General features: G+C 66.9%; 53 protein-coding genes, 2 tRNA genes, 1 pseudogene and 1 riboswitch (1 of these 57 cut by a window edge). Of the genes and pseudogenes, 28 read left to right on the top strand and 28 right to left on the bottom strand.

Features of this window, described 5'->3' with window-relative positions:
- Position 1 precedes the first annotated feature (1 nt).
- A tRNA-Glu gene (locus tag VF194_RS06800) sits at positions 2-77 on the bottom strand.
- 266 nt (positions 78-343) lie between these two features.
- On the opposite strand from VF194_RS06800, the gene VF194_RS06805 reads away from it, so the two are divergent.
- The 3 genes from VF194_RS06805 to VF194_RS06815 all read left to right on the top strand — a co-directional run bounded on the left by VF194_RS06805 (position 344) and on the right by VF194_RS06815 (position 1,749).
- Positions 344-418: transfer RNA gene (locus tag VF194_RS06805), tRNA-Gly, on the top strand.
- A gap of 98 nt (positions 419-516) precedes the next feature.
- Positions 517-1,209 (top strand): hypothetical protein, encoded by a 693-nt coding sequence (locus tag VF194_RS06810; protein ID WP_330889341.1) that lies wholly within the window; start codon positions 517-519, stop codon positions 1,207-1,209.
- 255 nt (positions 1,210-1,464) lie between these two features.
- A complete protein-coding gene (locus VF194_RS06815; protein ID WP_330889343.1) occupies positions 1,465-1,749 on the top strand; it encodes a hypothetical protein in 285 nt (94 codons plus the stop codon).
- 176 nt (positions 1,750-1,925) lie between these two features.
- Here VF194_RS06815 and VF194_RS06820 read toward each other — a convergent pair whose 3' ends face one another.
- The 4 genes from VF194_RS06820 to VF194_RS06835 form a co-directional block, all read right to left on the bottom strand.
- The gene (locus VF194_RS06820; protein ID WP_330889345.1) at positions 1,926-2,438 is read right to left on the bottom strand and encodes a hypothetical protein; all 513 of its coding nucleotides are present in this window, start codon (positions 2,436-2,438) and stop codon (positions 1,926-1,928) included.
- A 500-nt stretch (positions 2,439-2,938) separates the two neighbouring features.
- Positions 2,939-4,675, bottom strand: a complete 1,737-nt coding sequence (locus VF194_RS06825) for an IlvD/Edd family dehydratase (protein WP_330889347.1) — start codon at positions 4,673-4,675, stop codon at positions 2,939-2,941.
- A 130-nt stretch (positions 4,676-4,805) separates the two neighbouring features.
- Positions 4,806-5,951 (bottom strand): acetylornithine deacetylase, encoded by a 1,146-nt coding sequence (argE, locus tag VF194_RS06830; protein WP_330889349.1) that lies wholly within the window; start codon positions 5,949-5,951, stop codon positions 4,806-4,808.
- A complete protein-coding gene (locus VF194_RS06835; protein ID WP_330889351.1) occupies positions 5,951-7,003 on the bottom strand; it encodes a Leu/Phe/Val dehydrogenase in 1,053 nt (350 codons plus the stop codon). Before VF194_RS06835 ends, argE (VF194_RS06830) begins: the two co-directional genes overlap by 1 nt.
- Before the next feature lie 137 nt (positions 7,004-7,140).
- Between VF194_RS06835 and VF194_RS06840 the strand changes: the two genes are divergently transcribed.
- From VF194_RS06840 to VF194_RS06850, 3 genes are all read left to right on the top strand, one after another.
- The gene (locus VF194_RS06840) at positions 7,141-7,884 is read left to right on the top strand and encodes an SDR family oxidoreductase (RefSeq protein ID WP_330889353.1); all 744 of its coding nucleotides are present in this window, start codon (positions 7,141-7,143) and stop codon (positions 7,882-7,884) included.
- 51 nt (positions 7,885-7,935) lie between these two features.
- Positions 7,936-8,763 (top strand): AraC family transcriptional regulator, encoded by an 828-nt coding sequence (locus tag VF194_RS06845; protein ID WP_330889354.1) that lies wholly within the window; start codon positions 7,936-7,938, stop codon positions 8,761-8,763.
- A gap of 84 nt (positions 8,764-8,847) precedes the next feature.
- Positions 8,848-9,561, top strand: a complete 714-nt coding sequence (locus VF194_RS06850) for an alanyl-tRNA editing protein (protein WP_330889356.1) — start codon at positions 8,848-8,850, stop codon at positions 9,559-9,561.
- Between the two features lie 31 nt (positions 9,562-9,592).
- Here VF194_RS06850 and VF194_RS06855 read toward each other — a convergent pair whose 3' ends face one another.
- Entirely contained in the window at positions 9,593-9,940 is a 348-nt protein-coding gene (locus VF194_RS06855; RefSeq protein ID WP_330889358.1) for a YciI family protein, read from the bottom strand.
- 156 nt (positions 9,941-10,096) lie between these two features.
- Here VF194_RS06855 and VF194_RS06860 point away from each other — a divergent pair, with 156 nt between their 5' ends.
- Positions 10,097-10,450: an antibiotic biosynthesis monooxygenase family protein gene (locus VF194_RS06860; protein WP_330889360.1), complete on the top strand. Its 354-nt coding sequence runs from the start codon at positions 10,097-10,099 to the stop codon at positions 10,448-10,450.
- On the opposite strand, the gene VF194_RS06865 is transcribed toward VF194_RS06860, so the two are convergent.
- Together VF194_RS06865 and VF194_RS06870 are read right to left on the bottom strand one after the other, a co-directional pair.
- Positions 10,422-11,564, bottom strand: a complete 1,143-nt coding sequence (locus tag VF194_RS06865) for an acyl-CoA dehydrogenase family protein (RefSeq protein WP_330889362.1) — start codon at positions 11,562-11,564, stop codon at positions 10,422-10,424. The genes VF194_RS06860 and VF194_RS06865 overlap by 29 nt on opposite strands.
- Positions 11,565-11,632: 68 nt before the next feature.
- Complete coding sequence (locus tag VF194_RS06870) at positions 11,633-13,627, bottom strand: alpha-amylase family glycosyl hydrolase (protein ID WP_330889364.1); 1,995 nt, start codon at positions 13,625-13,627, stop codon at positions 11,633-11,635.
- A gap of 150 nt (positions 13,628-13,777) precedes the next feature.
- On the opposite strand from VF194_RS06870, the gene hrcA reads away from it, so the two are divergent.
- Together hrcA and grpE are read left to right on the top strand one after the other, a co-directional pair.
- On the top strand, positions 13,778-14,812 hold the full coding sequence (gene hrcA, locus VF194_RS06875) for a heat-inducible transcriptional repressor HrcA (RefSeq protein ID WP_330889366.1): 1,035 nt from the start codon (positions 13,778-13,780) through the stop codon (positions 14,810-14,812).
- A gap of 100 nt (positions 14,813-14,912) precedes the next feature.
- Positions 14,913-15,545 carry a nucleotide exchange factor GrpE gene (gene grpE / locus VF194_RS06880; protein WP_330889368.1) on the top strand — a complete coding sequence of 211 codons (633 nt, stop codon included), beginning with the start codon at positions 14,913-14,915 and terminating at the stop codon, positions 15,543-15,545.
- Between the two features lie 99 nt (positions 15,546-15,644).
- On the opposite strand, the gene VF194_RS06885 is transcribed toward grpE, so the two are convergent.
- The 3 genes from VF194_RS06885 to VF194_RS06895 all read right to left on the bottom strand — a co-directional run bounded on the left by VF194_RS06885 (position 15,645) and on the right by VF194_RS06895 (position 18,394).
- Entirely contained in the window at positions 15,645-17,309 is a 1,665-nt protein-coding gene (locus VF194_RS06885; protein ID WP_330889370.1) for an alkaline phosphatase family protein, read from the bottom strand.
- Positions 17,310-17,489: 180 nt separating this feature from the next.
- Entirely contained in the window at positions 17,490-18,113 is a 624-nt protein-coding gene (locus VF194_RS06890) for an alpha-ketoglutarate-dependent dioxygenase AlkB (RefSeq protein ID WP_330889372.1), read from the bottom strand.
- A 59-nt stretch (positions 18,114-18,172) separates the two neighbouring features.
- Positions 18,173-18,394: an isochorismatase family protein gene (locus tag VF194_RS06895; RefSeq protein WP_414656081.1), complete on the bottom strand. Its 222-nt coding sequence runs from the start codon at positions 18,392-18,394 to the stop codon at positions 18,173-18,175.
- A gap of 325 nt (positions 18,395-18,719) precedes the next feature.
- On the opposite strand from VF194_RS06895, the gene dnaK reads away from it, so the two are divergent.
- The 4 genes from dnaK to dapB all read left to right on the top strand — a co-directional run bounded on the left by dnaK (position 18,720) and on the right by dapB (position 23,765).
- Positions 18,720-20,642 (top strand): molecular chaperone DnaK, encoded by a 1,923-nt coding sequence (gene dnaK, locus VF194_RS06900; protein ID WP_330889374.1) that lies wholly within the window; start codon positions 18,720-18,722, stop codon positions 20,640-20,642.
- Between the two features lie 73 nt (positions 20,643-20,715).
- On the top strand, positions 20,716-21,864 hold the full coding sequence (gene dnaJ / locus VF194_RS06905) for a molecular chaperone DnaJ (RefSeq protein WP_330889376.1): 1,149 nt from the start codon (positions 20,716-20,718) through the stop codon (positions 21,862-21,864).
- 852 nt (positions 21,865-22,716) lie between these two features.
- A complete protein-coding gene (locus VF194_RS06910) occupies positions 22,717-22,860 on the top strand; it encodes a hypothetical protein (RefSeq protein ID WP_330889378.1) in 144 nt (47 codons plus the stop codon).
- 92 nt (positions 22,861-22,952) lie between these two features.
- On the top strand, positions 22,953-23,765 hold the full coding sequence (gene dapB / locus VF194_RS06915; protein ID WP_330889380.1) for a 4-hydroxy-tetrahydrodipicolinate reductase: 813 nt from the start codon (positions 22,953-22,955) through the stop codon (positions 23,763-23,765).
- 65 nt (positions 23,766-23,830) lie between these two features.
- Here the strand turns inward: dapB and VF194_RS06920 are convergent, their stop codons facing one another.
- Entirely contained in the window at positions 23,831-24,325 is a 495-nt protein-coding gene (locus tag VF194_RS06920) for a DUF2244 domain-containing protein (RefSeq protein WP_330889382.1), read from the bottom strand.
- A gap of 173 nt (positions 24,326-24,498) precedes the next feature.
- On the opposite strand from VF194_RS06920, the gene VF194_RS06925 reads away from it, so the two are divergent.
- The 3 genes from VF194_RS06925 to VF194_RS06935 all read left to right on the top strand — a co-directional run bounded on the left by VF194_RS06925 (position 24,499) and on the right by VF194_RS06935 (position 27,472).
- Entirely contained in the window at positions 24,499-25,725 is a 1,227-nt protein-coding gene (locus tag VF194_RS06925) for a threonine ammonia-lyase (protein ID WP_330889384.1), read from the top strand.
- A gap of 68 nt (positions 25,726-25,793) precedes the next feature.
- Positions 25,794-26,555, top strand: a complete 762-nt coding sequence (locus VF194_RS06930; RefSeq protein ID WP_330889386.1) for a glucose 1-dehydrogenase — start codon at positions 25,794-25,796, stop codon at positions 26,553-26,555.
- Positions 26,556-26,659: 104 nt separating this feature from the next.
- Positions 26,660-27,472, top strand: coding sequence for a glutamine amidotransferase-related protein (locus VF194_RS06935; protein ID WP_330889388.1), 813 nt, complete (start codon positions 26,660-26,662; stop codon positions 27,470-27,472).
- Here VF194_RS06935 and VF194_RS06940 read toward each other — a convergent pair.
- On the bottom strand, positions 27,410-28,864 hold the full coding sequence (locus VF194_RS06940) for an RsmB/NOP family class I SAM-dependent RNA methyltransferase (protein WP_330889390.1): 1,455 nt from the start codon (positions 28,862-28,864) through the stop codon (positions 27,410-27,412). The two genes, VF194_RS06935 and VF194_RS06940, sit on opposite strands and share 63 nt — an antisense overlap.
- A 301-nt stretch (positions 28,865-29,165) precedes the next feature.
- Here VF194_RS06940 and VF194_RS06945 point away from each other — a divergent pair, with 301 nt between their 5' ends.
- Positions 29,166-30,587, top strand: a complete 1,422-nt coding sequence (locus VF194_RS06945) for a hypothetical protein (RefSeq protein ID WP_330889392.1) — start codon at positions 29,166-29,168, stop codon at positions 30,585-30,587.
- On the opposite strand, the gene VF194_RS06950 is transcribed toward VF194_RS06945, so the two are convergent.
- The 3 genes from VF194_RS06950 to VF194_RS06960 form a co-directional block, all read right to left on the bottom strand.
- Positions 30,588-31,382: a DNA-binding domain-containing protein gene (locus VF194_RS06950; RefSeq protein WP_330889394.1), complete on the bottom strand. Its 795-nt coding sequence runs from the start codon at positions 31,380-31,382 to the stop codon at positions 30,588-30,590.
- On the bottom strand, positions 31,379-32,242 hold the full coding sequence (locus VF194_RS06955; protein ID WP_330889396.1) for a DUF692 domain-containing protein: 864 nt from the start codon (positions 32,240-32,242) through the stop codon (positions 31,379-31,381). Before VF194_RS06955 ends, VF194_RS06950 begins: the two co-directional genes overlap by 4 nt.
- Positions 32,243-32,318: 76 nt before the next feature.
- Positions 32,319-32,567 carry a hypothetical protein gene (locus VF194_RS06960; RefSeq protein ID WP_330889398.1) on the bottom strand — a complete coding sequence of 83 codons (249 nt, stop codon included), beginning with the start codon at positions 32,565-32,567 and terminating at the stop codon, positions 32,319-32,321.
- A 160-nt stretch (positions 32,568-32,727) separates the two neighbouring features.
- Here VF194_RS06960 and VF194_RS06965 point away from each other — a divergent pair, with 160 nt between their 5' ends.
- Positions 32,728-33,510 carry a creatininase family protein gene (locus VF194_RS06965; protein WP_330889400.1) on the top strand — a complete coding sequence of 261 codons (783 nt, stop codon included), beginning with the start codon at positions 32,728-32,730 and terminating at the stop codon, positions 33,508-33,510.
- A gap of 9 nt (positions 33,511-33,519) precedes the next feature.
- Here the strand turns inward: VF194_RS06965 and VF194_RS06970 are convergent, their stop codons facing one another.
- The 9 genes from VF194_RS06970 to epmA all read right to left on the bottom strand — a co-directional run bounded on the left by VF194_RS06970 (position 33,520) and on the right by epmA (position 42,590).
- Positions 33,520-33,864, bottom strand: coding sequence for a hypothetical protein (locus VF194_RS06970; RefSeq protein ID WP_330889402.1), 345 nt, complete (start codon positions 33,862-33,864; stop codon positions 33,520-33,522).
- Between the two features lie 104 nt (positions 33,865-33,968).
- On the bottom strand, positions 33,969-35,171 hold the full coding sequence (gene argE / locus VF194_RS06975) for an acetylornithine deacetylase (protein WP_330889404.1): 1,203 nt from the start codon (positions 35,169-35,171) through the stop codon (positions 33,969-33,971).
- Positions 35,172-35,202: 31 nt separating this feature from the next.
- The gene (gene folE / locus VF194_RS06980) at positions 35,203-35,829 is read right to left on the bottom strand and encodes a GTP cyclohydrolase I FolE (protein ID WP_330889486.1); all 627 of its coding nucleotides are present in this window, start codon (positions 35,827-35,829) and stop codon (positions 35,203-35,205) included.
- 143 nt (positions 35,830-35,972) lie between these two features.
- The gene (apaG, locus tag VF194_RS06985) at positions 35,973-36,365 is read right to left on the bottom strand and encodes a Co2+/Mg2+ efflux protein ApaG (protein WP_330889406.1); all 393 of its coding nucleotides are present in this window, start codon (positions 36,363-36,365) and stop codon (positions 35,973-35,975) included.
- Positions 36,366-36,543: 178 nt separating this feature from the next.
- Positions 36,544-37,599: an OmpA family protein gene (locus VF194_RS06990; RefSeq protein ID WP_330889408.1), complete on the bottom strand. Its 1,056-nt coding sequence runs from the start codon at positions 37,597-37,599 to the stop codon at positions 36,544-36,546.
- Between the two features lie 152 nt (positions 37,600-37,751).
- Positions 37,752-38,954, bottom strand: coding sequence for an O-succinylhomoserine sulfhydrylase (metZ, locus tag VF194_RS06995; protein WP_330889409.1), 1,203 nt, complete (start codon positions 38,952-38,954; stop codon positions 37,752-37,754).
- Positions 38,955-39,021: 67 nt separating this feature from the next.
- A riboswitch (SAM riboswitch) is annotated at positions 39,022-39,101 on the bottom strand.
- 236 nt (positions 39,102-39,337) lie between these two features.
- Positions 39,338-40,714, bottom strand: coding sequence for a hypothetical protein (locus tag VF194_RS07000; RefSeq protein WP_330889411.1), 1,377 nt, complete (start codon positions 40,712-40,714; stop codon positions 39,338-39,340).
- Positions 40,715-40,809: 95 nt separating this feature from the next.
- Complete coding sequence (locus VF194_RS07005; protein ID WP_330889413.1) at positions 40,810-41,511, bottom strand: extensin family protein; 702 nt, start codon at positions 41,509-41,511, stop codon at positions 40,810-40,812.
- A 26-nt stretch (positions 41,512-41,537) separates the two neighbouring features.
- Positions 41,538-42,590 carry an EF-P lysine aminoacylase EpmA gene (epmA, locus tag VF194_RS07010; protein WP_330889415.1) on the bottom strand — a complete coding sequence of 351 codons (1,053 nt, stop codon included), beginning with the start codon at positions 42,588-42,590 and terminating at the stop codon, positions 41,538-41,540.
- 124 nt (positions 42,591-42,714) lie between these two features.
- Here epmA and efp point away from each other — a divergent pair, with 124 nt between their 5' ends.
- Entirely contained in the window at positions 42,715-43,287 is a 573-nt protein-coding gene (gene efp / locus VF194_RS07015) for an elongation factor P (protein WP_330889417.1), read from the top strand.
- 70 nt (positions 43,288-43,357) lie between these two features.
- On the opposite strand, the gene VF194_RS07020 is transcribed toward efp, so the two are convergent.
- A complete protein-coding gene (locus VF194_RS07020; RefSeq protein ID WP_330889419.1) occupies positions 43,358-43,852 on the bottom strand; it encodes a helix-turn-helix domain-containing protein in 495 nt (164 codons plus the stop codon).
- A 284-nt stretch (positions 43,853-44,136) separates the two neighbouring features.
- Here VF194_RS07020 and VF194_RS07025 point away from each other — a divergent pair, with 284 nt between their 5' ends.
- Complete coding sequence (locus VF194_RS07025; protein ID WP_330889421.1) at positions 44,137-44,598, top strand: (2Fe-2S)-binding protein; 462 nt, start codon at positions 44,137-44,139, stop codon at positions 44,596-44,598.
- A gap of 27 nt (positions 44,599-44,625) precedes the next feature.
- Positions 44,626-46,839: a xanthine dehydrogenase family protein molybdopterin-binding subunit gene (locus tag VF194_RS07030; protein ID WP_330889423.1), complete on the top strand. Its 2,214-nt coding sequence runs from the start codon at positions 44,626-44,628 to the stop codon at positions 46,837-46,839.
- A gap of 48 nt (positions 46,840-46,887) precedes the next feature.
- On the opposite strand, the gene VF194_RS07035 is transcribed toward VF194_RS07030, so the two are convergent.
- Positions 46,888-48,051: an MFS transporter gene (locus VF194_RS07035; protein ID WP_330889425.1), complete on the bottom strand. Its 1,164-nt coding sequence runs from the start codon at positions 48,049-48,051 to the stop codon at positions 46,888-46,890.
- 230 nt (positions 48,052-48,281) lie between these two features.
- On the opposite strand from VF194_RS07035, the gene VF194_RS07040 reads away from it, so the two are divergent.
- Genes VF194_RS07040 through xdhC form a run of 5 tightly spaced genes read left to right on the top strand, consistent with a single transcriptional unit; the run spans position 48,282 to position 54,463 of the window.
- Positions 48,282-49,076 carry an ABC transporter ATP-binding protein gene (locus VF194_RS07040; RefSeq protein ID WP_330889427.1) on the top strand — a complete coding sequence of 265 codons (795 nt, stop codon included), beginning with the start codon at positions 48,282-48,284 and terminating at the stop codon, positions 49,074-49,076.
- The gene (locus VF194_RS07045; protein WP_330889429.1) at positions 49,073-49,846 is read left to right on the top strand and encodes an ABC transporter permease; all 774 of its coding nucleotides are present in this window, start codon (positions 49,073-49,075) and stop codon (positions 49,844-49,846) included. The genes VF194_RS07040 and VF194_RS07045 overlap by 4 nt, the downstream gene beginning before the upstream one ends.
- Before the next feature lie 41 nt (positions 49,847-49,887).
- Positions 49,888-51,345: a xanthine dehydrogenase small subunit gene (xdhA, locus tag VF194_RS07050; protein ID WP_330889431.1), complete on the top strand. Its 1,458-nt coding sequence runs from the start codon at positions 49,888-49,890 to the stop codon at positions 51,343-51,345.
- Complete coding sequence (gene xdhB / locus VF194_RS07055) at positions 51,342-53,663, top strand: xanthine dehydrogenase molybdopterin binding subunit (protein WP_330889433.1); 2,322 nt, start codon at positions 51,342-51,344, stop codon at positions 53,661-53,663. The genes xdhA and xdhB overlap by 4 nt, the downstream gene beginning before the upstream one ends.
- Complete coding sequence (xdhC, locus tag VF194_RS07060) at positions 53,660-54,463, top strand: xanthine dehydrogenase accessory protein XdhC (RefSeq protein WP_330889435.1); 804 nt, start codon at positions 53,660-53,662, stop codon at positions 54,461-54,463. The genes xdhB and xdhC overlap by 4 nt, the downstream gene beginning before the upstream one ends.
- Positions 54,464-54,466: 3 nt before the next feature.
- On the opposite strand, the gene VF194_RS07065 is transcribed toward xdhC, so the two are convergent.
- Positions 54,467-55,231 carry a haloacid dehalogenase type II gene (locus tag VF194_RS07065; RefSeq protein ID WP_330889438.1) on the bottom strand — a complete coding sequence of 255 codons (765 nt, stop codon included), beginning with the start codon at positions 55,229-55,231 and terminating at the stop codon, positions 54,467-54,469.
- Positions 55,232-55,361: 130 nt separating this feature from the next.
- Between VF194_RS07065 and VF194_RS19780 the strand changes: the two are divergent.
- Positions 55,362-55,472: pseudogene (locus VF194_RS19780) on the top strand (helix-turn-helix domain-containing protein); the annotation flags it as partial.
- Between the two features lie 169 nt (positions 55,473-55,641).
- On the top strand, positions 55,642-55,846 hold the 5' portion of the coding sequence (locus VF194_RS07075; protein WP_330889442.1) for a LysR substrate-binding domain-containing protein. 437 nt of this gene lie beyond the right edge of the window; the window shows 205 of its 642 coding nt (coding positions 1-205); its start codon is at positions 55,642-55,644; its stop codon lies off the right edge, out of view.

Here is a 55,846-nt window from a genome sequence, read left to right on the forward strand (position 1 = left end):
TTGGCGTCCCCACGGGGATTCGAACCCCGGTTTGCGCCGTGAGAGGGCGCCGTCCTGGGCCTCTAGACGATGGGGACCCATGTCGCAGCCCTTGGAACGGGCCATGCGAGGCGCACCTGATACAGGAGCGGCCCGTGCCGCGCAAGCCCTTTCCAGGCCGCGGCGAATTGCCATGCCGGTTCAGGGCGTTGCGGACCGGGGCGCGGCGGATTCCCCGGGGCGATCGTCTGATTCATTTTGTCGAACGAGATACTTGCATAAGGGGAACGGGCCGGTATATTGCGCGCCTGCGACCGGCACCCTCCGGTCGCCGGACGGCGCCGATGCCGCTCCGATCTGCCGAGCGGGCGTAGCTCAGGGGTAGAGCACAACCTTGCCAAGGTTGGGGTCGAGGGTTCGAATCCCTTCGCCCGCTCCAAATTCCTCCGAAATTTTCAAGCAAGCCAGGCGCGGATTTCCTGCTGCGCCGGCCTGGTCCGCGCCGCTATGGTATCTGGCGTTATGGTGTCTGCCGTTATGAGCACCCGGAAATCGAAGGCGCCCGAGACGGGCAAGGCCGCGCGCCGCGGCGCCAAAGGGCTGCGCCAGTTCCTCGATGCCGGGCAGCAGCGCCGGTGGCTGGACGGCCAGGCCGAACCGCGCGACGCCGATCAGCGCCCGGACTCCCCGGAATTGCGCTTCAAATACCTGCCGCGATACCAGAAGCTGATGCGCCAGCCACAGGCGCAGGATGTGCGCGGGATTCTGCGGCTATACGGCCGGACCTGCCTCCCCATCCCGCGCCGCACCGAGCGCTACTACTGGTCGGTATCCTGCCTGCCATCCACCTCGGACAAGCCCCTCACCCGCGTCAATGCGAGCTGGATGGAGCTTTTCTCCCTCTATGCCGACGGCGACGGCCTCCGGGCCAGATTCCTGGTGCATCTTTCCGATTTCACCGCCGAGCGTTCTTCCGCTCAGAACCTGGTGGATGAAGAGCTGCTCGAAGGCTGCGTCGCGGCGCCGGAAGACCTTGGCTATTTCTTTCCGCGCAGCGACGACCTGCTCGGCATCTATGTGCGGGGCGCCACCTCAATTTGCAAATTCCTCGCCTCCGGCCCCGTCCTGCGCGCCATCCGCGCGTTCAACCTGACCCATATGAACCGCGGCCGGAACGCCTATCAGGCAAGCCACTGCTACAGCCTGGCGGATCACATGCTGGACGATTGATCGGCGCGCGCCGCCTCCGCCCGCGCCTTCCTCAGGCGCGCGCGTCGGGCACCTTGTGGGATTCCGGTAGCGGCATTGTTTAACCGAGTCTTATCCGGACGGAGTTCGGGCTTATCGGGTGCATCCGATACCTTCACCCTCTCGCAAACGGGAGAGGGGTAGACTCGGTGCGTTAATCCCTCGCCCGCATCGCGGGAGAGGGAAGGACCCACCACGCAGCGATGGGAGGGTGAGGGTTTACGCCGGATATGGAGCATGGCCCGCCGCGACGCGTGCGAGGTCCATTGGATGCCGAATGAGGTCCATTCGGTGCTGAGTCAGATCCATTTGGGTCTGACCAAGGTCTATTTCGTGCTCATTCAGGTTCGTTTCAGCTTCGCGCGTGTTCGCGGACGCTCGCGCGTGTTCGCTGGTGTTCGTTCGGCTTCGTTTGTGTTCGCGCGCATTCGCAGCAGCGCATACATATGCAAACTGCCAAAGACTGGCAGTGGACAAAAAGATTCACGATGGGCAAGAGCGCGTCAGTGTAATTTAAAATGACATAGGAAACATATCGCATGGGCCCTAAAGTAACTCATGGCACCTTTTCCGTGATCTCCGGATCGCGGAATCGAAGTCGCAGCCTTTTTCCGCCTGTGTCACCGTATCGAAATAGAGCTTGTGCCACGCCGCCCCTTGCCTGACGGCAACAGCGGCAACAGCCGCCGCCCACCCGCTCACAGCAGGCTGGCCAGCCGCTCCTTCTGCGTCCTGAGATTCAGCTGCGCCGTCAGCCGGGAAATCTCCAGCAGATGGTCTTTCAGTTTCACCTTCGCATGAGTCTGCAGCCAGGTGCCGACCTCGCAAAGCCGGTAAAGGCTCGGCGAGCCCGTGACCACCGGCGGCGTAAACGGCACCGTCACGGTCCTGATCTTGCCGGTGGCATATTTCTGGATGTTCTGCCGCGTCATCTCTGCGGCCGCCGCGATCTCGGAGAGGTTGACCAGATCCGGCCCGGCCTCGATCAGCACGGCCTTCGGAATTGCCTTGCGGACATCCTTCATGGCCGACCGGATCGCCGCTCCGGCGCTCGCGGCCTGCCGCATGAAGGACAGCCCGATGCGGCCGGGCACCGCGACGCCCACCACGGCATCGTCGCAGCCGGCCTCGAAGAGCGCGTCGAGATACGACTCTGCCCTGGCATCGCTCCGGGGCAGCGCATAGACAAGACTGAATTCGTAGGTCTTCATCGCGCCCACCTCTCCTTCCGGCTCTGCTTCCGGCCCCCGTTTCCGGCCGCTACTTCTTCCTGCCATCGGCGAAAATGCAGCGATCGACGACGCGGCGGATGTGATTGGCATGGTTCCGGGGCACTCTGGGCGTGGACCAGATGCTGATCTGGCAGAACTCGCCGCATCTGCACTCGCTGCTGTTGTCAGGGCAGCGCAGAATGCCCAAGGCATGCCCCGTCGCCCGTGCAACGTCCACTTCCTGGCCAGCGCATGTTCGATCACGCGCTGGATGTCATCGTCGGGGTGATCGCCCTTGATCTTTCTGCCCAATCGACTGCTCTCAGATAGGCTGTGAGTTGTCATGTGTCAACCGGAACCGTCATCGGATGACGGCGGGTCGCTCAGACCGGTGCCGAGGCAATGGGAACATTTACAGTACAACCGGGCCGCAATTACAAGCCCGGCAGCGTCGCGCTTTACAAATTTGTCCGCAGAACCCGGCCGAAACCGGGCGCAGGTCACGGCACCTTCTTCGTGATCTCCGGGATCGCGAAATCGAAGTCGCAGCCGCGCTCCGCCTGCGTCACGGTGTCGAAATAAAGCCGCTCGTAGCCGCGCCGCCCTTCGCCTGACGGCAGCGGCGGCAGGGCCGCGCGGCGCTTCTCAAGCTCAGCCTCCTCCACCAGCAGGTCGATGCGGCGGCCTGCGGTGTCGAGCCGGATGCGGTCGCCGGTTTTCACCAGAGCCAACGGCCCGCCGGCGGCGGATTCCGGCGCGATATGCAGCACGATGGTGCCATAGGCCGTGCCGCTCATCCGCGCATCGGAAATGCGCACCATGTCTTTCACGCCCTGCTGCGCCAGTTTTTTCGGGATCGGGATATAGCCGGCTTCCGGCATGCCCGGCGCGCCCTTCGGCCCGGCATTGCGCAGCACCAGAATGTCGTCCGGTGTCACGTCGAGATCGGGCGCGTCCAGCCGCGCCGCCAGATCGGCAAGCCCGTCGAAGACCACGGCGCGGCCTTCATGCTGCAAGAGGCTCTGCGTCGCCGCGGCCTGCTTGATGATGGCGCCGTCGGGCGCGAGATTGCCGCGCAGCACCGCCATGGCGCCGTTTTTATAGACCGGCTGCTTCAGCGGCCGGATCACGGTCTGCGGCCAGGAGGGCGGCGCGGCGGCGATGATCTCGCCCAGCGTCCTGCCGGCGACGGTGAGGCAGTCCTGCTCCAGCATCGGCGCCAGTTCGCGCAGGATCGGCATCAGCCCGCCGGCCTTGTAAAGATCCTCCATGTAATGCTGGCCGGTGGGTTTGAGATCGACCAGCACCGGCGTCTCGCGGCCCATCGCGTCGAAGCCGTCCAGATCGACGCCGATGCCGCACCGGCCCGCCATCGCGGTCAGATGGACCAGCGCATTGGTCGAGCCGCCAATGGCAAGCAGCACGCGCAGCGCGTTGCGGAAGGCCGCCGGCGTCATGATCCTGTCCGGCGTCAGGCCTTCGGCCGCCATCGCCACGGCGCGCGCGCCGGTCTGTTCGGCGAGGCGGCGGCGTTCGGCATGCACCGCCGGCACCGCCGCGCCGCCCGGCAGCATCATGCCGAGCGCTTCCACGGCGAGCGCCATCGTGCTGGCCGTGCCCATCACGCCGCAGGTGCCGATGGTGGGCGCCAGTTCGGAATTGACCTCGTTGATTTCCTGCTCGCTCACCTCGCCGGCGCGGTAGCGCGCCCAGAAGCGGCGGCAATCCGTGCAGGCGCCGAGCTTCTCGCCGCGCCAGGACCCGGCCAGCATCGGCCCGGTGACGAGCATGATGGCCGGCACATTGGCGCTGGCCGCGCCCATCAGCAAGGCCGGCACGGTCTTGTCGCAGCCGCCGAGCAGGATCGCGGCGTCCATGGGCTGGGCGCGGATCATCTCTTCCGCATCCATCGCCATCAGGTTGCGCAGATACATGCTGGTGGGATTGGAAAAGCTTTCCTGGATCGAGATCACCGGAAAGGGCACCGGAATGCCGCCGGCCAGCATGACGCCGCGCGAGGCGGCCTCGATCAGGTCGGGCACGTTGCGGTGGCAGGCATTGTAGCCCGAGCCGGTATCGACGATGCCGACGATCACCCTGTCGAGCGCATCGTCGCTATAGCCCATCGCCTTGATGAAGGCCTTGCGCAGGAAAACCGAAAACTCGGCATCGCCGTAATTGGCGAGATTGCGGCGCATGCCCGAAGGCTTGGACGCTTTGGAACTGGTCTGGGGCATCGGGCCGGCTTCCTCCAAAGCCGGCAGGTTTGTTACTTGCGGCCGGATTGTCAACGGAAAGCCGCCGGCCGGCGCCCGCCGGGGCGAACGAAGGCCGACAGGATGCTCATGCCGCGGGCGAAGGATCGCATCAGCGCAGGCGGGCAGCGATTTCGGCGACGAAGCGGCAGCCGCGCTCGAACTGATCCCGGGTGATGAATTCGTCCGGCTGATGCGCCTGGGCGATCGCGCCCGGACCGCAGACCACCGTGGACATGCCGGCTTCCTGGAACAGGCCCGCTTCGGTGCCGAAAGCGACGACCTGCCGTTCGCTGCGGCCCAGTATGGCGGCGACCAGCCGCTCGGCTTCCGAAACCGGCTCCGGGCGCAGCGGCGCCACCGCGGCAAGCCGGCGATGCTCGACGCGATAGCGCCCGAGCCGGCCCGGCAACGGGCTGTTTGCGATCTCCTGCAAGCCCGCCTCGATCCGCTGCAGCAGGGCGGCGCTGTCGGCATCGGGGATCGGCCGGACCTCCCAGGTCAGCGCGCAGCAGGCCGGCACGATGTTGAGCGCGGTGCCGGATTCGAAAAGACCGATATTGAAGGTGGTATAGGGCGGCGACAGGCCGGCGATGCCGGTGCGATGCCGGCGCGCCGCCGCTTCCAGTTCGCCGATCAGATGCGCGAATTTCAGGCCCGGTTCGAGCGCGCTGAGACCGAGATGCGGCTGGCTGGAATGCGCCGCCGCGCCATGGAATTCGGTGCGAAACACGAACGCCCCCTTATGCGCGACGGTCAGGTTCAGTTCGGTCGGCTCGCCGATGATGGCGATCGCCGGCGCATGGCGCCTTGCCAGGGCCTGCACCAGCCGCGGCGCCCCGAGGCAGCCGAGTTCCTCGTCGTAGGAGAAGGCGAAATGCACCGGCCGGTCGAGGCCGGCCCCGGCCAGAGCGGGCGCCGCCGCCAGGCAGGCCGCGATGAAGCCCTTCATGTCGGCGGTGCCGCGGCCGAACAATTTGCCGTCGCGCTCGGTCAGGGCGAAGGGCGGGCTGCTCCAGGATTGGCCGACCGCCGGCACGACGTCGGTATGGCCGGACAGCACGATGCCGCCGGGAACGTCCGGCCCGATGCTGGCGATCAGGTTCGCCTTGCTGCCCTCGTCATTGCCGATCCGCTCCAGCCGGAAGCCGAACGGCCGCAGATAATCCTCGATCCAGGCGATCAGACGCAGATTGGACTGCGCGGATGTCGTATCGAAGCCGATCAGCCTGGCCAGGATGCCGAGCGCATCCGGCATCAGGCGGCCAGGGCTCCGGGCCGGAAGCGCTGCTCGGCCAGTTGATCGGCGACGATATGGGGCGGCTTGTCCTCGCGCTCGGATTGCAGGAACACCTCGCCCAGGCGCGCGGCGATGCCGCGCACGCGCGCTTCCACCACCGCCGGCGCCTCGCCCAGCCGTTCGGCGGCAAGCTGGATCATGCCGCCGGCATTCACGACATAATCGGGCGCATAGAGGATGCCGCGCTCGTGCAGGGCGCTGCCGTCCTCCGGCCGGGCCAGCTGGTTGTTGGCGCCGCCGGCGACGATGGCGACCTTCAGCCGCCCGACCGTGCGGGCGTTGATGACCGCCCCCAGAGCGCAGGGCGCGAAGAGATCGACCTCGGCATCGACGATCGCATCCGGCGCCAGCGCCTGCGCGCCGAAACGCTCCGAGGCCAGCCGGACATGATCGAAGATCACATCCGTCACCGTCAGCCTTGCGCCGGCTTCATGCAGCAGGCGGCAGAGATTCATGCCGACATTGCCCAGGCCCTGCACGGCGACGCGGACGCCGGACAGGCGGTCCGTCTTCAGCTTGTGCTTCACCGCCTGCTGGATGCTGACGAAGCAGCCCAGAGCGGTCATCGGCGAAGGATCGCCCGAGCCGCCCTGCTCGCGCGGCATGCCCATGACATGCCGGGTGCCGCGCCTGATCTGCGCCATGTCGGCCGCCGTGGTGCCGATATCCTCGCCGGCGACATAGCGGCCGCCGAGCCCTTCGATGGCGCGCGCCAGCGCATCGAGCAGGCCGGCTGTCTTCTTCTGGTCCCGGCCGAGCATCAGCACGGACTTGCCGCCGCCGAAAGGCACATCGGCCATCGCCGCCTTGTAGGTCATGCCGCGCGACAGGCGCAGCACATCGGCGAGCGCGCTGTCCTCGTCGGCATAATGCCAGGCGCGGCAACCGCCGATCGCCGGGCCGAGCGCCGTGCTATGGACGGCGACGATGGCTTTCAGGCCGCTCTCCGGATCGGCGGCGAAGACCACCTGTTCGTGATTGTCGAAATGCGGATTGGAAAAGACGGACATGGCGGCCTCCGGGAAGGATTTTCCCGAAGGCTAGCCGCCCGGTGCCGCGCGGTATTGGCGAAAAGGCGGCGCACGTTTTTCCAATACCGCCATGCCGGACGCCTCTAGGCTTGCGGCCACACGCCAGGGAGGACGTCATGGATCTGGAAATCGCCGGGCGCAAGGCGCTCGTCTGCGGTGCCTCGCAGGGTTTGGGCTTCGCCTGCGCCGCGGCGCTGGCGCAGGAAGGCGTGCTCGTCACCCTCGCGGCCAGGCGGGCCGAGGCTTTGGCAAAGGCCGCCGCGGCGATCGCCGAACGCTGCGGCCAGCGGCCGGCGACGGTGGCCGCCGATCTGAGCAGCCCGGAGGGACGGCAGGCCGTGCTGGCCGCCTGCCCGGAGCCGGACATTCTCGTCACCAATGCCGGCGGCCCGCCGAGCAAGGATTTCCGGACGATCTCCAGCGCCGACTGGTCCGCCGCCCTCGACGGCAATTTTCTCTCCGCCGTCGAGCTGATCCGCGGCAGCATCGACGGCATGATCGCGCGCCGGTTCGGCCGCATCGTCAACATCACCTCGATGACGGTGCGCATGCCGGTGCAGCAGCTCGACCTGTCCAATGCAACGCGGCTGGCGCTGACGGGCTACGTCGCCGGCGTCGCCCGGCAGGTCGCGGCGCATAACGTGTCGATCAACAACCTGCTGCCCGGAACGATCGCCACCGAACGCATCCTGCAGCTTGGCGACACCGCCCGGCGCCTGATCGAGAAGGTGCCGGCCGGCCGGGCCGGAAAACCGGAGGAATTCGCCGCCGCCTGCGCCTTCCTGTGCAGCGCCAAGGCCGGGTTCATCACCGGCCAGAATCTGCTGGTCGATGGCGGCCTGTGCCCGATCACGGTCTGACCTAGAGCGGTTTCATTTGACTTAGTCAAATAGTTTCATAGAGTCCGCCCCATGGCACGGCGCGATCTGAACAATCTGGCCCAGTATTGGCGGGACCGGCGGGTTCCCGGCCTGACCCTGCTCTGCGCCGATTTCACCACCCAGGAATTCGCGCTGCACAGCCACGATGCGCTCGTCATCGCCGTCACCGAGACGGGCGGCGCCGAGATCAAGAGCCGCGGCGAAATCCACCGCGCCGTCTCGGACAGCGTGTTCGCCTTCAATCCGGCCGAGCCGCATTGCGGCTGGATGGGCTGGAGCCGGCGCTGGTGCTACCGCTCGATGTATCTCACCCAGTCGGCGCTCGACATCGTCGCCGATGGCCTCGACCTGCAGCAGATTCCGTACTTCACCCACAACATGATCAGGGACCGCGCCCTGTGCGCCAGTTTCCTGGCGCTGCATCGCGCCCTGCAGGACAGCGTCGACGCCCTGCATGAAGAGGAATTGCTGCTCGCCTCCTTCGGCACGCTGTTCAGCCGCTACGGCAGCAGCGCAAGACGCCGGGCGGAGTTCGAGCGGCACGACAATACGCTGCTGGCGCGCGCCATCGACCTGATGAAGAGCCGCTACGACGAGCCGCTGACGCTCGATGACCTCGGCGCGGTGGTCGGCCTGCGCAAGGTGCAGCTCATCGCGCTGTTCAAGCGCCATGTCGGGATGGGCCCGCATGCCTATCTGACGCAGATCCGGCTCGGCGCCGCCTGCCGGCGGCTGAAAAGCGGCGAACCGCTGGCCGAGATCGCCGCCGCCACCGGATTTTACGATCAGAGCGCGATGAACCGCCATTTCAAGCGGGCCTATGGCATCACCCCGCGCCAATACGCCCAGGCCTGCTGAGCGGTGAAAATTTTATCCAATACCGGACCGTTCCGGCCGGATACCCATTGCCGCCGATTCTCCTAGTCCGACTGCGAGGCTATCGTGCATCTCTTCTGTCATGACCATCCCAGGACGCTCACCCTCGAAACCAGCGTTGTCGATGCCCGTCCCGGCCGCGTGCGGCTGCAGCAGACGCCGTTCTATCCCGGCGGCGGCGGCCAGTTGCCCGATCGCGGCGCCATCCGCTGGCAGGGCGGCGATATCGGCGTCGTCGGATTCGAGTATGCCGACGGTGCCCTGTGGCATCTGCTGGCCGAGCCGGTCGAGATGCAGGGCACGGTCGAAGCCGTGGTCAATCCGACGTTCCGCCAGATGATGCGCGAGCTGCATACCGGCACGCATATCCTGAATGCCTTCGTGTTCCAGGATTTCGACGGCGCGCTGGTCACCGGCGTGCAGATGAACGACGACGGCACGGCGCGGATGGATTTCGACGTCCCCGAGGCGGACAACGACCGCCTGCGCGCCCTGGAGGAGCCGATCAACGACATGATCCGCCAGAACCGGCCGGTGCGCTGCGCCTATGTCCCGTATGAGGAGGCCAAGCAGGTGCATGGCCTGATCCGCAGCCGTTCGGTGGCGCCGCCGCCGACCGAGGACGGCCGCATCCGCATCGTCGAGATCGACGGGCTCGACCGGCAGGCCTGCGGCGGCACCCATCTGGATGCCACCGGCGAGATGCGCGACGTGAAGATTCTCAAGATCGAGAACAAGGGGCGGCATAACCGCCGCATCCGCATCGGCCTGGTCGGCTGAGGTTCGGCAGCGGCGGAGGCGGCCGGAACGGCTATTGCCCGCCGCGCTGCCTGTCGGCGGCCTTCTGCCGTTCGATCTCCGCCTTCAGCGCGCCGGGGTTTTCCTCGGGCACGATCCAGCGCGTCTGGTAGACCTCCACGGAGTCGAAGATTCCACCATCCTTGAAATAAGGATCCTGCGCCATGTAGCGGTCCAGGGCGGCGCGGTCCTCCATTTCGAGGATCATCAGGCTGCCGGCAACCTTGCCGGCCTCGTCCAGCAAAGGCCCGCCGAACTTGAACGCGGACTGCTTGTCCGCGATGAACTCGAGATGCGCCAGGCGCCGCTTCGCGCGCAGATCACCCGTGGGTTTGTCCTTGGCCACCAGAACGAAATACATCGCAACCTCCCAAGCCTGAAACCAGCATTTGGATAACAAGACACTGCCCAGGCGTATTGGCGATTCGTCGCCGCCCCGGCAAGGCGCCACTTTTTGCCAATACAAAAACGCGGCGATCGGCAGGACTATATATCATCCGCTTCCGAAGGAGACACCATGATCGCCCGCATCTGGCAAGGCTGGACGACACCCGACAAGGTCGCCGCCTATCGCCGCCATTTCACCACATCGGTTCAACCGCACCTGCAAACCCTGGATGGCTTTCGCGGCTGCTATCTGCTGGAAAGCATCGGACAGCGCGAGACGGCGATCACGGCCGTCACCTTCTGGGAGTCGCTGGATGCCATCAAGGCCTTCGCCGGCGAGGATATCTGCCGCGCCAACGTGGAGGATGCCGCGGCGGCGGTGCTGGTGCGCTACAACACGACGGTCGAGCATCACGAAGTCGCGGTACAGGCAATGCCGGTGCAGGCAGCGCCGGTCATTCCGCCGCCATCAACTGCCGGCTGATCACCAGGCGCTGGATATCCGACGTGCCTTCATAGATCTCGCAGACCCGCACATCCCGGTAGATGCGCTCGACCTCATACTCGCGCAGATACCCATAGCCGCCGAGCGTCTGGATCGCATCATGCGCGACGCGCTCGGCCACCTCGGTGGCGAACAGCTTCGCCATCGACGCCTCCTTGAGGCATGGCACGCCGGCATCGCGCAGGCTTGCGGCATGCCAGACCATCAGTTCCGCCGCCTGCAGCCGGGTCGCCATATCGGCCAGCCGGAAGCCCACCGCCTGATGCTCGATGATCGGCTTGCCGAAACTCCTGCGCTCCTTCGCATAGCGCAGCGCGATCTCGTAGGCGGCGCGCGCCATGCCGATCGCCTGGGCGCCGACGCCGATGCGGCCGCCTTCCAGATTCGACAGGGCGATGTTGAGGCCCGCGCCCTCCTCGCCCAGCATCTGGCCGGGTTCCACCGCGCAGTCGTCCAGAACGACATGGCAATGATCGAAGGCCTGCTGCCCCATCGTCTCCTCAATGCGCGCCGCCCGATAGCCCGGCGCGTTCGTCGGCACCAGAAAAGCGGACAGGCCCTTCTTGCCGGCCTTGGGGTCGGTGACGGCAAAGATCAGCGCAACATCGGCGCTTTTGCCGGACGTGATGAACTGCTTCGAGCCGTTCAGGACGAAACGGTTGCCCTTGCGCCGCGCCGACGTGCGGATCGCCGCGGCATCGGAGCCGGCATCGGGCTCGGTCAGGCAGAAGGCGCCGAGCATCTCGCCGCGCGCCATGGCCGGCAGATGGGCCCGCTTCTGCTCTTCCGAGCCAAATTTCTGGATACCCATGGTGACCAGGCTGTTATGCACGCTGAGCATGGTCGAACAGCCGCCATCGCCGGCGCCGATCTCCATCAGCACCTGCGACAGCGCGACATAGCCGGCACCGGCGCCGCCATATTCGGGATCGATCAGCACGCCCATCAGGCCGATCCGGCCCAGCTCGGCCAGCAATTCCCTCGCCGCACCGCCATGCTGCTGTTCGCGCCGCCTGGCGAAAGGCGCCAGACGCTCGCGCGCGAACCGCCGCGCGACATCGCGGATCTGCTTCTGCTCTTCGGTCAACTGCATAGCCATCCTCCCGTTCGCGGCGAGGATGGGGAAAAGCTGCGGAGCCGTATTGGGAAAAATTCGCAATCCTACGGGACCGAGAGAAACCGCACGCCATGGGCCGGCAGCGAAACCGGCAGCGTTTCATGCACGGCATCGGCCCGGACATGCTGTCCGCCGATCAGATCCACCATTCCGCCGCGGACTTCCATATCCCCGAGCACCGCAAGCGGCAGGTCCAGCTTCAGCGGCCTGGCGCTCCAATTGAGCAGGACGAGCACGCCGTCTTTCGCGGCACGGCCCGGCCTGACATAGGCGAGGAGTTGATCGAATGGCTCCAGAGCCAGAAAACGGACACCGTTCGAGCGCAACGCCGCATGGCCGGCGCGCAGCGCGATCAGCCGGGTGTACCAGGGCCGCAGATCGTAGGGATCGCCCCAGGTGAGCGGCGGGCCTTCCTCATAGGGGCGGAAAGCGGCGCCGATCTCCTCGCCCGTATGGATCTGTGGCAGGCCGGGCAGGGTCAGCAACATGGCCGAAGCCAGGCGGGTACGCGGCAAGCCGTAGCGGGTGATGAAGCGCTGGCCCGTGTCATTGTTGTTGAGAAAGCGGAAGACCAGCGCATCCGGCGCTTCCTGCGAGGCGGCAATAGCCGCGCGCAGCAGCCGCGCCGTATGCGCCTCGTCGTCGAAGGCCGGGCGCCAGGCCCAATGCCCCAGCTCCCCGGTCCAGTCATAGGCGGCATCGAAGCCGTTCCTGAAATAATACGGATCGCGCGCCGAGGCCTCGGCCAGCAGCAGCAGATCCGGCTTGATGCGCTTCAATTCCCTGCGCCAGCGCGACCAGAATTCCGGCGCCCGCTGGCGCGGCCCCCAAGCCGCATCGACACGGAAGCCGTCGACATCGAATGCGCGCAACCAGTGCGCGAAGGCGGCGATGACCCATTGCTGCACTTCCGGATTGTCGTAGTTCAGGTTGATCAGGTTGGTCCAGGTGAAATAGTGGCTGGCCCGGCCCGAGGCGTCGCGATCGAAGAAGGCGTAATAGGGCGACGCCGTCCCGCCGGCTTCCGCATCCTTGAAATAGGGATGCTCCGAGGAAACGTGGTTGGGCGGAACATCCATGATCACCCGCATCTTGCGCGCATGCGCGGCACCGATCAGATCGCGCAGCTCGGCGGCGCTGCCGAAATCCGCGCGCAGCCGGAAGTAATCGGTCGAGCCATAGCCGAAATCGTCCTCCGTCGTCGCCGTGATCGGAGAGAGCCACAAGGCGGTGACGCCAAGCGCGGCCAGCTCGTCGAGCCGCGCCGTGACATCGGGGAACCGCCCCGCGCCGAACAGGAATGGCAGCACGCCATAGACGACGGCCCGATCCACCCAGGCGGGATGGCCGCGGGCGAGATCGACCGGCTCGATCCTGCCGTTGGCGGCGCAGAACATCGCCGTGCTCTCGTCGCTGCGCCCGGCGGCGTCGGTGACGCGCAGCAGCACGCGATATTCGCCGTCGACGTCTTTGCCGGCAGCGGCCGGCAAAGACAGCATGATCCGCTTGCCGTTCGCCGGCAGGCCGGCAAGCGGCGCGGGATTGCCGGGCCGCGCGCTCCATTCATACCGGATGAAAGGTGCCGGATGCCGCGGCGCCGGTTCGCTGGCGCCGGCATCGAGGGCCACGCCGTCCTTCTCGGGTACGACGCGGATCCAGGCCTTGGGCAGATTGGCGATGCGAGCGAACCAATGCTGTTGCGCCACAGCGCCCCGGCGCGCGCCGTCCTTGCGGCATTCGGCCTCGACCAGGTTCTCGCCGGGAACCAGCGGCAGGCGCGCCGAAGCCTGCCCATGGGCAGGCCGCGCGATCACGGCCGCGACCGGCGAGGTGAACAGGACGCTGTCGCAGGCATCGCCGGAGACCTGCGCGGTGACCGGCTTGTCCAAAGTCCAGGCATCGCCGCCGGCGGTATTCAGCGCCACCGGCGTTTCGTTGCTGGCGCAGCCGGCAAGATACAGAGCCAGCCCGATCAGCCCGGCTGTCAGATATCGCCGCCGGATTCGGCGCTGGTGGCGGCGTTGCAATGTCGGCGGCACCTTAGGATTCCTCTTGCTGGCGCGTCCCCGGCCAAGCAGATAATCCGCTCAAGGCGCGAACAAAGCTGATACGATATTCTAGTAGTCAAGGCCGCGCCCGTTTTTGGGACCGATATTGACGTGCGCTCGGACGCATCCTTAATTTCTCATATGATTCAGGAAATGAGCCAGCGCAGCCGCGAGATTCTGCGGCTGGTCGTCGAGACGTATATGGCCACCGGCGAACCGGTGGGCTCGCGCTTTTTGTCCAAAAAGCTGGAGCACAAGCTGTCGCCCGCCAGCATCCGCAACACCATGGCCGATCTGGAGGAAGCCGGCCTGCTGTTCGCCCCCCATACTTCGGCCGGCCGGTTGCCGACCGAAAGCGGCCTGCGGCTGTTCGTCGACGGGCTCCTGCAGGTGGGCGATCTGACCCAGGACGAGCGCAGCTCGATCGAAAGCCGCTGCGCCGCTTCCGGCCGGGGTTTCCAGGAGGTGCTGACCGAGGCCACCACCGCGCTTTCCGGCCTTTCCGGCCATGCCGGGCTGGTGGTGGCGCCGAAGATCGACGCGCCGCTGCGCCATGTCGAATTCGTCCCGCTCAGCCCCGGCAAGGCGCTGGTGGTCATGGTCACCGAGTCCGGCCAGGTGGAAAACCGCATGGTCGAACTGCCCATGGAAATGACGCCCTCGGCCCTGGCCGAGGCCGGCCAGTTTCTGTCGCAGCGGCTGAAAGGCCGCACCATGCATGATGCGCGCAACGAAATCCTGCAGGAACTGGAAGCGCGCCGGGCCGAGCTCGATCAGCTCGCCGCCCGCGTGGTCGAAGCCGGTCTGGCGGTCTGGGGCGGCGAGCCGGAACGCGGCACCCTGATCGTGCGCGGCAGCGCCAATCTGCTGGACGACGTCGCCGCCATCGCCGATCTGGAGCGCATCCGCAGCCTCATGGAAGAGCTGGAGAACACCGAGGAGATGCTGCGCCTGATCGACCTCACCCAGGGCAGCGAGGGGGTGCGGATTTTCATCGGCTCGGAGAACATGCTGTTCCGCCGCGCCGGCTGTTCGCTGATCGTGGCGCCGCTGCAGAACCAGCAGCAGCGCATCGTCGGCGCCATCGGCGTGATCGGCCCCACCCGGATGAATTACGCCCGCGTCGTCCCGATGGTCGATTTCACCGCCCAGGTCGTCGGGCGGATGATCGGCTGACCCCCCGCGCGAATCCGGGGGAATCCGCGCCGTTTGTCGCCTCACCCCTTTCAATTCGGGCAATCGATCCGTATATGACGGGCCACTGCGAGGAAAAGTGATGACCCAGATCGACGATCAGAATAATCCGACCTTCGAAAACGCTCAGGACGGAGCGCCGCAGGACGCGGAAAATCAGGCGGAACCGCAGGCGACCGTCAGCGCCGAGGAACTGGCCAAGGCGCAGAAGGAAATCGCCGACCTGAAGGATCAGGTGCTGCGCGCGCGCGCCGATGGCGAAAACCTGCGCCGCCGGCTGGAGCGGGAAAAGGAGGATGCCGTCAAATTCGCCGCCGGCAAGTTCGCCAAGGACATCCTCAGCGTGGCCGACAATCTGCGGCGCGCGCTGGACAGCGCGGCGCCCGGCGATGCCGCCGGCGCGGAAACCGAGGCCAGCGAGCCGATGCGCAACCTGCTGCTGGGCATCGAGGCCACCGAGCGCGAGCTGTTGAGCGTCTTCGAGCGTTACGGCATCAGCCGGATCGATCCGAAGGGTCAGAAATTCGACCCCAACCTGCATCAGGCGATGTTCGAGATCGAGGATCCGAGCGTTCCAGCCGGCACAGTGCTGCAGGTCGTCACCGCCGGTTACGTCCAGCATGGCCGGCTGCTGCGGGCGGCGATGGTCGGCGTCTCCAAGGGCGGACCGGAGCCCCAGGCGCAGCCGGGCCAGACGGTGAATACCAAGGCGTGAGCTGGGACGAATACTGACGAATAGCGGATCGTCACCCCGGGCCTGACCCGGGGTGACGTTTCTTCACCGCAGCAAAAACCCCCGTTACCGGCAGCCGGTCTAGCGACAGCCGATGCCGTAGCCGATATCGATGCAGCCGCCGTCGAGATCGGCCGGCGCCTTGATGCCGGCCAGCGCCGCCAGCGTCGGCGCGATGCTGGTCGTATCCACCGGCAGGATGCGCGTGGCCGGCTTCGCGCCCGCCCACCAGAACACGATCGGCACGGCCGTGTCGTGGTGATAGGGCCCGGCATGGCCCATCATGAACCGGGTCGGCAGCGCGCGGGCGGCCGATACGCCGGACTTCAGCGCCACGATGACGTCGCCGGAACGGCCCGCCATCGCGCTCTGGGCGAAGCGGTCCTCCAGCGAATAATCGGACGGCGCGCTGGCGGTGACCTTGTGCGCGAGCAGGTCGTCCAATGCGAAGGCCCGCTCGACATCGGGATGCGCGTTGAAGAATTCGATCGCGGCCTTGACCACCGCCGCGCGCTGCGGCCCGGCCAGGCCATGGCCATCGGCGTCGACCGCGTAATACTGCACGGCATCCGGCGAGACCAGCGGATCGGCCGCCAGGCCGAGCTTGGCCTTCACCTGCGCATTCGCATCGGCCAGCAGCTTGGCCGCGCTGATCCGCCTGGCGGAGGCGTCGCCCTGCTGCGCCAGACGCTCGGCGAAGTCGGAACCGCCGTGATCTCCCGTCAGCACCAGCATGACGCGGGCGCCGTAGCCGTCCAGGAAGTCGAGGAACTCGCCGATCTGCGCATCGAGGCGATACATCTGGTCGCACATCTCCGGACCCTGGGTGCCGTAGCCATGGCCGATATAGTCGGTCGCCGACAGGCTGACCGCCAGCAGGTCGGTCTGCCCGCGCTTGCCCAGCTTGTGATAGGCGACCAGCTCGCGCGCCGCCTCCAGCGTCAGCGGATCCATGATATGCAGCGGCCGCACTTTCCCCGACGGCTTGCCGTCTTCCGACGGCCGCTCGGGCGGCAGCTTGGTTTTCCAGGTCAGCTTGCCGAGCGTGATTTCGCCTTCCAGCGCGCGGCAGGCCTCGTTCGCATAGGTCCAGGGCGGCGCATGGCCGGCCTCGGCGGCGATGCGCGCATTCAGCTTGGCGAGCGGCCGGAGCTTCGCTTCCGCATCCTCCGCCGCGGCGACGAAAGTGGTGAAGCCGAAGCCGTCGACATACCAGAACACGCCATCCGCCTTGTGGCCGCCCATGGTGATCGCGGAGCGGTCCTTGCCGGAGACGACGACGACGCGGCTTTGCGGGCTCTGCTCCTTGAGCCAGTCGCCGAAGGTCGAGGTCGCCAGCAGGGCCGGCCCGACCTTGCGGTGTTTCGGATTCAGCGCGACCGTATAGGCGGCATCCTCGACGCAGTAGACCTGCTTGCCGGTCGCCGGATTGTACCATTCGTTGGCGACGATGCCGGTCCCGCTCGGATGCTTGCCGGTCAGCAGGGTCGAATGCCCGGCGCAGGTCTCGGTGATGCCGTGCGACTGGTAGGCGTTGGCATAGACCACGCCGCCATCGGCGATCCGCTTCAGGCCGCGCTGGAAGGTCGGCCGCCATTTGTCGAACAGCAGCGATCCGAACTGGTCGATCGCCAGCAGCACCACCAGGTCAGGCTTGCCGCGGTTGTCCTGCGCGGCGGCCTGGAAGGAATGAAGCGCCAGCGTCGCCGCCAGCAAAGCACCAAACCACGTCTTCGATCTTGTCATGATGAGAACCTCCCCCGGATTGATCGGTATCCCCGGCCATGACTTGCGGTGGCCTGCCCTCCGTCCTGTAATTGTTATGAGAGATTACAGTTATATTTTAAAACTAAGCAAGCGGAAATCGCAGGCCGGCGGAGCCGGCCTCACCCTGCCGCCTCACCCCGCCTTCCTCACCCTGCCGCCTCACTCCGCCTTGGTCACCCGGCGCAAAGTCAGGTTGATCCGCCCGCCGCCCGGGACCAGCCGGCTGCTGCCCGCCAGCACCCGGTCGATGCCGTGAAAGGCGAGCCGCGCCGCCCCGCCCAGCACCACGACATCGCCGGAGCGCAGCTTCATGGCGCGCGTTCCGCCTTTGCGCGTGGTGCCGCCGAGCCGGAACATGGCCTCGTCGCCGAGCGAGATCGACACCACCGGGGCGGCGAAATCCTCCTCGTCGCGGTCCTGGTGCAGCCCCATCCTGGCGCCGTCGCGGTAGAGGTTGATCAGGCAGCATTGCGGCACCTGCGGACACTGCGCCACCATATCCCAGACTGCCAGAATCTCGGCCGGGATCGCCGGCCAGGGACGGCCGGTTTGCGGATGCCGCTCGATATAGCGGTAGCCGCCGTCCTTGTCGGTATACCAGCCGAAGCGGCCGGCATTGCTCATCATCACGCTCATCGGCTGGCCGCTTTTCGGCATGCGGGGACGATACGGCGGCGCCGCCTGCCAGACGGCCTGCACGGCCGCCAGCATCGCCCGCTGGTGCGCGGCATCGAGCAGCCCGGGATAGAAGCGGAAGCCGTCAACAGAAGGCAGGGCGGACATGGCGCCAATCTGGCTCATTCCGCCGCGCTGTAAAGCCTCGCCCGCTAAGGCCCCGCCCGCTAAAGCCCCGCCCGTCCGGCCGTGGCGAGGTCGGCCGACTGGATGCGCTGCACGCCGGCGGCCTGCATCGCCGCCCAGGCCTTGGCCAGCGAGCCCTGCGTATCGATGCCGCGGCAGGCATCCTCGATCACATAGGTCTCGAAGCCTTCCTTGCGCGCATCCATCGCGGTCCAGGCGACGCAGAAATCGGTCGCCAGCCCGACGACGAAGACCCGCTTCATGCCACGCTGCTTGAAATAGCCGCCCAGCCCGGTCGGCGCCTGTGATCGGCCTCGTAGAAGGCCGATCCGAAATCCGGGCCATCCGCGGTTTTTGCAAAACCGTCCGGAATTCCGGGCCGGGGCGAAAAAATTAACCATTCCGGCCGGTCCGGATGGCGGACCGGGGCGTCCGGAAGATTCCGCGGTCAACAGGACATTTTTTTGCCACACCCGTTGCGGGATGCAGGATGCCCACTTACATAGCCGGCAACAGTCAGAAGGATGGGGCCTGCCGCGGTGCTGTTTCGAAGGCCGCCCCGGGCCGCCGCGAAGAGGAGAGTGGATTATGGCCAAAGTCATCGGTATCGACCTCGGGACGACCAATTCCTGCGTCGCCATCATGGATGGCAAGAACCCGAAGGTGATCGAGAATGCCGAGGGTGCGCGCACCACGCCGTCGATGGTGGCCTTCACCAAGGATGGCGAGCGTCTGGTCGGCCAGCCGGCCAAGCGCCAGGCGGTGACCAACCCCGAGAATACCCTGTTTGCCGTCAAGCGCCTGATCGGCCGCCAGTTCGGCGACGATGCCGCGCGCCGCTTCGCCGAGATGGTGCCCTACAAGACCGTCAAGGGCGACAATGGCGATGCCTGGGTCGAGGTGCAGGACAAGAAATACAGCCCGAGCCAGATCTCCGCCTTCATCCTGCAGAAGATGAAGGAGACCGCCGAAAGCTATCTCGGCGAGAAGGTCACGCAGGCGGTGATCACTGTCCCCGCCTACTTCAACGACGCCCAGCGCCAGGCCACCAAGGATGCCGGCCGCATCGCCGGCCTCGAGGTACTGCGCATCATCAACGAGCCCACCGCGGCGGCGCTCGCCTACGGTCTGGACAAGCAGGGCGACGGCAAGAAGATCGCCGTCTACGACCTGGGCGGCGGCACCTTCGACATCTCGATCCTGGAGATCGGCGACGGCGTCTTCGAGGTGCGCTCGACCAACGGCGACACCTTCCTGGGCGGCGAGGATTTCGACCTGCGCATCGTCGATTACCTGGCCACCGAGTTCAAGAAGGAGCAGGGCATCGACCTGCGCAACGACCGTCTGGCGCTGCAGCGCCTGAAGGAAGCCGCCGAAAAGGCGAAGATCGAGCTGTCGTCCTCGACCCAGACCGAGATCAACCTGCCCTTCATCACCGCCGACGCCTCGGGTCCGAAGCATCTGGTGATGAAGCTGACCCGCGCCAAGCTCGAGGCGCTGGTGGACGATTTGATCCAGCGCACCATCGAGCCCTGCAAGAAGGCGCTCAAGGATGCCGATCTGTCGGCCGGCGATGTCGACGAGGTGGTGCTGGTCGGCGGCATGACCCGCATGCCGAAGGTGATCGAGGTCGTCAAGACCCTGTTCGGCCGCGAGCCGCATAAGGGCGTCAACCCCGACGAGGTGGTGGCGATCGGCGCGGCGATCCAGGCCGGCGTGCTGCAGGGCGACGTCAAGGACGTGCTGCTGCTCGACGTCACCCCGCTCAGCCTCGGCATCGAGACCCTGGGCGGCGTCTTCACCAAGCTGATCGAGCGCAACACCACGATCCCGACCAAGAAGAGCCAGGTCTTCTCCACGGCGGAGGACAACCAGAACGCCGTGACGATCCGGGTCTTCCAGGGCGAACGCGAAATGGCGGCCGACAACAAGCTGCTCGGCCAGTTCGACCTGGTCGGCATTCCGCCGGCGCCGCGCGGCGTGCCGCAGATCGAGGTGACCTTCGACATCGACGCCAACGGCATCGTGCATGTCTCGGCGAAGGACAAGGGCACCGGCAAGGAACAGCAAATCCGCATCCAGGCGTCCGGCGGCCTGTCGGAAGACGACATCAAGCGGATGGTGAAGGAAGCCGAGGAGCATGCCGCCGAGGACAAGAAGCGGCGTGAGGGCGTCGAGGCCAAGAACCAGGCCGAGGCGCTGATCCACTCGACCGAGAAGACCCTGTCCGAGCTGGGCGACAAGGTCGCCGCCGGCGACAAGACCGAGATCGAGGCGGCGGTGGCCGAGCTGAAGAAGACCGTCGAAGGCGGCGACGCCGAAGCGATCCGGGCGAAGATGCAGGCGCTGGCCCAGGTTTCCATGAAGCTGGGCGAGGCGCTGTACAAGACCCAGGGCGAGCAGGCCGGCGAGGCCGGCGGCGCAGCCGGGACCTCCGCGAATGAGGCCAAGGACGACAGCGTCGTCGATGCCGAATTCGAGGAAGTGAAGGACGACAAGAAGAAGAAGTAAGCCGCTCGAATGCGATGCGGACCGGGCGCCGTGAAACGGCGCCCGGTTTCGCTTCGGAGCAGGAAGTTTGCGGATGGCTACGAAACGGGATTATTACGAGATTCTGGGTGTGGCGCGCGGCGCCAGCACCGAGGAATTGAAGAAAGCCTATCGCAAACTGGCGATGCAGTATCATCCGGACCGCAATCCGGATGACAAGACCGCCGAGCAGAAGTTCAAGGAAATCAACGAAGCCTACGACGTCCTCAAGGATGAGCAGAAGCGCGCGGCCTACGATCAATACGGCCACGCCGCCTTCGAGGGCGGCATGGGCCGCGGCGGTCCGGGCGGCGCCGGCTTCGACTTCACCTCCTTCTCCGACATCTTCGACGACCTGTTTGGCGAATTCGTCGGCGGCGGGCGCGGCGGACGCGGCAATGCCAATCGCGGCTCCGACCTGCGCTACAATCTCGAAATCACCCTGGAAGACTGCTATCGCGGCAAGGCGGCGAAGATCCGCGTGCCGACGTCGGTTGCCTGCGAGGCCTGCGACGGCTCCGGCGCCGAGGGCGGCGCCCAGCCGATCCCCTGCCCGACCTGCAAGGGCCACGGCAAGGTGCGCGCGCAGCAGGGCTTCTTCACCATCGAGCGCGCCTGCCCGACCTGCGGCGGCGTCGGCCGGGTGATCGAACGGCCCTGCAAGGTCTGCGGCGGCGCCGGCCGCGTGCACAGGGAGAAAACCCTGTCGGTCGACATCCCGCCCGGCGTCGACGAGGGCAACCGCATCCGGCTGGCCGGCGAAGGCGAGGCCGGCATCCGCGGCGGCCCGCCGGGCGATCTGTATGTCTTCCTCTCGGTCAAGCCGCACCGGCTGTACCGCCGCGAGGGCCAGCATCTGCATTGCCGGGTCCCGATCTCGATGACCACGGCGGCGCTCGGCGGCGCCGTCGATGTGCCGACGCTCGACGGCAGCAAGGCGCGGGTCACCATTCCGGAAGGCACCCAGACCGGCAAGCAGTTCCGCCTGCGCGGCAAGGGCATGCCCTCGCTGCAGCAATCGGGCTTCGGCGCCGGCTTCGGCGATCTCTACATCCAGGTGATGGTGGAAACGCCGGTCAAGCTGAACAAGCGCCAGCGCGAGCTGCTGGAGGAATTCGCCCAGATCGAAAACGAGGAATCCAGCCCGGAAAGCTCCGGCTTCTTCGCCAAGGTGAAGGAGATGCTCGCCGGCCGGGCGGAGTGAGGCACCCGTCGGCGCGGCCCGCGGGTCTTTGGCAATTTGGAAAAGATGGCCGGCTCAAACCCATGGCTGCCCGGTCAGGCCTGTGACGCCGTGACGGCGATGGACCGCCGCGGCGGCGGTCGGCATCGACGAGGAGAGGCTGTGGAAGCATTGGCGACGCAGCCAGCGCTTCCGCTTCTGGATCAGGCGCAGCATCGACGAACGGCAGGGTTTCGCCGCGCTGCAGCTCAAGCCGGCGGCGGCCGAAGCGGCGCTGCGGCGCCTCGAAGCGCCGCAGGGCCTGCAGGCCGATGCCGCCACGCTCACCTTGCTGGCTCAGCACTGCAGGAGGCCGAGCCGCCGGCGGAAAAACTCGCGCGCTATCAGGCCAGGCCGCGGCGCTCGAAGCGCGCCGCCGAAGCCGAGGCATTGCAGTCGGCGCGCCAGGGCATCGTCACCGCCTTGCGCGCGCGGCGCAGCTTGCGGCGCAGCCTCCGATGACGGCCGAGACGCCGCTGCCGGAAACGCTGCCGCCCGGAACGCTGCCGCCCGAACCCGGCCCGGTTGCCGCAGAGCCCGCGCCAGGGCCCGCGCCAGGGCCCGCGCCAGAGCCCAAACCAGGGCCCGCGCCCAAGCCCGAATCCAAGCCCGCCCCCGCGCCAGAGCCGGAGCCGGAACCGGCTCCGCCGCCGGCAGCCGCGCCGCCTGGCGCCGAACGGGACGAAACGGCGCCGAATGGTTCGAAACGGGACGGGAGGGAATGGGGCGCAGCGGGACGAAACGGTCCGAAATGGCGCGGCGCCGCCACCGGAGACATCACCAGAGGCGTCGCCCCCGGCGCATCGCTCGCCCGACGACGGTTTTCCGCCCTGGGTGCCGCGCCCGAGCCGCTATCGCAGCATCATCGACCTGCCGCCGCGATCGGAAGAAGAGGACGCAGAAATCCTGCGCACCTATTTCGCCTCCCTGGCCGCGTCGGCCGATCCGGCGGCAAAGCCGGATGCGCCGCCCGGATGACATGCGCGATGACGTGCCTGGGATGACGTCCTTGGGATGACGCCTCTGCACGGCGCTGCTACAGTGCCGCGCCAAAAAGAAAGGGATAAGCCATGACCGCAGTCCGCATCGGCATTATCGGCATCACCGGCCGCATGGGCCAGGCGCTGGTGCGCGAAGTCGCCAATACCGCCAATGCCGCGCTGGTGGCCGGCAGCGAACGCCCCGGCTCGCCGCAGATCGGCCAGGATCCCGGCCTGCTCGCCGGCATCGGCGCGACCGGCGTGAAGATCGTCGAGGATACGGCGCAGCTCTTCACCGCCGCCGATGCCGTGATCGACTTCACCGTTCCGGCCGCCCTGCCGCAGCATGCCGCCCTGGCGGCGCAGTCGAAGGCCGCCTATGTGGTCGGCACGACCGGGCTGGAGAGCGAGCATTTCGAGGCGCTGAAAAAGGCCGCGCATCATTGCGCCATCGTGCAGGGCTACAACATGAGCCTCGGCGTGCATCTCGTCGCCGGCCTGGTGCGGCAGATGGCGGCGGCCCTGGACGAGAACTGGGATATCGAAATCCTCGAGATGCATCACCGCATGAAGGTGGATGCGCCCTCCGGCACGGCGATCCTGCTGGGCGAGGCCGCCGCCGCCGGACGCGGCGTGACGCTGGAGAAGGTCGCCGATCGCGGGCGCGACGGCATCACCGGCGCGCGCAAGCGCGGCAGCATCGGCTTTGCGGCGCTGCGCGGCGGCAACGTGGTGGGCGAGCACAGCGTGATCTTCGCCGCCGATGGCGAGCGCGTCGAGATCAGCCACAAGGCGACCGACCGCAGCCTGTTCGCGCGCGGCGCCGTGCGCGCCGCCATCTGGGCCAAGAGCAAACCGCCGGGCATCTATCGCATGGCCGACGTGCTGGGCCTCAGCGGCTGACGGCTGCCGAAGGCCCGGCGCGCGGTTGCGCGCCGGCCGACAACCTTGCGGCGTTGAAGAGTTGGTCAGACCGTCCCAAGCGGCCGCAGGCCGGCAGCCTCCGGCTGGCGCCAGTGCCACAATGCGTCGCGCAGGGCGCCGGCGAGCGTGCGGCGTTCCTGCGGGCTGAGGAAATCGCCCAGCGCCAGCGCCCGGCCATGGCTCCATAGCCTGAGCGCGGCGCGCTCGTCCTCATCGGCGCATTCCACCCGCAGCCAGTAGGGCTGCAGCCGCCAGACCTGCTCGCGGCCCTTCGGATCGCAGCGGCGCACGGTCAGCGCCTCGCGGTCGAGCAGGATATATTCGCGCGCCAGGCCCTGCCGGTAGCTCAGCTTGAAGGCGATCCAGAGCAGCAGCACGTCGAGGCCGCAGAAGCCGAAGATCGGCCAGGCCCCGGCGATCCAGAAGGCGATGCCGGCGGTGAAATTCACGCCGCAGACGACGAGCATCAGGTAGATGAAGCCGCGCGGCGACAGTGCGCGATGCGGCCGCAATTCGGCCTGAAACATCGGCTGAGCCATCGGTGCGGCCAGAGGTGCTGCGGCCTGGGATGATGCGGCTGGTATCGAGTCCATTGCGTTAACCCTAGTGCGAAGCCGCGGCGCCGCCAAGGCCCGCTTTCTGGCCGGCTGTTGACTTGGCGGCAGGGCCGCCGTACCGGTTGCTATCCTCTTGTCCCGCAGGGAGAAAATCGATGCCTGATGCAGCCCCGGCGCTCGCCCTTGCGGATATCGAAGCCGCGGCCGGACGGCTGCGGGGCGCCATCGCCGAGACGCCCTGCCTGCATTCCCGCACGCTGTCCGAGCTTACCGGCGCCCAGGTCTGGCTGAAATTCGAAAACCACCAATTCACCGCCAGCTTCAAGGAGCGCGGCGCGCTCAACAAGCTGCTGCAACTGAGCGCGGACGAGCGGCGGCGCGGCGTCATCGCCATGTCCGCCGGCAACCATGCCCAGGGCGTGGCCTACCATGCCGGCCGGCTCGGCATTCCGGCGACGATCGTGATGCCGAAGAACACGCCCTTCGTCAAAGTGCGGCATGTGCGCGCCTTCGGCGCCCGCGTCGTGCTGGACGGCGAGACGCTGGCGGAATCCGCCGCCACCGCGCACGGGCTGGAGCGCGACGAAACGCTCATTTTCATCCATCCCTACGACGATCCGGCGGTGATCGCCGGACAGGGCACCCTGGCGCTGGAAATGCTGGCGCAGGTGCCGCAATTGCAGGATCTGCTGGTGCCGGTCGGCGGCGGCGGGCTGATCGCCGGCATGGCGACGGCGGTCAAGGCGCTCAAGCCTGCGCTGCGCCTCTTCGGCGTCGAAAGCGAACTCTATTCGGCGATGCATCAGGAACTGCGCGGCCAGCCGGTCAGGGTCGGCGGCGTGTCGATCGCCGAGGGCATTTCCGTGCGCGATATCGGCCGCACGCCCCTGCGGATCGCGCGCCATCTGGTCGAGGATGTGCTGATCGCGCGCGAAGCCGATATCGAACGCGCCATCGTCGCCCTGGTCGAGATCGAAAAGACCGTCTGCGAAGGCGCCGGCGCGGCGGGCCTGGCGGCGCTGATGGCCAATCCGGAACCGTTCAGGGGCCGCCATGTCGGCATCGTGCTGTCCGGCGGCAATATCGACACCCGCCTGCTCGCCAGCGTGCTGATGCGCGGCCTGGTCCGCGATGGCCGCCTGGCGCGGGTGATCGTGATGACCGACGATGCGCCGGGACGGCTGTCGCGCGCATCCGCCGTGATCGGCGAGGCCGGGATCAATATCGTCGAAGTGGTGCATCGCCGGCTGTTTACGCTCGCCTCCGCCAAGGCGGCCGAGATCGAATTCGTCGTCGAGGCGCGCGACCGGGCGCATCTGGAAGAACTGCTAAAGGTGCTGGCCGCCGCCGGACTGGCGGCGAAGATCGAGCAGATCGACTGATTGACGCTGGGGCACAATTGCCCGCGCCGGCCGATCCTGGCTATCCTCGTCGCAAACGGGAGGAGCATATGGACCGCGTCGCCAACAAAGTCGCCCTGATCACCGGCGGAGCTTCGGGCCTGGGCAAGGCCACCGCCATCCTGATGGCCAAGGAAGGCGCCAGGGTCGCGATTGCCGACCGCAATCTGGAGGGCGCGCGCGCGGTGGCCGAGCAGATCGGCAAGAACGCCATCGCCGTCGATCTGGACGTGACCGACGAGCGGCAATGGATCGCCGCGCTCGACGTCGTCGACGCCGCTTTCGGCAAGTTGAACGTCATGGTGCATTCGGCCGGCGTCGGCGTGCTGAAGAGCGTCGAGGATATCAGCGTCGAGGAATGGCATTTCGTGCACAACGTGAACCTGCACGGCCCCTTCCTCGGCATCAAGCACGGCCTGGCGCGCATGCGCCCCCATGCGCCCGGCTCGATCGTCATCATCTCGTCGGTTTCCGGCATCATCGCCGGCCACAACATGTCGGCCTACAACACCTCGAAGGCCGCCGCCCGCATGCTGGCCAAGACCACGGCGCTGCATTGCGCTAGGCGCAAATACGACATCCGCTGCAACTCCGTGCATCCCACCTTCATCGACACGCCGATGGTGCAGTCGATGATCTATGGCGGCGGCGATCCGGCGATGGTGCGGCAGAAGCTGGAGGCGCAGGTGCCGCTCGGCCGGCTCGGCGAGCCGAACGACGTCGCCAACTGCATCCTCTATCTCGCCTCCGACGAATCGAAATTCGTCACCGGGGCGGAGTTCGTCATCGACGGCGGCATTACCGCCCAGTAACCGCCGCCGGCCTGCAGGCGCGGCGTCACAATAAGGTCATTCCCATCTGGTCAGAGGCGGCAAAGCGCGGCATAGTGATGCGGCGAAGGAGCCTCTGACCAGACATGTATCAGGCACCGTTGCAGGAGCACGGCCAGGGACAGAACCCGTCCCAGCCCGCCATCCTGATGATCGTCCACCAGGAAAGTTCCGATCCCGGCCGCATCGGCGAGCAGTTGCGCGCCCGGGGCTTCCGGCTCGACATCCGCCGTCCCTGCCTGGGCCAGGAATTGCCGGCCAGCATGGCCGACCATGCCGGCTGCGTGATTTTCGGCGGGCCGATGTCGGCCAATGACGACCATCTCGACTTCCTGCGCAAGGAGATCGATTTCATTCCGCGCGTGGTGGCCAGCGGCAAGCCCTATCTCGGCGTCTGCCTCGGCGCCCAGCTGCTGGCGCGGGCCGGCGGCGCCAAAGTCAGCCCGCATCCCGAGGGCTGGCATGAGATCGGCTACTACCCGGTGAAGGCCCTGCCCGCCGGGCGCGACTATTTCCCCGCGGTGCTGAACATCTTCCAATGGCATGGCGAAGGATTCGACTTGCCGCGCGGCGCGGTGCGGCTTGCCTCGACCGGCTGGTTCTCCAATCAGGCCATGCGCATCGGCGAAAAGACCTTCGGCGTGCAGTTCCACCCCGAAGTCACCGGCGCGATGATGCAGCGCTGGAGCAGGATGGCCGGCCACCGGCTCGGCCTGCCCGGCGCTCAGGCGCGCGAAACCATGCGCGAGGCCTATGAGCGTTACGATGCCGGCATCGCCGCCTGGCTGGACGGCTTCCTCGAGAAGTGGCTCAGCCCTGCGGGCGCAGGATCGGAATCAGCCGCGACGGCGCAGAATGGCGGCGAAGAAGCCGTCGGTGCCGTGGCGGGCGGGCGATAGCGTCAGATACGGCCCCGCCACCGGGCAGGCGCCGCCGATCGCGCGCGGCCAGACTACTCCCACCGGCATGATTTCGAAATCGGGATGGCGCTGCAGGAATGCCGCGACCTGATCCTCGTTCTCCTCGCGCAGAACCGAACATGTGGCGTAGATCAGCCGTCCGCCGGCTTTCACCAGCCTGGCCGCGCGATCGAGAATCTCCACCTGCCGTTGCCGCAGTTCGGCCAGATCCTGCGGCTGCAGCCGCCATCTGGCGTCCGGCTTGCGTCGCCAGGTGCCGGTGCCGGTGCAAGGCGCATCGACCAGCACGCGATCGGCCTGGCCGGCATGGCGTTTCAGCCATTTCGCATCCATTTCCCGCGTCTCGGCATTGTGCGCCCCGGCGCGGCGCAGCCGCAGCTTGGCCTGGCTCAGCCGGCCGGCGCTGATATCCAGCGCGATCAGCCGCCCGGCATTCCTCATCGCCGCCGCCAACACCAGCGTCTTGCCGCCGGCGCCGGCGCAGAAATCGACGGTCATCTTCACGCCGGCCGCATCGGCCAGCTGCGCCGCCAGTTGCGAGCCTTCATCCTGCGGCTCGATCAGGCCCTCGGCATAGGCCTGGCCGTTATTGACATAGGCCTGCGGCGACAGCCGCAAGCCCAGCGGCGAAAACGGCGTCGGCTGGCTGCGCAGGCCTTCCGCCGCCAGGGCGGCCGCAGCGGCGTCGCGGCTGGTCTTGAGCGGGTTGATCCGCACGTCCAGCGGCGCCGGCCGCAGCATGGCGGCCAGCTCGATCTCGAGATCCGCACCGAAGCGCGCCTTGAGATGCGGCAGGATCCACTCCGGAATATTGCAGCGCGCCGCCAATGGCATGTCGGGATGCTCGAGCGTATGGCCTTCCAGGCGCTGGAGAAATGCGGCGGCTTCGGCCGGGCCGGCCTCGAACAGGAACTGCAGGCCATTGGTCTTGGCACCCATGGCGAGAATGCGATAGGCGGCCAACCGCAGACGATTGTCGGCGGCAGACATCGTCTTGTCGCGGGCGATCCACCAGTCGAGGCGGCCGCGCTGGCGCAGCACCTCCTCGCTCAAATGGATCAGCGCCGACCGCTCCTCGGGCTCGAAACGGCAATGATGCTGGCGCATCCAGGCATGCCGCACCCGATCGGCCGGCTCTCCGGCAGCGGCGATCGCATCCAGCAAAGCCACGGCGCCGTCGATCACCTTCCGGCTGCTGCCCGACCGCAGCGACGGCGCCCGCTTGCGCTTGCGCTGGCGCTCCGCCGGCCGGGGGCGAAACCCGCCGGCACGCTTGCCGCCGCCCTGCTTGCGCGAAGCGGCGCGTTCCTCGTCCTCTCCCGCGGCTTGCTTGCGGCGACCCTGGAGATCGGCCGGCTTGCGGCCGGACATGGCCCCCGAAGCTTGGCCCGGAGCATTCCGCCGCGCCGGGCGGCGCGGCGGCGAACGGTCGGAAGGGGGACGGCTGGACGGCGGACGGTTGGAGGGCGGGCGGTTGGAGGGCGGGCGGCGGGGCAAGGCGGAACTCTCGGGCTGGACGGCCGGTCTGGCGGGCCCCACAGATAGGCGCTCCACCGCCTCAGGGCAAGCGACCGGAGCGATACCCGGATAAGTTATGCGCGCGGGTTTTTGTGCAAAAGCCGGTCACGCCAGTGTGACAGCGTCCATGCCGCCCGAACGCTAGACTGGCCGGATGCAGCCCGAGAAGCAGCCTGGGAAGCAGCCCGGGAAGAAGCCCTGCCACCCCTACCTCTGTGCCATGGCCGCCGCTGCCCTGGCGGCCATGGCCATTTCGATCTGGTGCGGCATGGCAGAGGCGCAGCAGTCTGCCGCGGCATCCATGCCGCGCCGCTGCAGCTACGACATCCATCTGCAGGACCGTGCCGCACTGGTGCTGAACGTCAGCGTAACCTGCAACGCAGGCCCGCGGGTCGAATTCGACCGGCCGGGCGGCGGCGGCGAGATCGCGGCGCTCGCCGACTATGAGGAAGGCGACGATGGCCTGAGCCTGCGCTACCGCTTCCGGCTGGGGGATCTGGCGGCGCTGGCCAACTCGCCGGATATCGCGCAGCGCGTCGGCGCCGCCGTCATTTCGCCGCTGTCGATCTGGCTGGCCGACCCGCAGATTCCGGATGCCGAGATCGCCCTGCGCGTCACTGCCGATCCCGGGCTGGGCTTTGCCCTCTGCCCGCCCGAAGAGGACGGCGTCCGGCGCCTGCGCGGCGAGGATCTGCGCTTCGGCGGCTATGCCGTCTTCGGACAGTTCGATCGCCGCTTGCTGAGCATCGGCGATGCGGCCATCGAGCTGATCACCTTTCCCGGGCGGCTGGTATTGCCCGGCCCGGTCCTGGAGCGCTGGATCACCGACAGCGCCACGGCCGTCTCGCAGTATTTTGGCGGCTTTCCCCTGCAACGCACGCTTCTGGTCGCGGTGCCGGTCGCCGGCCATAGCGGCGTGATCTTCGGGCGCGTCCGCGGCGGCGGCGGCGGCACCATCCTGCTGCGGCTGGGCGAACTGGTCAGCAAGGCCGAACTCCACGAGGACTGGATGCTGGTTCACGAGATGGTGCATCTCGGCGCGCCTTTCGTAACCGGCCGCGCCAGCTGGCTGATGGAGGGCATGGCGACCTATGCCGAACCGATCATCCGCGAGCGCGCCGGCTGGCATACGCCGGCGCAGCTCTGGCAGGAATTCGCCAGCCAGATGCGGCACGGCCTGCCGGCCCTGACCAGCGAAAGCCTCAACGCCGTATCCAGCCGCGGCATCTATTGGGGCGGCGCGTTGTTCATGCTGCTGGCCGACCTCGATATCCGCGAACACTCCGACGGAGAGGCGTCGCTGGAAACCTGCTTCCGCGCCATCCTCAAGGCCGGCGGCGATACCACGGTGCGCTGGCCGCGCCGGCGCGTGCTGGCGGCCTGCGATGCGGCGACCGGGACCGGCACGATGGCCCGCCTGGAGGATCGCTATGTCAGCGAAGCGGGGCCGCTCGATCTCGATGCCCTGTGGAAGGACCTCGGCGTGACGCTGGACGGCGGCAAGGTCGTCTTCGACGAAACGGCGCCGCGGGCGGCCCTGCGGCGCGCCATCACGCGAGGCGCGGCCGGCGATTGATCACGCCAAGCCGGCGATCCAACCGGTCTCGACCCAGAGCCGCAACAGGCCGGCGGCAGGTATGGCCGCCTGCTCCGGGCCATGCCGTTCGGCCAGCAAGGCGCAAAGCGCGCCGAAATCGCCGCCATCGCGCAGGGCGAAAATCGCGCCGGCCTCATCCGCCTCCAGCGGACGGAAGCGGACGCCATCGGCGGCACGCCAGATCGCCCAATGCCGTTCATCCGGTGCGAGCGGACGCGGCGGCGGCGGCTCGATTGCCTCGTCCGTCTCCTGCGCCGCCAGCCACCAGTCCGGCACGGCATGGGAAAGCTGAAGCAGTTGCAGGCCCGGATGCAGCCGGAAGCGAAGCGCCGCCCAATCCTGCGCCGGGATCGCGGCCAGATCCGCAACCTGCAGCGTTTCCGCCTCGGCCGCATCGAAGGCCAGGCCGATGCTCCACTCGAACACCGCCATGTCCCATGCCGTCACGTCGTCGCGCCAGCGCGGCTGCTCGGCCATGAAGGCCGCAAGCCTCGCACCGAACCAGCGGATATTGGGATGCTTCGAAGGCCGGGCCGCGATGTAATCGTAGGCAAGCGCCGCAAACCGCGTTTGACCGATCAGCCGCAGCAGGCTTGGATAATCCCGCGCCAGGGTTTCGCGCAGCCTCTCGCGATAGGCGTTGCCGTAGACGGCGAGCCGCTCGGCCGTTTCGCCCTGCGCCGGCTGGCGTACCCTCGCGGCCAGCAGCCGGTCATCGGCCCCCTGCAGCAGGAAGGCCGAGAATTCCGCCTGAAGCGCGGACAGCATGGTCATGCCGGCACCGCCAGCGCCGCAGCGGCCTCGCGCCGCACCCGCGCCAATTCGTCCAGCAATTCCGCGAACGGCGGGAAATTGTCGTCGCGTTCGATCATGGACGGCACCGGCCCGAAACGCTGCACCGCTTTCCGATAGAGCGCGAAGACGGGATCGGTGATCGGCGCGTCATGCGTATCGATGATGAAGGCGCCGGTGTCGCTATGGCCGGCGAGATGCATCTGCGCGACGCGGCCGACGGGCAGGCCGTTCAGGAAATCCTCCGCGGCGAAACCGTGATTGCGCGCGCTGACATAGACGTTGTTGACGTCGAGCAGCAGCAGGCAATCGGCTTCCTCGCTGAGCCGGGCGAGGAATTTCCATTCCGCCATCGTCGAGCTGCGCCATTCGATATAGGACGAGACATTTTCGAGCAGGATGCGCCGGCCGAGGAAATCCTGCACCTGCCGCACGCGCGACGCAACATGGCGCAAGGTCTCGTCGTTGAATGGAATCGGCAGCAGGTCGTGCAGATGGGTGCCGTTATGACGCGACCAGCAGAGATGATCGGAAACCCAGGCCGGCTTGGCGCGCCGCGCCAGGGCCTTGAGGCGGGCGAGGTACTCGAAATCGAGCGGATCGCTGCCGCCGATCGACAGCGACACGCCATGCAGCACCACCGGCCAGCGCTCGGCGACCTGATCGAGCTTGCGCAGCGGCGGGCCGCCATCGACCATGTAATTCTCGCTGATCGCTTCGAACCAGTCGACCGGCGGATCGCCGTCCAGAATGTCGGGATAGTATTCCGGCCGCAGCCCGAGGCCGAAGCCGAGCCGGGGCAGATCGCGGCGAGGTTCCTGCGGACGATGGCGTTCGGGCATGCTGGTTCGGTCCGGCCGGTCACGGCCGGAAGCGATCAATCGGACCGCTCCCGGCCAAACGATCACATAACCGCGATCAGCCGACCTTGCCGCCGGCCGCCTGGCAGGCCGCCGCGTCGGGGAGTTCGGTGAAGCCCTGCCCCTTGCAGGCATTCAGACCCTTGCACGCGCTGTTGGCCGTCTGGCAGGCGCTCTCGCCCTTGCAGGCATTGGCGCCGATGCACTTGACGGCGGCTTCGGCCGGCGACGACACCAGCGCGATCGTGCCGGTGGCGAACAGCGCCGCAGCGGCGGCAGCCACGGCCAAGGTGGTGGTACGAGTCATGGAGTATCTCCCTGTGGGTTTGACATCGCCCGCAAGGAAAGTCCCCTGCGGATGCAAAGGATGCTAGGCTGTTTCTGATTCGATACGGACTCACAGCCGCGTGACATCAAACACAAGCCTGTGACCGCCCGAGAAGGGTTCAGCACAGCGAGGTTTTGCCATGACAACACCCGCGCGTCCCCGCACCGGATTGCGTCTCGCCGACCTGACTTGGATCGAGGCCGCCGATCTGATCGGCGACGGGCTGCCGATCCTGCTGCCGATCGGCGCGGCGGCGAAAGCGCATGGCCCGCACCTTCCGCTCGGGACGGATCGCCTGGTGGTCGAAGCCGTGGCCGAACGCCTGATCGCGACGATTCCGGTGCTGGCAGCGCCAACCGTCGGACAGGGATTCTATCCGGCCTTCATGGACTATCCCGGCAGCCAGCATATCGAGGCGGCGACATTCCAGGCGATGATCGTCGAGCTGACCGAGGGCTATCTGCGGCACGGCGCCGAGCGGATCGTGTTTCTCAACAACGGCGTCTCGACCGAGCCGCCGCTGCGTCTTGCCGCGCATGAAATCCTGCAGCGCCACGGCACATGCGTGGTGATCGCCGATCTGCCCCGGCTAGGCGCCTCTTGCGACGACCAGTGGACGACGAAAGATGCCGGACATGCCGATGAGCGAGAAACATCGCTGCTGCTGGCTATCGCACCCGGCCTGGTGCGGCTCGACCGTCTGGCCGAGACCGCGATGGCGCAGATCGACGAGCAGCCGGCGCTGGCGCAGCTTCGCCGGCCGTTGCGGCTGACGCCGGAAGAACGCCCGGGCGCGGTGCTCAACCGCAGCGGCGCCACCGGCGATGCGACCGCGGCGAGCGCCGAGAAAGGCGAGCGGCTGCTGGCGGCGATGGTGGAAGAGATCGTTGCCGATCTGCGCCGGCTCTGGCCGGACCTGTAAATCGGACCGTCAGACGATCCGCAGGTTGCGCGGATTGGTGCGCAGCTTGAGATCGCTGACGGCCACCTCAAGCACATTGATGGCGCGCTTGGTTTCCTCCAGCTGCTGCTGCAGCTGCGTGATCTGGTCCTTGATGTCGTTCAGCTCGCCATAGGTAAGCTGCGCGGCGCGTTCGTTGTCGGCGAAGAATTTGTTGTAGGCGGCAAACTGCTTCTCGATGCCGCCCATGCGCGTTTCCAGGGTGATACGCATCTGGCTGATGCGCTGCTCGAAATTGCCGAGATGCAGGAGCAGCCACGCGCCCAGCCACAACAGGACGAGAGCCCCACCCAGGACATAGAGCCAATCACCCATACATCACCTGTCTACGCAACCCGACTCCGGTGTTTACGCCGGCAGGATATTTCAGCCACCGGAGGGGTGCAATCAAAGTGATGCGCCGTGGTTAACGCGTTCGCTCAGCCGTCCAGAAAGGAAAGATTTCCGCCATCGCGGCAGAAGGCGATCAGCCGCCCCAGGAAAGCCGTGCCGGCGCCGAGCTGCGATTTCTCGATATACTCGTCGGGCTTGTGCGCCTCGCGGATATTGCCGGGGCCGCAGACCACGGCCGGAATGCCGGCCTCGTGGAAAATGCCGGCCTCGGTCCCGTAGGCCACCGCATGGGTCTGGTTCTGGCCGGCCAGCTTCAGCGCCAGCGTCTCCGCCGGATTCGTCCCCACCGGCAGAAAGCCCGGCACGCGGGCGAGCAGCCTGGTCGCGATCGCCGCGCCGGGATGGATGCGGCGCATCTCCGGCTGCAGCCGCTCGGCGGCATAACGCTCGACCGCGTCGATCACCGCCATGTCGTGCTCGGGCCGCACGCTACGCACATCCCATTCGACGCGGCATTCCTTGGCCAGGATGTTGCGCGCCGTGCCGCCATGGATTTCGCCGACCGTGATCGTCGTATAGGGCGGGGTGAAGCGCGGATCGCAATGTTCCGGCTTCTGGTATTCGCGCTGCAGGCGGTTCATCTCGGCGATCAGCTCGGCCGCGACCTGTATCGCGTTGACGCCCTGATGCGTCGCCGAGGAATGCGCCTCCAGTCCGTGCACCGTGGTGCTGCAGGCGCAGACGCTTTTATGCGCGGTCACCACCTGCATCTCCGTTGGCTCGCCGATGATGGCCAGCTTCGGCGTGATGCCGCTGTGGCGGATGAAATCGACGATGCCATGCACGCCGAGGCAGCCGACCTCCTCGTCGTAGGAGAAGGCGAAATGCAGCGGAATGCTGAGCGGCTGGCGTAGCATCTCGGGCAGCAGGGCGATGCACAGCGCGATAAAGCTCTTCATGTCCGCCGTGCCGCGGCCGAACAACCTGCCGTCGCGCTCGGTCAGCTTGAACGGATCGCTCGACCAGGCCTGGCCGTCGACCGGGACCACGTCGGTATGGCCGGACAGCACGACGCCGGGCTTATCGCTGGGCCCGATGGTGGCGTAGAGATTGGCCTTCCTGCCGGTCGCATCGAAGATCTTCCGGCTTTCGACGCCATGCTGCGCCAGGTGATCGGCGATGGCGTCGATCAGCGCCAGATTGCTGTCGCGGCTGGTGGTATCGAAGCCGACCAGCTTGCCGACCCAGTCCAGCGCCGCGGCACTGGCAGGAGGATGTGCGTTGCTCATCGCTGCGGTTTACGGTCCGGCTGGCGCTGCGTCAATCGATACCGCGGCTGTTCGGGCTGCCAATCATGGTCAGAAACTCCTGCCGGGTGCGCGGATCGTCGCGGAAGGCGCCGAGCATGCGGCTGGTCACCATGGTCACGCCCGGCTTGCGCACGCCGCGCGTGGTCATGCATTGATGCGCCGCCTCGATCACCACGGCGACGCCGCGGGGCTGCAGCACCGTCTGGATCGTATTGGCGATCTGCGCGGTCAGCTTCTCCTGGATCTGCAGCCGCTTGGCATAGACCTCGACGATGCGGGCGAGCTTGGAGATGCCGACAACGCGATGGCCGGGCAGATAGGCGACATGCGCCTGGCCGATGATCGGCACCATGTGGTGCTCGCAATGGCTTTCCAGGCGGATGTCGCGCAGCACGATCATCTCGTCGTAGCCGTCGGTTTCCTCGAAAGTGCGCGCGAGAATCTGTTCCGGATCGTCGTGATAGCCGGCGAAGAATTCCTCGTAGGAGCGCACCACCCGGTCGGGCGTGCCGATCAGCCCCTCGCGGCCGGGATCATCGCCGGCCCAGCGGATCAGCGTGCGCACCGCCTCCTCCGCCTGTTCGCGGCTCGGGCGCTCGATTTGAACCTTGTCGGTCGGCTTGGCGAAGTTCTGCACGCTTCCGCTGGCTGCTCTGCTGCTCACGTCGAAAAATCCTTGTGTCATCACTGTCCGGCAGCCAGATAGGGCAGCCCGCCGCCGCCCGCCACTCATCTTTGGCTGCCATCCATCCTGGCTGATCGGGCTGACGGGCGATCCTTTCAGTTCACCCGCCGCCGTTCATGCGGGCTGTCGAGCGAAAAGGCCGGAATGGCGACGTCGAATTCCTCGCCGTCCTCGGCCACCATCTGATACGTGCCGACCATGAAACCCGAGGGCGTCGGCAGCGGCGTGCCGCTGGTATATTCGAAGCTCTCCCCGGGCTCCAGGATGGGCTGCTCGCCGACCACGCCGGGCCCGCGCACCTCGTCAATGCGGCCGCGCGCGTCGGTAATGCGCCAGTAGCGGCTGCGCAACTGCACGGTCTGCGTGCCGCCATTCTCGATCTTCACGTTATAGGCCCAGACGTAATAGCCCTCGTCGGGCGAAGACTGCTCGTCCAGGAAGATGGGCTGCACTGTGATTTGTATGCCGCGGGTGGTCTGCTGATACATTCTTCGTCCGTAATGCGGCCGTCACTACCACTAAATATTAGAGGCGGATGGCCGAATGTCCAGCAGACGGCTCAACCTCAGCTTGGGCGCGGTTTCAGGCCGGCCCGCCCACCGGCTTGGCAAAACAACGGCCGCCCCCGCATGCGGGGGCGGCCGCCGGATTGCAAATCGCGCCGGATTACTTGCGCAGATACAGTTCGGCGCGGCGGTTCTCTTCGTTGCGCACGCCGTCCGCGGTCGGTACGCGCGGGCGGGTCTCGCCGAAGGCCTCGGTCTTGATCTGGTTCTGGCCGATGCCCTTGCTGCGCAGGTAGGCGGCGACGGCGTCGGCGCGGCGCTGCGACAGCTTCTGGTTATAGGCTTCCGGACCCGAACGGTCGGCGTGGCCGTCGACCACGATGTTGGTCATGCCGGTCGAGCGGAAGTCGGCGATGGCGCGGTCAAGCACCTGGGCAGCCACCGGGCTGATATCCGCACGGTCCCAGGCGAAGAACACGATGTAGGTCTCCGGCAGCTTCGGCGCCGGAGCCGGCGCAGCGGCAGGAGCCGGCGGCGGGGGCGGCGGCGGCGGCGGCGCGGCGACGGCCGGCTGCGGCTTCGGAGCCGGGGCGCCGAAGCGGTAGGTCAGGCCCAGCATGACGGTATGGGTCATGTTGTCCGGCTCGATCACCGCGGCGGTGTTGGTGCCGAGGCTGGTATCGCCCGTGTACTGGAAGCGGTAATCGGCGCTGACCAGCCAGTTCGGATCGATTGCATACCACAGGCCGGCGATGCCCTGGGCGGCCCAGGTCATGTCCTTGTCGTGGCTGGTCGCCGTACCGGCACTCAGGCCGCGGGCGGAATACTGCACGCCGCCGAGACCGGCGCCGATATAGGGGCTCCAGTTGCTGTCCGGCAGAAAGTCGTACAGCAGGTTGGCGAACAGCGAATATTGGTGCAGCTTGCCATCGGCGCCGACGCCGCCATCGGCGCTATCGGCACCCCAGTTGCGGAAGCCGAGTTCGAGTTCCGGGCGCAGACCGTTGCCCAGCGCATAGCCGCCCTTGAGCAGGGCGGCCCAGCCGGTATCGAATTCCAGGCTGGTATTGGGTGCGTTGTTGGTGACATCGGCATCGCCGATCCACGTGGCGCCACCCCCGATACCGAGATAGGGGCCAGAGCTTTGCGCCATGGCCGGAGCCGAGGCCAGACCCAGCAGGGCAGCTCCGGTCAGCAAAGCGAGACGAACCTTCATCGAGAATCTCCTCAAGAAATTCAGCACGCCGCGAATGCGGCCACTTTGCACCTCAACCCCGGGGCAATATAGCAGCGGCCGGTCCGCACCAGGAAACACTTCTGCCCGGCTTACTGCAAAAAAGCCGCACTGTGGCATTCCGGCAACAGATATCAGCCTGCTTTTTCAAGGGCCTGGGTGAGATCGGCGATCAGATCGGCGGGATCTTCCAGGCCGACCGAGAGCCGCAGCAGGTCGTCGCCGATGCCCAGCCGGCTGCGCTCCTCGGCACTCAACCTCTGGTGCGTGGTCGTCGCCGGATGGGTGATCAGGCTCTTGGCATCGCCCAGATTGTTGGAAATATCGATCAGTGTCAGCGCGTTGAGGAAGCGGAAGGCGCCCGCCTTGCCGCCCTTGGGGCTGAAGGCGATCATGTTGCCGCCGCCGGCCATCTGGCGCCTGGCCAGAGCATGCTGCGGATGGTCGCTGCGGCCGGGATAGAGCACCCTGCCTACGTTTTTATGCGCCGCCAGGGCATCGGCGACCTTGGCCGCATTCTCGACATGGCGCGCGACGCGCAGTTCCAGCGTCTCCAGGCCCTTGAGCAGCACCCAGGCATTGAACGGGCTGATCGACGGGCCGGTATGGCGCAGATACGGCCCCAGCTCGTCGGCAATGAAGCTTTTCGGGCCGAGCACGACGCCGCCGAGGCAGCGGCCCTGCCCGTCGATATGCTTGGTCGCCGAATAGACGACGATGTCGGCGCCGAGCTGCAGCGGCTTTTGCAGCATCGGCGTGGCGAAGACATTGTCGATCACCACGCGCGCGCCATGCTTGTGCGCAATCTCGGCCACGGCGGCGATGTCGATCAGTTCGAGCGTCGGATTGGCCGGCGTCTCGAAGAAGACCAGCTTGGTGCGCGGCGTGACCGCCGCTTCCCACTGCGCCAGGTCGGTGCCGTCGACCATGGTGCTCTTGACCCCGAAGCGCGGCAGCAGGTCGTTGACGATATAGGCAATCGAGCCGAACACCGCGCGCGAAGAGACGACTTCATCGCCGGCCCGGAGCTGGCAGGTCAGCGCGGCGTTGATCGCCGCCATGCCGCTGGCCGTGGCGCGCGCCGCTTCGGCGCCTTCGAGCAGCGCCATGCGGTCCTCGAAGACCTGCACGGTGGGATTTTCGTACCGGCTGTAGACGAAGCCCGGGATCTCGTTCTTGAAACGCGCCTCGGCGGCTTCCGCGCTGTCGTAGCAGAAACCCGAATTCATGAAGATCGCTTCCGAGGTTTCGCCGAACTGGCTGCGCAGCGTGCCGCCGCGCACGAGCTGGGTGGCCGGGCGCCAGCGGCGCGGATCTGTCTTCGCCTTGTTGCTCATCGTCTCGTCCTCTCGCCGGCCGGCGGAACGGGGCAACAAACGAAAAACCCCGCGCCGCAGGGCCGGGGTTTCAATCCACCCGACCTTTTAGCGGTTTGTTTTACGTGGTCCGCAAGCCGGTCGGCCCAAATCACCACGACGCGAGGGTCATACGGCGCGGCCGCCGCCACGTCAAGACCGATTCGGCGCCGATCCGGCCCCGTCGGCGGCCGATTGCAGCCGATTCGGCGTCATCCGGGAGCCGATTGGAGCCAATCCGGCCCCCTTGGATGCCAATCGCAGTTAAATCCCACCCGCGCCTGGCCCAAGGGATCGACTTCCGTGGCAAGCCTTTGACTTTCCGCCGCTTCTTCCCGCCATCCCCTCCGCGCGTGGTATCGCCGCTATTCCTTGAACTCGGCGCGTTCGGGGATGCGGTTGAAGGCGATCTTGGCACCCATGAAGCCGCCTTCCAGCTGCCCGGGGCGCTGCTCCGGCAACTGGCCGAGCGCAACGGCATCGCGGCCGAATTTCCGGTTCAGCCCGTCGAGCACGGCAGACAGCCTAGCGCGCGTCTCGGCGGCGGCGACATCGCGCTCGAAGCCCGAGCCGCCGCCGAACAGATCCAGCGTCGTTTCGTTCGCCGGCGCCAGATCGTGCAGCGCGATCCCCACCTTCTTGAGCCGACGCTGCGTATCCTCCTGCTGCCGCAGCCGGCGCCAGAGCCGGCCGACCGCGTCGAGGATGACGAAATTGTCCTGCGTCTCGGTCAGGCGGAAACTGTCGGCCCAGCGTGCGTTTTGAGAATGGCGGCCGCCATCCTCGAAGCGCACGCTGACATCGAGCTGCCGCGCGAAATAGCCGAGCCGGCGCACGCGGCTGCCGGCCTTGGCCGCGAGCCGCCGCACGACGAGTTCGGCGGACGCGAAGCTGCGCAAGTCCGGCGGCAGCACATGGCTGTGGCTGATGCTGTGACGGCCCTGCGCGACATCCTGCAACTGCCTGCCATGCAGGCGCGCGAGGAAATCCTCGCCGCCGACGCCGCCCCAGATGCGCCGCGCCTCATGCGCCGGCAGATGCCACAAGGCCTCGACGCTGGCGATGCCGGCCTGATTGAGGCGCCGTTCCATATTGGCGCCGATGCCGGGCAGATCGCGCAAGTGCAATCGGAACAGCCTGTCCTGCAGCTCCTCGGGCCTGAGGACGACAAGGCCGTCCGGCTTCTGCATGTCGCTGGCGACCTTGGCGAGATAGGCGTTCGGCGCGATGCCGATCGAGCAGCGGATGTATTCGCCGAGATTCTCCGCCAGCCCCCGCTTGATGCGCCGCGCCAGCGCGACCGCCTCGGCCTCGAGCCGCTGCGGCCCCATCAGGCGGCAGGCCATCTCGTCGATCGACCAGACCTTCTCGACCGGGATATGGCGATCGACCTCGTCCAGGATCCTGTGATGGAATTCGACATAGATGTCATGGCGCGCCGGCACCAGTAGAATACCGGGGCATTTCTGCTTGGCCTCCCAGATCGGCGTGCCGGTCTTGATGCCGAAGGCCTTGGCCTCGTAGGAGGCGGCGATGGCACAGGTCGTGTCGGTCATCACCGGCACGACCGCGACCGGCCGGCCGCGCAGGCGCGGCTGGAGCTGCTGCTCGACGCTGGCGAAATAGCTGTTCAGATCGAGATAGAGCCAGCCGAGCGGCGAGGCCTCCCAGCCTGCCCTGTCATGGGCAGCGGCGTGGGCGGCGGGGTTGCGGGCGGCGGGGGTGGCGAGATCGATATGCATGGCCGAGTCCTCTGGCCATGAGTCTAGATCGTGCGAACAAAAAATCAACGAATAAGAACATTAATAAAACTTGCCCGGCAGGGCGAGCTGGGCCGCTATCCCCCGCAGAGCTTCCAGGGGCCGATATCCCAGTGGAGATGGTCCCTGTGGTCGGCATTGGCATTGGGGCTGAGCGCCACCGAGAAAAAGCGGCAGGCCTGCTTGCTGACCCCGCGCAGATACTGGCCTTCCGGGCTACTGCTGCGGAACTGCTCCTTCACCGAGACGCGGGTGCCGTCCGCGAGCGTGAAGCCCCAGACGTCGATGGCGCGGCCCTGGGCATGTTCGCTCAGCCGGCCGCCGCCGCCGACCATGCGCCGGCAGGTGAAACCGCCGGCATGATTGAGCTGGGCGATGTCCTGGCCGAAGACCCGCCGCGCCTCGGGCAGCAGGACGCCGCCCTCGAACTGCAGCAGCCGCAGCGCCATCGGGCAGCTCAGCTCGACCGGGCGGCTGAGCGCCACATGGGTGCGGGTCAGCTTCACCCCGTTCTGCAGCGTGCAGCCGCCCTTGCCCGGTTCGGCCTGGGCGATCAGCGCGAATTGCGCGCCGGTGGCGGCCAGATCGTTGAGGCAGGCGGACTGGATCGGATCGCGGTTGGGCCACAGCTTCATGCCCGGATAGGGCTGCGGCACCGGAACGACGGCCGGCCGCGGCGCCGGACGCGGGGCGCAGGCGGCGAAGGCCAGCAGCAGCGCGACGAGCGCGGCCAAACGGCGGCCGGTCGCGCCCTGGCCGGTCACTCCCTGGCCAATCACTCCCTGGCCGGTTAATCGACGCCTGGTCAATCGGCGACGGGCAGCCACAGCACCTCCTCGATCCGGCTGGCGCCGGTCAGCAGCATCACCAGACGGTCGACGCCCAGGGCGATGCCGGCGCAGTCCGGCAGACCATGGTGCAGGGCAGATATGAATTCTTCGTCAATGGGATAGTCGTAGCCGTAGAGCTGTTTCTTCAGCGCCATATCGGCCTCGAAACGGCGGCGCTGTTCGGCGGCGTCGGTCAGTTCGGAAAAGGCGTTGGCAAGCTCGACGCCGCAGGCATAAAGCTCGAAGCGCTCGGCCAGATGCGGCGCGCCGGCTTTGGGCCGGCTCAGCGCCGCCATGTGGATCGGATAGTCGTGCAGGATGCAGGGCGCATCGCGGCCCAGATTGGGCTCGACCTTCTCCAGGGCGACGCGGAAATACAGATCGTCCCAGGAATCGCCGGCATCGACGCGGATGCCGATGCCGCGGCAGGCCGCCTGCATGGCGGGCAGGTCGGGCCGGTGCGGATCGGGCCCGATGCAGGCCGCCAGATCGAGCCGTGCAAACCGGGCGAAGGCCTCATGCACGGTGAGATATTGCCACGGCCCGGCGATGTCGGCGGCCTGGCCCTGCCAGCGCAATTGCGTCTGCCCGCTCGCCGCCGCGATGGCGCGCAGCAGCTTTTCGCAATCCTGCATCAGCACGCGGTAATCGGCGCCGGCGCGGTACCATTCCAGCATCAGAAAGGCCGGATAATGCAGGGCCGCGCGCTCGCCGTTGCGGAAGACCGGGGCGAGCTGGAACAGCCGCTCCTCCCCCGCCGCCAGCAGCTTCTTCATGGCGAATTCGGGCGAGGTATGCAGATAAAGCGGCCGCGTCGAGCCGTCCGGCCGCTCCAGCAGAGTGGCGAAGGCCTTCAGATGCGGCTCCAGGCCGGGCGAAACCTGCAGCGCCGGCGTTTCCACCTCGACGAAGCCGAGGCCGCAGAAATGGCTGCGAATCGCCTGCAGGACGGTCTGGCGGACCAGAAGGTTGGGCCGTCGCCGGGCATAGAGGTCGGGACGCCACCAGGGGGTGTTTCGCGGCTGCATATTTGGCTCAGACCCCGGGTTGAGAAGCATTATGCGACCTGATAGTTTCCGCCCGCCTTTTTCGCAAGCGGGTCCTACCTTTGCCATAGGGCGGGCCCGCTCGCCGTTTCCGGAGAGATGTTCCATGGCCAAGGTCAATGCCAACCAGTTGCGCAAGGGCAACGTGGTCGAGATCAACAACAAACTCTACGCCGTGATCACGGCGCAGAATATCCAGCCTGGCAAGGGCACGCCGGTCACCCAGCTCGACCTGCGCGACCTCGCCACCGGCCTGAAGACCACCGAACGCTACCGCACCACCGAGGCGGTCGAGCGCGTCTTCATCGACACCCGCGAGTTCCAGTACCTGTTCACCGAGGGCGAGCACGCCACCTTCATGGACATCGAGAATTACGAGCAGATCCAGGTGCCGCTCGACGTGGTCGGCGACCAGGCCGTCTGGCTGCAGGACGGCATGCATGTCGAGATCAGCCTCTATGAAGGCCGCCCGGTCTCGGTCGAACTGCCGCAGACGGTGACGCTGGAGATCACCGAGACCGAGCCGACCGTGAAAGGCCAGACGGCTTCCTCGTCCTACAAGCCGGCGATCGTCTCGAACGGCCAGCGCGTCATGGTGCCGCCGCATATCTCTGCCGGCGTGCGCATCGTCATCAATATCCAGGAAGGCGGCACGTATATCGAGCGCGCCAAGGACTGACGCGGCCCGTCAGCCGTTCCGATCAAAAACCCGCCGGGCGACCGGCGGGTTTTTTCTTGCACCTTTTCTGTCATCCCGGGCGAGCGCCATTGTGCATGGCGCGAGAGCCGGGATCCGATTTCCGGGGTTGCTGCGCATCGAAGGCGGCGCGGGCGGCGGCGACCGTTTCGCCATATTGCATCGCCCATTCCCAGACGCCGCACAGCGCCTCGGTCAGTTCCATGCCGGCCTTGGTCAGCGCGTAATCGACGCGCGGCGGCACTTCGGCATAGACCTGCCGCACGATGACGCCGTCGCGCTCGAGCTGGCGCAGGGTCTGGGTCAGCATCTTCTGGCTGACACCTTCCAGTTGCGCGCGCAGCCGGGAAAAACGCATGGCGCCGCGCTCGTACAGCTCGTCCATGACGCGCAGGCTCCATTTGTCGCCGAATCGCACCATCAGTTCGCGGACCAGCTCCTCGGTCTCCTTGCTGACCGCGCAGCCGGCATAGGCGCCCGGTTCGGTGACGGCTTCGGTGGCCGCAACGGGAATGGCATTGGTTACTGGCAGGTGGCTAGCGGTCATTGAAAGTGCCTTATTGCTGATCGCATGCGGGGCTCTGTAAGATTTCGCCGATGCGGACAGGATATGCATCGATGAGCGTTCATGCGACCGGCGATTGTTTGTCTGCCGTCACAAAGAGCGGCGATTTACGCGGTCTTGCCTTCGCTCCGATCGGGTATACTTGCTCGCATAAACAGGGGACGATATTCGCCCCGCAATCATAGCACACAACGCTCGCATCGCGGCCTCTCCCGTTGGCCGGCATTGTCCTTTTCTCTTTCCACATCGCCCCAGTGGAGGATTCCATGGCTGTACAATTCACTCTCAACGGCAATCCCGTCACCCTGGATGCCGATCCGGACATGCCGCTGCTCTGGGCGGTGCGCGACGAGATCGGGCTGACCGGCTCGAAATTCGGCTGCGGCAAGGCGCAATGCGGCGCCTGCACCATGCATGTCGACGGCAGCCCGGTGCGCTCCTGCTCGACGCCCCTGAGCGCCGTCGCCGGCAGCAACGTCACCACGATCGAGGGCCTGAACGGCAAGGTGGCCGAGGCGGTGCAGGCCGCCTGGATCAAGCATGAGGTCGCGCAATGCGGCTATTGCCAGTCCGGCCAGATCATGTCGGCGGTGGCGCTGCTGGCCGACAACAACAAGCCGACCGACGACGACATCGACGCGGCGATGCAGGGCAATATCTGCCGCTGCGCCACCTATGTGCGCATCCGCAGCGCGATCCACGACGCCGCCAAGACGCTGCGCGCCTGATTCCTTTTGCAGAAAGGCCTGACCACCATGACCGAGCAGAGCCCGATCACCATGCCCGAGACCAGCCGCCGCCGCTTCCTGCAGGGCAGCGCCGCCATCGCCGCCGGCCTCGTCATCGGCTTCCACTGGATGCCGCGCAATGCCATCGCCGCCACCGCCGCCGGCGCGACGACGGATGGCAGACTCAATCCGCTGGGCGAGACGATGAATGCCTTCATCCGCATCTCGCCGGACAACACCGTCACCGTGTTGTCGAAACATCTGGAAATGGGCCAAGGCACCTATACCGGCCTTGCCACCATCGTCGCCGAGGAACTGGACGCCGACTGGAGCCAGATCCGCACCGAGGGCGCGCCGGCGAACGCCAAGCTGTACAACAATCTCGCCTTCGGCACCGTCCAGGGGACCGGCGGCAGCACGGCGATCGCCAATTCCTACGATCAACTGCGCAAGGCCGGCGCCATGGCGCGCGCCATGCTGATCGCCGCCGCCGCCGAAAAATGGAGCGTGCCGGCCGGCGAGATCACGGTGCAGAAGGGCGTGGTCAGCCATGCCAAATCCGGCAAGGCGGCCAGCTTCGGCGAACTGGCGCAGGATGCCGCCCGGCAGATGCCGCCGACCGAGGTGAAGCTGAAGGATCCGGCGCAGTTCCAGTATATCGGCAAGGCGGTGGCCCGCATCGACGCCCCGGCGAAGAGCACCGGCAAGGCGCAATATGCGCTGGACGTGAAACTGCCCGGCATGCTGATCGCCCAGGTGCAGCATCCGCCGCGCTTCGGCGGCAAGGTGAAAGGCGTCGATGCCAGCAAGGCCAAAAAGGTGCCCGGCGTGGTCGATGTCGTGCAGATTTCGAGCGGCGTCGCGGTGGTCGCCAGGAATTTCTGGGCCGCCACCAAGGGCCGCGAGGCGCTCAGCATCGAATGGGACGACAGCCAGGCCGAGAAGCGCAGCTCGGATCAGATCATGGCCGAGTATCGCGAACTGGCGAAACGGCCCGGCCTGCCGGCGCGCCGCGACGGCGATGTCGATGCGGCCTTCGCCAAGGCCGCCAAGGTGATCGAGGCGACCTACGACTTCCCGTATCTGGCGCATGCGCCGATGGAGCCGCTGGACTGCGTGGTCAAGCTCGATGCCGACGGCGCCGAGATCTGGGCCGGCGATCAGTTCCAGACCATCGACCAGGCCAATGCCGCCCGCGTGCTGGGGCTGAAGCCGGAGCAGGTCAAGATCAACACGCTGTTCGCCGGCGGCAGCTTCGGCCGGCGCGCCAATGCCGTGTCCGACTACGTGGTCGAAGGCGCCGAGATCGCCAAGGCGATCCAGGGCAAGGCGCCGGTCAAGCTGATCTGGACGCGCGAGAACGACATCCAGGGCGGCCGCTACCGCCCGATGTACCATCATGCCATGGCGGCGGCACTGGACGACAAGGGCGAGATCATCGGCTGGCGCCACCGCATCGTCGGCCAGTCGATCATGGCCGGCACGCCCTTCGAACCGGTGATGGTGAAGAACGGCGTCGACGGCACCTCGGTAGAGGGCGCCGCCACCCTGCCCTACGCGATCCCGAACCTGAGCGTCGAATTGCATACCACGCAGGCCGGCGTGCCGGTTCTGTGGTGGCGCTCGGTCGGCAGCACGCATACGGCCTTCGCCACCGAAGTCTTCCTCGACGAGATCGCGCTGGCGACCAACCAGGATCCGCTAAAGCTGCGCCAGAAGCTGCTGAGCGGGCATCCGCGCCACCTGGGAGCGCTCAATCTCGCCGCCGAGAAGGCCAACTGGAGCAGCGCCTTGCCGGCCGGGCGCATGCGCGGCATCGCGGTGCATGAATCCTTCCACTCCTACGTGGCCGAGGTGGCGGAAGTCTCGATCAAGCCGGACGGAAGCTGGCGCATCGAGAAGGTGACGGCGGCGGTCGATTGCGGCGTCGCGGTCAATCCCAACATCATCGCGGCGCAGATCGAGGGCGGCATCGGTTATGGCCTGTCGCCGGTGCTGTTCAACGGCATCTCGCTCAAGGACGGCGTGGTCGAGCAGTCCAACTTCGACGATTACGAAGTGCTGCGCATCGATCAGATGCCGCAGGTGGAGGTGCATATCGTGCCCTCGACCGAGAAGCCGACCGGCGTCGGCGAGCCGGGCGTGCCGCCGATCGCGCCGGCCGTGGCCAACGCGCTGATGGCCGCCACCAAGCAGCGCTTCCGGGCGCTGCCGCTGCCGGCCAAGATCACCTCGGCATAGCACTCGCCCCTCGCGGCACCGAACCGGCGGCAGCGATGCCGCCGGTTTTTATGCGCTGAAATTCAGCAGTGCCCGCCGACGCCACAGCAGCATGGCCAGTCCGCCGCCGCAGCACGACAGCAGGCTCATCAGCCAGTACATGCCGCCGCCATGCGCGGCGAAAAGCGGACCGACCGCGAGCGTCGCCAGGGCCAGCATGGCGCTGTTGCCGGCGACGTAAAGCGTCTGCGCCGTGGCGGACTCGTTCGGCGCGCAGCCCTCCGACAGCAGCCGCATGGCGCCGAGATGCGCGGCGCCGAAAGTCGCCGCATGCAGCAGCTGCAGCAGCGTGAGCAGCAGGTAATCCTCGGCGAAGACGGTCGTACTCCAGCGCACCAGCCCGCCCAGGGCAGCGATGACGAGCAGGCCGGCGCCGCCGAAGCGCACCGGGATGCGCTGGGCGAAGGCGAACAGCACGACCTCGGCGATGACGCCTTCCGCCCAGAGCCAGCCGATCGCCGCATCGCTATGGCCGAGGCTGCGCCAATGCAGCGTGCCGAAGGTGTAAAACGCCGCATGGCTCGCCTGCAGGCAGGCGGTGGTCAGCATGAACAGCAGGAAGGCCGGGCGACGCAACAGGCGCAACAGCGGCAGGCCGGCGCGCGGCTTGTCCAGCGGCAGGCGGATATCCGGCAGCAGGTGGCTGCAGGCGGCCAGCAGCAGAATGCCGCCGACCAACAAGATGTAGATCCACGATTCCGGGCGGCCTTCGAGCCACAGGCCGGCGAGATAGGCCGCCGCCAGGAAGCTGAGACTGCCCCACAGCCGCATGCGACCGTAATTCAACTGGTGCCGCGCCGTCGCCAGCAGGGCGATATTGTCGGTGAAGGGCGTGATCGGCGCCCAGGTGATCGTATGCAGCACCCAGACGATCAGCATGGCCGCGAAACCCTCGACCCAGCCGAATAAAGTCAGCGTCGCCGCGCTGGCCCAGGCGAGCGTGACGATGGCGGCCTTGCGGCGGCCCGAGCGGTCGACGGCATGCGCCGCCAGCGGCCCGGCGATCAGGCGCACCAGGATGCCGACGGAGAGCATGATCGAGATTTCCGTCGGCGTCAGCCCGCGCGAGCGCAGCCAGACCGAGAAGAACGGCAGATAGATGCCAGGCACCACGAACAGCGCGGCATATTGCAGGCTGATGCGCCAGGCCAAGCCGCCATTCGCACTCGTCATCCGAACGCTCCTCAATGCCCAAGAATCGGGCAGCCAAAACTGTTTACAATGTTAGGACAACAGTGTTTACAGTTCCTGATCGCGCAGACAGGGCAACGCGCGATTCCAGGACCAGGGTTCAGGATCAGGGGGGCAAGCCGGATCATGGGCGTCACGACAAGGCCAGGCCGCCAGAGAGTGCCGCGCGGTCATCGGCAGGTTTCAGCACCCTTGATGATCGGAATTTTGTAATGCAGGGTCCGGCTTTCGTAAAAATCGACGGCGTCAGCCTGGTCTATCAGATGGCCAAGGAAGAGACGCTTGCCGTCCAGGACCTTTCGCTCGATATCGAGGAAGGCGAATTCGTCGCCGTGGTCGGGCCGTCGGGTTGCGGAAAATCGACCTTGATGAAGCTGGTCACCGGCCTGCTCGATACCACGGCCGGCATGATCACCATCGGCGGCAGGCCGGTGCAGGGCCCGGTGCAGGGCGTCGGCATGGCCTTCCAGAACTCGACCCTGCTGCCCTGGCGCAGCACGCTCGAGAACGTGATGCTGCCGCTGGAGATCGTCGAGCCGCACAAGCGGCGGCTGCGGCGGGAGAAGAAGGCCTATATCGACCGCGCCATGGCGCTGCTGGAAACGGTCGGGCTCAGCGAGTTCGCGGATAAGTTCCCCTGGCAGCTCTCGGGCGGCATGCAGCAGCGCGCCAATCTCTGCCGCGCCATCATCCATGAGCCACGGCTGCTGATGCTGGACGAGCCTTTCGGCGCCCTGGATGCCTTCACCCGCGAGGAATTATGGGGCGTGATGCAGGCGCTGTGGATGAAAAAGCGCTTCACGGCGATCCTGATCACCCATGACCTGCGCGAAGCCGTCTATCTGGCCGACAAGGTCTTCGTGATGAGCAAGCGGCCCGGCAAGGTGATCCTCAGCCGCCATGTCGACATCCCGCGCCCGCGGACGCTGGACACCACCTTCGAGCCGCATTTCGGCGCCATCGTGCATGAACTGCGCGATCATATCCATGACGTGAGGTCGTCGTGAACCGCGATAAGGCCCTGCAGCGGGCCATGCCCTGGCTGGTCACGGTCGCCCTGTTCGCCTTCTGGGAATTGTTCTGCATCGTAACCGGCATCGATCAGGTCATCCTGCCGCGGCCGAGCGTGGTCTTCGTGACGCTGGTGAAATTCGCGCCGCAGATCATGCATCATTCCCTGCAGACGCTGTTCACCACCACGGTCGGCTTCGTGGTGGGCGTGGTGGGCGGCGCGCTGCTCGGGGTCGCCATCGGGGCGTCGCGGCTGGTCTATAACGGGCTGTATCCCGTGCTGATCGGCTTCAACTCGATCCCGAAGGTCGCCGTGGTGCCGGTGCTGGTGATCTGGTTCGGCATCGGCACCGTGCCGGCGATCGTGACGGCTTTCGTCATCTCCTTCTTCCCGATCGTCGTCAACGTCGCCACCGGCCTTGCCACCATCGAGCCGGAATTGCGCGACGTGCTGCGCTCGCTGGGGGCAACAAAGCTTGAAATACTGACCAAAATTGGACTTCCGCGGGCGATGCCCTATCTTTTCGCCTCGCTGAAGATCGCGATCACGCTGGCTTTCGTCGGCTCGGTGATCGCCGAGACGGTCGCCTCCAACGAGGGCATCGGCTACCTGATGCTGTCGGCCTCTTCGAGCTATAATGTGCCGCTCGTCTTCGCCGGCCTGATCGTGGTGGCGGTGATGGGCGTGCTGATGTACGCGGTGGCGGTCTGGTTCGAGCGCCGCATGACCGGCTGGGCCTTCCGCGGCAGCGATTTGATGACCTGATCTGTCCCGGCAAGGCCGGGCGGCGGAAACCGGAGTTTGCCATGTCCGAACCGGTACGGTTTGTATGCAGCGGACAGGTGGTGACGGTCGGGCGCGATGTGCCCCACACCATGACGGTGCTGGACTATCTGCGCCGTCAACTGCGCCGCACCGGCACCAAGGAAGGCTGCGCCGAGGGCGATTGCGGCGCCTGCACGGTGGTGATCGGCGAACTCTCCGACGGCGGCGGCCTGCGCTATCGCGCGGTGAATGCCTGCATCCTGTTCGTACACCAGCTTGACGGCAAGGCGCTGTTCACCGTCGAGGATCTCGCCGAGGGAGAGAAGCTGCATCCGGTGCAGCAGGCCATGGTCGATGCCCATGGCTCGCAATGCGGCTTCTGCACGCCGGGCTTCGTCATGTCGCTGTTCGCCTATTTCCATCAGCATGCGGCGCCGGACGATGACAGCCTCAAGGACGCCCTGGCCGGCAACCTCTGCCGCTGCACCGGCTACCGACCGATCCTGGAAGCCGGCCGCCGCATGTTCGAGCTGGCGCAGGACGACCGCTTCAGCCGCGCAGAAGCGGCACTAGCGGCGCAACTGGCAGGTCTCAAGCGCAGCCGCATGCTGCGCCACTCGACCGCGGCCGGCGAATTCATCGCGCCGGGCAGCATCGCGGAACTGGCCGAGGTGCTGGCGGGCCGGCCGCAGGGCGAGACCTGGATTCTCGCCGGCGGAACCGATGTCGGGTTGTGGGTGACCAAGCAGCGGCGCAGCCCGCGCAGCATCGTGTATCTCGGCCGCGTCGCCGAATTGCAACGCATCGCGGATCACGGCGATCGGATCGAGATCGGCGCCGGCGTCACCTACAAGGATGCCTTCGCCGCCATCCAGGCATTGCATCCCGAATTCGCCCGCATGCTGCGCCGGCTCGGCTCCGAGCAGATCCGCAATTCCGGCACGCTGGGCGGCAATGTCGCCAATGGCTCGCCGATCGGCGACAGCATGCCGGCGATGATCGCTCTCGGCGCCACGGTGCAGTTGCGCAGCAGGTCCGGCAGCCGCAGCCTGGCGCTGGAGGATTTCTATCTCGGCTATCGCAAGACGGCCCTACAGGCGGGCGAATTCGTCGAAAGCGTCACCGTGATGAAGCCGAAGACGGACAGCCGCTTCGCGGTTTACAAGCTGTCCAAGCGTTTCGATCAGGACATTTCCGCCGTGCTCGGCGCCTTCCACGTCATTCTCGATGGCGGGCAGGTCGCCGGCGCGCGCATCGGCTTCGGCGGCATGGCCGCCGTGCCGGCGCGAGCGCGCAAGACCGAAGCGGCGCTGTTGGGCAGGCGCCTTGCCGAGGCCGAGATCGCGCCGGCAGTGGCGGCGCTGGCCGAGGATTTCCAGCCGCTCAGCGACATGCGGGCGTCCAGTACGTATCGCCTGCTGGCGGCGCAGAACCTGCTGCGCAAATTCTGCGCGGAGGTGAATGAGGGCCGCCGGATCGGCGTGGAGGCTGCGCAATGACCTCCTTCGCCAGCAGGCCGATCAAACATGACAGCGCGCCGAAGCATGTCGCCGGCGCGGCGCGCTATATCGACGACCTGCCGGAGCCGGAAGGCCTTTTGCATGCCGCGCTGCATCTGAGCGAGCGCACCCATGCGAGGATCAGGAAGATCGACTTGTCGAAAGCCCTCTGCCTGCCCGGCGTGCGCGCGGCCATCACGGTTGCCGATGTGCCGGGCGATCCCGACATCGCGCCGGTGGTGCGGCCGGAGCCGGTGCTGGCGAAAGACGTCGTCGAATTCCACGGCCAGCCGGTGGCGGCGATTGCGGCCGACGATCTTGCCACCGCCCGGCGCGCCGCCAGGCTGGTCGAGGTCGAATATGAGGACCTGCCGGCCGTGCTCGATATCGCCGAGGCGGTCGAGAAGGACATACTGCTGCTGCCGCCGATCAAGCTGCAGCGCGGCGATGCCGGGGCGGCGATTGCCCGGGCGCCGCACAAGCTGAGCGGCGAGTTGCGCCTCGGCGGCCAGGATCATTTCTATCTCGAAGGCCAGGTCAGCCTTGCCGAGCCGCGCGAAGACGGCGACATGATGCTGCGCTGCTCGACCCAGCATCCGACCGAGGTACAGAAGCTGGTGGCCCGCGTGCTGGGCAAGCCGCAGCATAGCGTCACCGTCGAGTGCCGGCGCATGGGCGGCGGATTCGGCGGCAAGGAGACGCAGGCGGCGCAATTCGCCTGCATTGCCGCCGTGCTGGCGCAGCGCACCCGGCGTCCGGTCAAGCTGCGGCTCGACCGCGACGAGGACATGATCGCCACCGGCAAGCGCCATGATTTCCTCGCGCGCTACAATGTCGGCTTCGACGATGACGGCCGCATTCTGGGCAACGACCTTCTGCTCGCCGGCCGCGGCGGCTGGGCGGCCGACCTGACCGGCGCCGTGGTCGACCGCGCCGCCTTCCACGCCGATTCCAGCTATTACTTCCCTGCTGTCTCGATCACCGGCCTGAGCTGCAAGACCAACACGGTATCGAACACGGCCTTCCGCGGCTTCGGCGGGCCGCAGGGCATGGCGGCGACGGAATATGTCATCGACGAGATCGCGCGCTATCTCGGCCGCGATCCGCTCGACATCCGCCTGATCAACCTGTACGGCAAGACCGAACGCAACATCACGCCTTACCATCAGCCGATCAAGGACAACATCCTGCCGGAACTGTTCGAGCAATTGCTCGCCAGTAGCGACTATCGGCAGCGGCGAAACGAGATTGCCGCCTTCAATGCCCAAAGCCGGCATCTGAAGAAGGGGCTGGCGCTGACGCCGGTGAAGTTCGGCATCTCCTTCACGACGAGTTTTCTCAACCAGGCTGGCGCGCTGGTGCTGATCTACGAGGACGGCTCGGTGCAGCTCAATCACGGCGGCACCGAGATGGGCCAGGGCGTCTACATCAAAGTGGCGCAGGTGGTCGCCGAAGTGTTCGGCATCGGACTGGAGCGCATCCGGATCACCGCGACCCGCACCGACAAGGTGCCGAACACGTCGGCGACCGCCGCCTCCTCCGGCGCCGATCTGAACGGCAAGGCGGCGGAAGAGGCGGCGCTGATCCTGCGCCGGAGGCTGGCCGACATCGCGGCGCCGCTGCTCGATACCTCGGCCGATCAGGTGGTTTTCGCCGATGGCGAGGTGCGCGGCGGCGGCAGGGCGCTGCCCTTCGCCGAGGTCGTGCATCAGGCCTATCTCGCCCGCGTGCCGCTCTCGGCCAACGGCTTCTATGCCACGCCGGATATCCATTTCGATCGCGCCAACGGCCGGGGCGAGCCTTTCTACTACTTCGCCTATGGCGTGGCAGCCACGGAAGCGCTGCTCGACTGCTTCACCGGCGAATACCGCTTTACGCGCGCGGATCTGCTGCATGATTGCGGCCAGTCGCTCAATCCGGCGATCGATCTCGGCCAGATCGAGGGCGGCTACCTGCAGGGCCTGGGCTGGCTCACCATGGAGGAATTGTGGTGGGACGACAAAGGCCGCCTGCGCACCCATGCCCCCAGCACCTACAAGATTCCGACCGCGCGCGACCTGCCGGCGGATTTCCGCGTGCAGATGCTGGCCGGCCATCCCAACCCGGCCAATACCGTCTACCGCTCCAAGGCGGTCGGCGAGCCGCCCTTGATGCTGGCGATCTCCGGCTGGCTGGCCCTGAAGGATGCCGCCTGCGCAGCCGCCGGCGGGCGCAGGGTTCGCCTCGATGCACCAGCGACGCCGGAGCGCGTGCTGCTGGCCATCGAGGCGGCGAAACGGCAGGCGGCGAGGCCGGCCAACGCGGTGGCGGCGAAATGAGCGCGAACTGGCTGAATGCCCTGGCCGAATGCGAGCGCGCCGGAGAGGCCGCCGTGCTCGTCACCGTGGCCGCCGTGGACGGCTCGGCGCCGCGCGAGGCCGGCACCAAGATGGTGGTGACCGCCGACGGCTTCACCGGCACGATTGGCGGCGGCGAGCTGGAATTCCGCGCCATCGAGATCGCCCGCTACATGCTGGCCGGCAAACAGGGACCGAGCCTGCGCAAATTCCCGCTCGGGCCGGCCTTGGGCCAGTGCTGCGGCGGCCATGTCACATTGCTGTTCGAACCGCAGCGGCAGGATCTCTTCACCGTGGCGCTGTTCGGCGCCGGCCATGTCGGCAAGGCCCTGGTGCAGGCGCTCTCGATCCTGCCCTGCCGCGTGCGCTGGTTCGACCCCCGGCCGGATGCCTTCCCCGATCATGTCCCGCCCGGTGTCGAGGTCGAGGTAACCAATGCGCCGGAACGCGAGATCGCCGGCCTGCCCGATGGTGCCTGGCTGCTGATCATGACGCATAGCCATGCGCTCGATCTCGGCATCGCCGCCAAGGCGCTGCAGGAAGACCGCTTTGCCTATGTCGGCCTGATCGGCTCGGCGACCAAGCGCGCGCGGTTCGAGAAGCGTTTCCGCGAACTGGGCCTGAGCGAGGCGCAGATCGCCAGGCTGACCTGCCCGATCGGCATCGACGGCATCTCGGGCAAGCACCCGGGCGACATCGCCATCGCGACCGCGGCGCAGCTCCTGCGCCTGCGCGAAGCGCAGCGGCAGGCCTTGCGCGTGGTGGACGAAAGCGCGGCCTGAGCCTCAGCCGAGCGCGAAGCGCACCAGATCATCCATGCCGGGACCGACGCCATCCGGCTCCACTCCCAGCTCCTCGACCGGCTGCTTGGCGCGATTTAACCAGAAGGTCGGATAGCCGAACAGCTTGGCCCCGGCGACATCCCAGCCGGCGAAGGCGGCGAAGAGGATTTCCTCGCGCTTCAGGCCGAGGGCGTCGATGCCCATCTGATAGGTCCGCGGATGCGGCTTGTAGAGCCGAACGGCATCGACGCTGAGGCTATGTTCGAAAAATCCCTCCAGCCCGGCATTGCGGGTGTTGGTTTCCAGCATGGCCGGCGTGAAGTTGTTCAAGTAGGCCAGCCGGATGCCGGCCGCCTTCAGGCGCATCAGCGCCGGTTTGACGTCGGGCCAGGCCTGCAATTGCAGGAAGCCGTTGACCAGGGCGGCGCGCTTGTCCGCCGTCAGGTCCAAGTGCAGGGATTTCGCGGCAAAGACGAGCGCTTCCTCGATCACGCCGAGGAAATCGCGATACTGCTCGGCGGCGGTACGCAGCCAGGTGTACTCGAATATCTTGGTCCGCCACAGATTGGCCAGTTCGTTGCCGTGTCCGGGAAACACCGTCTCCGCCCGGGCGAAAACCGGGCGCGGATCGAAAATGGGGAATCCGTCGAAAGCGATGGCCTTGATCTTCGTCGCCGCGCGGGCCGTGCGCGGCGCCGTTCCGGCAAGGGCGGCCGTTGCCAGCACGGCCGACGCGGATTGCAGGAATTCACGGCGATTTGATGACATGGGGATCCTCTTCAAACGGTAGCTTGGCGACCTCGCAACAGGCTAAGCGAGCGCGAGGCTTGGCGACATTCGCCCCATTCGCAATTCAGAATTCGGCAGCTCGGAAGATTCCATGGACCGTCTGGACGAAATGACCCTGCTTCTGGCCATCGCCGAAACCGGCAGTCTGGCGGCGGCGGGACGCCTTACGGGCCGCGCTCCATCCAGCGTCAGCCGCATTCTCGACGATCTGGAACACCGGCTCGGCGTTCGCCTGGTCGAGCGCAGCACGCGACGGCTGGCGATGACGGAACGGGGCCGCCGCTTCGTCGAACATGCGCGCCGGCTGACCGCCGATTTCGAGTTCGCCATGCGCGACATCCGCGACGACCGCGCAAGCCCGCGCGGCCATCTGCGGATTTCCGCCCCGAATGTCTTCGGCCGGCGCTATCTCGCGCCGGCGCTGGCGGAATTTCTCGAGCTATCCGGATGTTTCCGCCGCGCTGATGCTGGAGGACCGCGTCGCCGACCTGCAGGATGGCAGGACCGACATAGCCCTACGCATCGGCAATCCGGGCAGCGTCAGCCTGATCGGCCGCAGGATCGGCGAGGTGCGGAAGATCATGGTGGCAAGTC

Source organism: Ferrovibrio sp. (assembly GCF_036381655.1).
GTDB lineage: Bacteria > Pseudomonadota > Alphaproteobacteria > Ferrovibrionales > Ferrovibrionaceae > Ferrovibrio.

Excerpts from the sequence above, each read along its gene's own strand:
- VF194_RS06890 (WP_330889372.1), bottom strand. The coding sequence starts at position 18,113 with ATGTCCGCCCTGCCTTCTGTTGACGGCTTCCGCTTCTATCCCGGGCTG.
- efp (WP_330889417.1), top strand. The coding sequence starts at position 42,715 with ATGGCCAAGGTCAATGCCAACCAGTTGCGCAAGGGCAACGTGGTCGAG.
- VF194_RS07000 (WP_330889411.1), bottom strand. The coding sequence starts at position 40,714 with ATGCATATCGATCTCGCCACCCCCGCCGCCCGCAACCCCGCCGCCCAC.
- argE (WP_330889349.1), bottom strand. The coding sequence starts at position 5,951 with ATGCCGGATGCGCTCGGCATCCTGGCCAGGCTGATCGGCTTCGATACG.
- dapB (WP_330889380.1), top strand. The coding sequence starts at position 22,953 with ATGACCGCAGTCCGCATCGGCATTATCGGCATCACCGGCCGCATGGGC.
- VF194_RS06860 (WP_330889360.1), top strand. The coding sequence starts at position 10,097 with ATGATCGCCCGCATCTGGCAAGGCTGGACGACACCCGACAAGGTCGCC.
- VF194_RS06815 (WP_330889343.1), top strand. The coding sequence starts at position 1,465 with ATGGCCCGCCGCGACGCGTGCGAGGTCCATTGGATGCCGAATGAGGTC.
- VF194_RS06835 (WP_330889351.1), bottom strand. The coding sequence starts at position 7,003 with ATGTCCGTCTTTTCCAATCCGCATTTCGACAATCACGAACAGGTGGTC.
- VF194_RS06935 (WP_330889388.1), top strand. The coding sequence starts at position 26,660 with ATGTATCAGGCACCGTTGCAGGAGCACGGCCAGGGACAGAACCCGTCC.
- VF194_RS06960 (WP_330889398.1), bottom strand. The coding sequence starts at position 32,567 with ATGACTCGTACCACCACCTTGGCCGTGGCTGCCGCCGCTGCGGCGCTG.
- VF194_RS06855 (WP_330889358.1), bottom strand. The coding sequence starts at position 9,940 with ATGTATTTCGTTCTGGTGGCCAAGGACAAACCCACGGGTGATCTGCGC.
- VF194_RS06950 (WP_330889394.1), bottom strand. The coding sequence starts at position 31,382 with ATGACCATGCTGTCCGCGCTTCAGGCGGAATTCTCGGCCTTCCTGCTG.
- apaG (WP_330889406.1), bottom strand. The coding sequence starts at position 36,365 with ATGTATCAGCAGACCACCCGCGGCATACAAATCACAGTGCAGCCCATC.
- VF194_RS06920 (WP_330889382.1), bottom strand. The coding sequence starts at position 24,325 with ATGGCTCAGCCGATGTTTCAGGCCGAATTGCGGCCGCATCGCGCACTG.
- VF194_RS06925 (WP_330889384.1), top strand. The coding sequence starts at position 24,499 with ATGCCTGATGCAGCCCCGGCGCTCGCCCTTGCGGATATCGAAGCCGCG.
- VF194_RS06865 (WP_330889362.1), bottom strand. The coding sequence starts at position 11,564 with ATGCAGTTGACCGAAGAGCAGAAGCAGATCCGCGATGTCGCGCGGCGG.
- VF194_RS06895 (WP_414656081.1), bottom strand. The coding sequence starts at position 18,394 with ATGAAGCGGGTCTTCGTCGTCGGGCTGGCGACCGATTTCTGCGTCGCC.
- argE (WP_330889404.1), bottom strand. The coding sequence starts at position 35,171 with ATGAGCAACGCACATCCTCCTGCCAGTGCCGCGGCGCTGGACTGGGTC.
- VF194_RS06940 (WP_330889390.1), bottom strand. The coding sequence starts at position 28,864 with ATGTCCGGCCGCAAGCCGGCCGATCTCCAGGGTCGCCGCAAGCAAGCC.
- VF194_RS06990 (WP_330889408.1), bottom strand. The coding sequence starts at position 37,599 with ATGAAGGTTCGTCTCGCTTTGCTGACCGGAGCTGCCCTGCTGGGTCTG.
- VF194_RS06885 (WP_330889370.1), bottom strand. The coding sequence starts at position 17,309 with ATGACAAGATCGAAGACGTGGTTTGGTGCTTTGCTGGCGGCGACGCTG.
- VF194_RS06845 (WP_330889354.1), top strand. The coding sequence starts at position 7,936 with ATGGCACGGCGCGATCTGAACAATCTGGCCCAGTATTGGCGGGACCGG.
- epmA (WP_330889415.1), bottom strand. The coding sequence starts at position 42,590 with ATGCAGCCGCGAAACACCCCCTGGTGGCGTCCCGACCTCTATGCCCGG.
- VF194_RS07025 (WP_330889421.1), top strand. The coding sequence starts at position 44,137 with ATGGCTGTACAATTCACTCTCAACGGCAATCCCGTCACCCTGGATGCC.
- VF194_RS06965 (WP_330889400.1), top strand. The coding sequence starts at position 32,728 with ATGACAACACCCGCGCGTCCCCGCACCGGATTGCGTCTCGCCGACCTG.
- metZ (WP_330889409.1), bottom strand. The coding sequence starts at position 38,954 with ATGAGCAACAAGGCGAAGACAGATCCGCGCCGCTGGCGCCCGGCCACC.
- VF194_RS06825 (WP_330889347.1), bottom strand. The coding sequence starts at position 4,675 with ATGCCCCAGACCAGTTCCAAAGCGTCCAAGCCTTCGGGCATGCGCCGC.
- VF194_RS07020 (WP_330889419.1), bottom strand. The coding sequence starts at position 43,852 with ATGACCGCTAGCCACCTGCCAGTAACCAATGCCATTCCCGTTGCGGCC.
- VF194_RS07035 (WP_330889425.1), bottom strand. The coding sequence starts at position 48,051 with ATGACGAGTGCGAATGGCGGCTTGGCCTGGCGCATCAGCCTGCAATAT.
- dnaJ (WP_330889376.1), top strand. The coding sequence starts at position 20,716 with ATGGCTACGAAACGGGATTATTACGAGATTCTGGGTGTGGCGCGCGGC.
- VF194_RS07065 (WP_330889438.1), bottom strand. The coding sequence starts at position 55,231 with ATGTCATCAAATCGCCGTGAATTCCTGCAATCCGCGTCGGCCGTGCTG.
- VF194_RS06970 (WP_330889402.1), bottom strand. The coding sequence starts at position 33,864 with ATGGGTGATTGGCTCTATGTCCTGGGTGGGGCTCTCGTCCTGTTGTGG.
- VF194_RS07040 (WP_330889427.1), top strand. The coding sequence starts at position 48,282 with ATGCAGGGTCCGGCTTTCGTAAAAATCGACGGCGTCAGCCTGGTCTAT.
- xdhB (WP_330889433.1), top strand. The coding sequence starts at position 51,342 with ATGACCTCCTTCGCCAGCAGGCCGATCAAACATGACAGCGCGCCGAAG.
- VF194_RS07030 (WP_330889423.1), top strand. The coding sequence starts at position 44,626 with ATGACCGAGCAGAGCCCGATCACCATGCCCGAGACCAGCCGCCGCCGC.
- VF194_RS06955 (WP_330889396.1), bottom strand. The coding sequence starts at position 32,242 with ATGCCCGAACGCCATCGTCCGCAGGAACCTCGCCGCGATCTGCCCCGG.
- VF194_RS06820 (WP_330889345.1), bottom strand. The coding sequence starts at position 2,438 with ATGAAGACCTACGAATTCAGTCTTGTCTATGCGCTGCCCCGGAGCGAT.
- VF194_RS06840 (WP_330889353.1), top strand. The coding sequence starts at position 7,141 with ATGGATCTGGAAATCGCCGGGCGCAAGGCGCTCGTCTGCGGTGCCTCG.
- hrcA (WP_330889366.1), top strand. The coding sequence starts at position 13,778 with ATGATTCAGGAAATGAGCCAGCGCAGCCGCGAGATTCTGCGGCTGGTC.
- dnaK (WP_330889374.1), top strand. The coding sequence starts at position 18,720 with ATGGCCAAAGTCATCGGTATCGACCTCGGGACGACCAATTCCTGCGTC.
- grpE (WP_330889368.1), top strand. The coding sequence starts at position 14,913 with ATGACCCAGATCGACGATCAGAATAATCCGACCTTCGAAAACGCTCAG.
- xdhC (WP_330889435.1), top strand. The coding sequence starts at position 53,660 with ATGAGCGCGAACTGGCTGAATGCCCTGGCCGAATGCGAGCGCGCCGGA.
- VF194_RS06945 (WP_330889392.1), top strand. The coding sequence starts at position 29,166 with ATGCAGCCCGAGAAGCAGCCTGGGAAGCAGCCCGGGAAGAAGCCCTGC.
- VF194_RS06930 (WP_330889386.1), top strand. The coding sequence starts at position 25,794 with ATGGACCGCGTCGCCAACAAAGTCGCCCTGATCACCGGCGGAGCTTCG.
- VF194_RS06810 (WP_330889341.1), top strand. The coding sequence starts at position 517 with ATGAGCACCCGGAAATCGAAGGCGCCCGAGACGGGCAAGGCCGCGCGC.
- xdhA (WP_330889431.1), top strand. The coding sequence starts at position 49,888 with ATGTCCGAACCGGTACGGTTTGTATGCAGCGGACAGGTGGTGACGGTC.